This window comes from Enterovibrio nigricans DSM 22720, from assembly GCF_900167155.1.
Taxonomy (GTDB): Bacteria; Pseudomonadota; Gammaproteobacteria; order Enterobacterales; family Vibrionaceae; genus Enterovibrio; species Enterovibrio nigricans.
Genome location: NZ_FUXU01000031.1, coordinates 1 through 48,471 on the forward strand (window position 1 = coordinate 1; position 48,471 = coordinate 48,471).

Annotated in this window: 38 protein-coding genes and 1 tRNA gene; 13 read left to right on the forward strand and 26 right to left on the reverse strand. The window is 46.9% G+C overall.

The genetic code is table 11. The features are described 5' to 3' along the window. The first annotated feature begins 470 nt into the window (after nucleotides 1-470). Complete coding sequence (locus B5D35_RS12255) at nucleotides 471-1,415, forward strand: NAD-dependent epimerase/dehydratase family protein (RefSeq protein WP_078752863.1); 945 nt, start codon at nucleotides 471-473, stop codon at nucleotides 1,413-1,415. Nucleotides 1,416-1,458: 43 nt separating this feature from the next. Here B5D35_RS12255 and B5D35_RS12260 read toward each other — a convergent pair whose 3' ends face one another. The 10 genes from B5D35_RS12260 to B5D35_RS12300 all read right to left on the reverse strand — a co-directional run bounded on the left by B5D35_RS12260 (nucleotide 1,459) and on the right by B5D35_RS12300 (nucleotide 14,867). After that, nucleotides 1,459-2,892: a sigma-54-dependent transcriptional regulator gene (locus B5D35_RS12260; RefSeq protein ID WP_078752864.1), complete on the reverse strand. Its 1,434-nt coding sequence runs from the start codon at nucleotides 2,890-2,892 to the stop codon at nucleotides 1,459-1,461. Between the two features lie 134 nt (nucleotides 2,893-3,026). Further along, nucleotides 3,027-3,656 (reverse strand): response regulator, encoded by a 630-nt coding sequence (locus tag B5D35_RS24885; RefSeq protein WP_244556579.1) that lies wholly within the window; start codon nucleotides 3,654-3,656, stop codon nucleotides 3,027-3,029. Between the two features lie 17 nt (nucleotides 3,657-3,673). Further along, nucleotides 3,674-5,962 carry a PAS domain-containing hybrid sensor histidine kinase/response regulator gene (locus B5D35_RS12265; RefSeq protein WP_244556580.1) on the reverse strand — a complete coding sequence of 763 codons (2,289 nt, stop codon included), beginning with the start codon at nucleotides 5,960-5,962 and terminating at the stop codon, nucleotides 3,674-3,676. 157 nt (nucleotides 5,963-6,119) lie between these two features. Further along, nucleotides 6,120-7,658 (reverse strand): response regulator, encoded by a 1,539-nt coding sequence (locus B5D35_RS12270; RefSeq protein WP_078752865.1) that lies wholly within the window; start codon nucleotides 7,656-7,658, stop codon nucleotides 6,120-6,122. Between the two features lie 2 nt (nucleotides 7,659-7,660). After that, on the reverse strand, nucleotides 7,661-8,368 hold the full coding sequence (locus tag B5D35_RS12275) for a P-loop NTPase family protein (protein WP_078752866.1): 708 nt from the start codon (nucleotides 8,366-8,368) through the stop codon (nucleotides 7,661-7,663). Next, nucleotides 8,368-10,458, reverse strand: coding sequence for an SLBB domain-containing protein (locus B5D35_RS12280; RefSeq protein WP_078752867.1), 2,091 nt, complete (start codon nucleotides 10,456-10,458; stop codon nucleotides 8,368-8,370). Before B5D35_RS12280 ends, B5D35_RS12275 begins: the two co-directional genes overlap by 1 nt. After that, the gene (locus B5D35_RS12285) at nucleotides 10,458-11,270 is read right to left on the reverse strand and encodes an OmpA family protein (RefSeq protein WP_078752868.1); all 813 of its coding nucleotides are present in this window, start codon (nucleotides 11,268-11,270) and stop codon (nucleotides 10,458-10,460) included. The genes B5D35_RS12280 and B5D35_RS12285 overlap by 1 nt, the downstream gene beginning before the upstream one ends. A gap of 27 nt (nucleotides 11,271-11,297) precedes the next feature. Further along, complete coding sequence (locus tag B5D35_RS12290; RefSeq protein ID WP_078752869.1) at nucleotides 11,298-11,624, reverse strand: STAS domain-containing protein; 327 nt, start codon at nucleotides 11,622-11,624, stop codon at nucleotides 11,298-11,300. 206 nt (nucleotides 11,625-11,830) lie between these two features. After that, nucleotides 11,831-13,222, reverse strand: a complete 1,392-nt coding sequence (locus B5D35_RS12295) for an aldehyde dehydrogenase family protein (protein WP_078752896.1) — start codon at nucleotides 13,220-13,222, stop codon at nucleotides 11,831-11,833. A gap of 7 nt (nucleotides 13,223-13,229) precedes the next feature. Next, a complete protein-coding gene (locus B5D35_RS12300) occupies nucleotides 13,230-14,867 on the reverse strand; it encodes an acetolactate synthase large subunit (RefSeq protein ID WP_078752870.1) in 1,638 nt (545 codons plus the stop codon). 441 nt (nucleotides 14,868-15,308) lie between these two features. Between B5D35_RS12300 and B5D35_RS12305 the strand changes: the two genes are divergently transcribed. Then, nucleotides 15,309-15,399: transfer RNA gene (locus tag B5D35_RS12305), tRNA-Ser, on the forward strand. Between the two features lie 750 nt (nucleotides 15,400-16,149). Here B5D35_RS12305 and B5D35_RS12310 read toward each other — a convergent pair. From B5D35_RS12310 to iolD, 7 genes are all read right to left on the reverse strand, one after another. After that, nucleotides 16,150-16,671, reverse strand: coding sequence for a hypothetical protein (locus B5D35_RS12310; RefSeq protein ID WP_078752871.1), 522 nt, complete (start codon nucleotides 16,669-16,671; stop codon nucleotides 16,150-16,152). A gap of 1,426 nt (nucleotides 16,672-18,097) precedes the next feature. Continuing rightward, nucleotides 18,098-19,267 (reverse strand): Gfo/Idh/MocA family protein, encoded by a 1,170-nt coding sequence (locus tag B5D35_RS12320; RefSeq protein ID WP_078752873.1) that lies wholly within the window; start codon nucleotides 19,265-19,267, stop codon nucleotides 18,098-18,100. Further along, nucleotides 19,264-20,118 (reverse strand): class II fructose-bisphosphate aldolase, encoded by an 855-nt coding sequence (locus B5D35_RS12325; RefSeq protein WP_078752874.1) that lies wholly within the window; start codon nucleotides 20,116-20,118, stop codon nucleotides 19,264-19,266. The genes B5D35_RS12320 and B5D35_RS12325 overlap by 4 nt, the downstream gene beginning before the upstream one ends. Before the next feature lie 10 nt (nucleotides 20,119-20,128). After that, nucleotides 20,129-20,989, reverse strand: coding sequence for a 5-deoxy-glucuronate isomerase (locus B5D35_RS12330; RefSeq protein WP_078752875.1), 861 nt, complete (start codon nucleotides 20,987-20,989; stop codon nucleotides 20,129-20,131). 10 nt (nucleotides 20,990-20,999) lie between these two features. Continuing rightward, the gene (gene iolC / locus B5D35_RS12335) at nucleotides 21,000-22,052 is read right to left on the reverse strand and encodes a 5-dehydro-2-deoxygluconokinase (protein WP_078752876.1); all 1,053 of its coding nucleotides are present in this window, start codon (nucleotides 22,050-22,052) and stop codon (nucleotides 21,000-21,002) included. After that, nucleotides 22,045-23,220, reverse strand: coding sequence for a Gfo/Idh/MocA family protein (locus B5D35_RS12340; RefSeq protein ID WP_078752877.1), 1,176 nt, complete (start codon nucleotides 23,218-23,220; stop codon nucleotides 22,045-22,047). Before B5D35_RS12340 ends, iolC begins: the two co-directional genes overlap by 8 nt. Before the next feature lie 24 nt (nucleotides 23,221-23,244). Beyond that, entirely contained in the window at nucleotides 23,245-25,098 is a 1,854-nt protein-coding gene (gene iolD, locus B5D35_RS12345; protein ID WP_078752878.1) for a 3D-(3,5/4)-trihydroxycyclohexane-1,2-dione acylhydrolase (decyclizing), read from the reverse strand. Nucleotides 25,099-25,401: 303 nt separating this feature from the next. Here iolD and B5D35_RS12350 point away from each other — a divergent pair, with 303 nt between their 5' ends. The 6 genes from B5D35_RS12350 to B5D35_RS12375 all read left to right on the forward strand — a co-directional run bounded on the left by B5D35_RS12350 (nucleotide 25,402) and on the right by B5D35_RS12375 (nucleotide 31,647). Next, nucleotides 25,402-26,292 carry a TIM barrel protein gene (locus tag B5D35_RS12350; RefSeq protein ID WP_078752879.1) on the forward strand — a complete coding sequence of 297 codons (891 nt, stop codon included), beginning with the start codon at nucleotides 25,402-25,404 and terminating at the stop codon, nucleotides 26,290-26,292. A 72-nt stretch (nucleotides 26,293-26,364) separates the two neighbouring features. Further along, complete coding sequence (locus tag B5D35_RS12355; RefSeq protein WP_078752880.1) at nucleotides 26,365-27,510, forward strand: ABC transporter permease; 1,146 nt, start codon at nucleotides 26,365-26,367, stop codon at nucleotides 27,508-27,510. Between the two features lie 39 nt (nucleotides 27,511-27,549). Next, complete coding sequence (locus tag B5D35_RS12360) at nucleotides 27,550-28,353, forward strand: ATP-binding cassette domain-containing protein (RefSeq protein ID WP_078752881.1); 804 nt, start codon at nucleotides 27,550-27,552, stop codon at nucleotides 28,351-28,353. Between the two features lie 139 nt (nucleotides 28,354-28,492). Further along, nucleotides 28,493-29,461: a sugar ABC transporter substrate-binding protein gene (locus B5D35_RS12365; RefSeq protein ID WP_170915174.1), complete on the forward strand. Its 969-nt coding sequence runs from the start codon at nucleotides 28,493-28,495 to the stop codon at nucleotides 29,459-29,461. Nucleotides 29,462-29,640: 179 nt separating this feature from the next. After that, on the forward strand, nucleotides 29,641-30,678 hold the full coding sequence (locus B5D35_RS12370; RefSeq protein ID WP_244556581.1) for a LacI family DNA-binding transcriptional regulator: 1,038 nt from the start codon (nucleotides 29,641-29,643) through the stop codon (nucleotides 30,676-30,678). A gap of 129 nt (nucleotides 30,679-30,807) precedes the next feature. Continuing rightward, nucleotides 30,808-31,647, forward strand: coding sequence for a MurR/RpiR family transcriptional regulator (locus tag B5D35_RS12375; protein ID WP_078752883.1), 840 nt, complete (start codon nucleotides 30,808-30,810; stop codon nucleotides 31,645-31,647). 25 nt (nucleotides 31,648-31,672) lie between these two features. Here B5D35_RS12375 and B5D35_RS12380 read toward each other — a convergent pair whose 3' ends face one another. Beyond that, nucleotides 31,673-32,860, reverse strand: a complete 1,188-nt coding sequence (locus tag B5D35_RS12380) for a phytanoyl-CoA dioxygenase family protein (protein WP_078752884.1) — start codon at nucleotides 32,858-32,860, stop codon at nucleotides 31,673-31,675. A gap of 157 nt (nucleotides 32,861-33,017) precedes the next feature. Between B5D35_RS12380 and iolB the strand changes: the two genes are divergently transcribed. From iolB to B5D35_RS12400, 4 genes are all read left to right on the forward strand, one after another. Beyond that, nucleotides 33,018-33,848: a 5-deoxy-glucuronate isomerase gene (iolB, locus tag B5D35_RS12385; RefSeq protein WP_078752885.1), complete on the forward strand. Its 831-nt coding sequence runs from the start codon at nucleotides 33,018-33,020 to the stop codon at nucleotides 33,846-33,848. Nucleotides 33,849-33,897: 49 nt separating this feature from the next. Next, entirely contained in the window at nucleotides 33,898-34,887 is a 990-nt protein-coding gene (gene iolG, locus B5D35_RS12390) for an inositol 2-dehydrogenase (protein WP_078752886.1), read from the forward strand. A 280-nt stretch (nucleotides 34,888-35,167) separates the two neighbouring features. After that, on the forward strand, nucleotides 35,168-37,096 hold the full coding sequence (locus tag B5D35_RS12395; RefSeq protein WP_078752887.1) for a bifunctional 5-dehydro-2-deoxygluconokinase/5-dehydro-2-deoxyphosphogluconate aldolase: 1,929 nt from the start codon (nucleotides 35,168-35,170) through the stop codon (nucleotides 37,094-37,096). 25 nt (nucleotides 37,097-37,121) lie between these two features. Then, nucleotides 37,122-38,633, forward strand: a complete 1,512-nt coding sequence (locus B5D35_RS12400; protein ID WP_078752888.1) for a CoA-acylating methylmalonate-semialdehyde dehydrogenase — start codon at nucleotides 37,122-37,124, stop codon at nucleotides 38,631-38,633. 49 nt (nucleotides 38,634-38,682) lie between these two features. Here the strand turns inward: B5D35_RS12400 and B5D35_RS12405 are convergent, their stop codons facing one another. The 4 genes from B5D35_RS12405 to B5D35_RS12420 form a co-directional block, all read right to left on the reverse strand. Continuing rightward, the gene (locus tag B5D35_RS12405) at nucleotides 38,683-41,601 is read right to left on the reverse strand and encodes a serine/threonine protein kinase (protein ID WP_078752889.1); all 2,919 of its coding nucleotides are present in this window, start codon (nucleotides 41,599-41,601) and stop codon (nucleotides 38,683-38,685) included. Then, nucleotides 41,601-42,194, reverse strand: coding sequence for an ECF-type sigma factor (locus B5D35_RS12410; protein ID WP_078752890.1), 594 nt, complete (start codon nucleotides 42,192-42,194; stop codon nucleotides 41,601-41,603). Before B5D35_RS12410 ends, B5D35_RS12405 begins: the two co-directional genes overlap by 1 nt. A 167-nt stretch (nucleotides 42,195-42,361) precedes the next feature. Beyond that, nucleotides 42,362-42,709 carry a hypothetical protein gene (locus B5D35_RS12415; protein ID WP_078752891.1) on the reverse strand — a complete coding sequence of 116 codons (348 nt, stop codon included), beginning with the start codon at nucleotides 42,707-42,709 and terminating at the stop codon, nucleotides 42,362-42,364. Between the two features lie 47 nt (nucleotides 42,710-42,756). Next, on the reverse strand, nucleotides 42,757-43,044 hold the full coding sequence (locus tag B5D35_RS12420; protein ID WP_078752892.1) for a TM2 domain-containing protein: 288 nt from the start codon (nucleotides 43,042-43,044) through the stop codon (nucleotides 42,757-42,759). A gap of 45 nt (nucleotides 43,045-43,089) precedes the next feature. Here B5D35_RS12420 and B5D35_RS25215 point away from each other — a divergent pair, with 45 nt between their 5' ends. After that, nucleotides 43,090-43,215: a hypothetical protein gene (locus B5D35_RS25215; protein ID WP_269808917.1), complete on the forward strand. Its 126-nt coding sequence runs from the start codon at nucleotides 43,090-43,092 to the stop codon at nucleotides 43,213-43,215. Nucleotides 43,216-43,257: 42 nt separating this feature from the next. Here the strand turns inward: B5D35_RS25215 and B5D35_RS12425 are convergent, their stop codons facing one another. From B5D35_RS12425 to B5D35_RS25220, 4 genes are all read right to left on the reverse strand, one after another. Then, nucleotides 43,258-45,549 (reverse strand): hypothetical protein, encoded by a 2,292-nt coding sequence (locus B5D35_RS12425; RefSeq protein WP_078752893.1) that lies wholly within the window; start codon nucleotides 45,547-45,549, stop codon nucleotides 43,258-43,260. A 73-nt stretch (nucleotides 45,550-45,622) separates the two neighbouring features. After that, nucleotides 45,623-46,654 carry an FUSC family protein gene (locus B5D35_RS12430; RefSeq protein WP_078752894.1) on the reverse strand — a complete coding sequence of 344 codons (1,032 nt, stop codon included), beginning with the start codon at nucleotides 46,652-46,654 and terminating at the stop codon, nucleotides 45,623-45,625. A gap of 134 nt (nucleotides 46,655-46,788) precedes the next feature. Beyond that, nucleotides 46,789-48,015 carry a sodium/glutamate symporter gene (gene gltS / locus B5D35_RS12435; RefSeq protein WP_078752895.1) on the reverse strand — a complete coding sequence of 409 codons (1,227 nt, stop codon included), beginning with the start codon at nucleotides 48,013-48,015 and terminating at the stop codon, nucleotides 46,789-46,791. A gap of 278 nt (nucleotides 48,016-48,293) precedes the next feature. Further along, nucleotides 48,294-48,428: a hypothetical protein gene (locus B5D35_RS25220; protein WP_280174682.1), complete on the reverse strand. Its 135-nt coding sequence runs from the start codon at nucleotides 48,426-48,428 to the stop codon at nucleotides 48,294-48,296. Nucleotides 48,429-48,471 lie beyond the last annotated feature (43 nt).

A 48,471-nucleotide genomic window follows, 5' to 3' on the forward strand; every position in this document is an offset into this window, starting at 1 on the left:
CTTACAGGACTGGGTATGCCTGAAACTCAGTATATTGCTTAAGAACCGAACAACTTTAGGCTGCCATGTCTTCCAACCGAATTAAGCAACAAAGCCCCTGTTTAGCCATAGTGCCTCCCAACATAAGTTCAATATACAGAAAGAGAATTTGCAAAGATGATGCCAACAGTAAATATGTATAAGTATGGTGCTAAAACGCTGAAAAAATAAAAGTCTTCGTCAAATTGAGAAAAAAACGAATATCCTCAATCAAACCGCGAATCAGAATGACGAAGATAAAGTGTGAGAAAAAGAGGAGGAATGCTCAATGCCATTGATAGTGGCCGTGATGTTTTAGTGAAATAAGCGGGGTGTTAATTATAACTGTCTGATTCATAACCATATACAAATGAATTCAAACGAGCAGAGTCAAGGCTGGCAGAATATTTGCAACGGAAGGGAAAATATTCCTATAAATAGTTGAGGCGACGATGGCAAGTTATTTGGTCACGGGTGGTTGCGGTTTTATTGGTTCACATCTCGTCGAGTCTTTGCTCGCTGACGGGCACCACGTGAGAGTCGTAGATAATCTCTCAACAGGTTCACGTTCAAATGTGCCGCGCCATTGTGAAGTGAGAGTTGCTGACATTTGTGTTCCGGGCGTGGTTGATGACGCAATGGAAGGGATCGATGGGTGTTTTCACTTAGCCGCCGTGTCTTCAGTAGAGCGCTCTAACGAGAGTCTGCTGGAAACCCATGATGTGAATCAAACGGCGAGCATTCGAATTTTCGAAGCGGCGAGACGTAATAAAACGCCTGTCGTTTATGCCTCTTCTGCAGCAGTATATGGAGACAATGCCGATACACCGCTTTCTGAACGCTCTACTGTCATACCATTAACTGCTTATGGCGCGGATAAGCTCGGATCTGAATTACACGGTCGTGTTGCTAGCATTGTGCATGGCGTGCCCACCACAGGACTGCGTTTTTTCAACGTATTCGGCCCAAGACAAGATCCAAAATCACCTTACTCGGGTGTGATTTCAATTTTTGCCAACAAGGTGATGCGCAACCAAACGTTGACCATATATGGCGATGGAGAGCAGATCCGAGACTTTGTGTATGTGGCGGATGTGGTTCAGTTCCTGCGCGTTTCTATGCAGAAAGTGTCCTTGTCGCCAGAAGTGTTTAATGTTTGCCGTGGGGAAGCCATGTCAGTGAATCAATTGGCAAGTATTCTCGCCACGATTGCTGGATCCAGTTTGAATGTTGAACATATGCCTGCGAGAAGGGGGGATGTGCGTATGTCGATAGGTAGCCCCGCGAGAGCATCGAAAGAACTTGGGCTGGTAGCGGAAACAATAGTGACACAGGGATTACGCGAGCTCATGGAATATATATCAACCGGTGGCCATCCTGGGCGCAATGTTGGATAAAAAAACATCCCTCTTCGGAGGGATGTTTCATTGCATTTTATTGTTAAACCTCGTCAGTTTCCCAAGCTTGTTTCTTGCGATATAACGTGGATGGGCTGACCTGTAGTAACACGGCCGCTTTTAGTACGTTTCCGTCACAATGTTCGATAGCCCTTTGAATCGCTTCTCTTTCTACATCGCATAACGGACGGATATCAGAAGGCACATCGCTTGTCGGCATCTCTTCATCGCTGCTTGTGTATTGTTCGATAGGTGGTGCGCTGACGACGTAGGAAAGAGAACGGATTTCTTGTTCGCTTAGCGTTTCATTCAGTGGTGGTGGCAGCTGTTTGATACTGACAGTGTCACCATCATGAAGTACGACTATATTTCGAATGACATTTTGCAATTGCCTGACATTGCCCGGCCAAGGGTAGTGGCGCAAAACCACTTCTGCTTCAGGCGAGAACTTGATAAATCGTTTCCCTTCTTCCTGAGCGTAAGTGATCAAGAAATTGGTCGCAATGGATAAAATATCATCGCCGCGTTCTCTGAGCGGCGGCAATGTAACGGGTACAACATGAAGGCGATAGTATAGGTCTTCTCTAAAGCGCCCGGCCGAGACTTCCTGCAACGGGTCTTTATTGGTGGCACACAAAAAACGAATGTCGACACTTTCTTCTTTGCTGCCACCCACTTTTTGATAACGGCCTGTTTGGATAAATCGCAATAGTTTTTTTTGTAGCTCCAAGTCCATTTCGCAGATTTCATCAAGAAACAGTGTGCCGCCATCAGCTTGTGCCGCTGCGCCTTTGCGATCGGTACTTGCACCTGTGAATGCACCTTTCACATGTCCAAATATCTCGCTTTCCATCAAATCGTGCGGAATGGCCCCGCAATTAATCGCAATAAAGGGCTCTTTGGCGCGTGGGCTTTGTCGGTGAATGGCTTCAGCGCAAACCTCTTTGCCCGTGCCGCTTTCTCCTGAAATGAAGACAGTGGCTTTACTCGGGGCTGCTGCATCGATGATGCGATAGACGTTTTGCATAGGCAAACTGGAGCCAATGAAGCCTTGGTAAGTATTTCGTTCAAAGCTGCTCTTCATGTCTTCAACCAAGTTCAGGAGACGCGCATGCTCTAAGTGATTTTTGACGGTGGCTTTTAAGCGCTCTGCACTGACGGGCTTTTCCAAAAAATCGTCCGCTCCTTGGTGAATAAGCTCGACGGCTGTGTTCACTGAGCCGTGGCTGGTCACGATAATAATGGAACACGGGAGGCCGTTTTTCTTAATCCACAGAAGAATGTCCTGGCCTAACATGTCAGGCAGCTTTAAATCGAGAATAACAATGTGTGGTGTGGTTCTTTGCAGATAGTTAAGTGCTGCTTGGCCTGTTTCCATGCAAACAAGCTCGACAGGTTCTTGTGACAAATACTGTTTATACAGATTTGTCAGAGGCTGCGAATCTTCGATGAGTAAGATGCGGTACTTTGATTTCATAAGGTTGCCTTTCCCTACTAATAACGTGCTCCGCGTTACGGCTTATCGCAGCATTGATGCTCAAAAATGGGACGTAATAATTCTAAGTATATGTTCTATTTCGCTATATGTGCTCGTATTTCACGTTACTTTGATCATGCTGTGAATCCTCGCTGCACCCTTGCTTCGAGAGCAAGAAAAGAGGCATCGGCAAGATTTTTTAGCAGTTCAGCACTTTTCAGCGCAGCGTCAAATTGTTGTTCTATACATTGTTGCTCAATCTTCCTGCATAAATCACATAGGCCGCTGTTGCCATGGGCCGCAGCACTGCTTCCAAGTGTGTGAGCTTCGAATTCTAAGGCGTAGTAGTCTTTTTCATTGGCTGCATGGGTGATTTTGTTTGAACGTGTACGTGCATCGCTGATGTAAAACTCGACAAGCTCCGACACTATGTCACTGGATGTGTCTTTAACCAGTTGCGCTAATGTCCCTTCATTGACAAGGCTATAATCACCCGTGAGTGTGCTTGCCGTGTCAGATGGCTGAGTAGACACTGAGTTGTTATTTTTGGGTGAATTTAGATTGGTTTGCCATTTACCGAGGCAATCCATAATGGTGGCTCGGGTGAAGGGTTTAGAGACGAAATCGTTCATTCCTGAGTTTAAAAAGTGTTCTTTGTCACCACGAATGGCATGGGCTGTTAAAGCGACAATAACGACATCCTTAGCAGGGGAATCCAATTGTCGTATCGCTTTAGTCGCAGCAATGCCATCCATCTCAGGCATTGAAATATCCATTAATATTATGTCGTAGGCGATTTTTTGACGGCTTCAACCGCTTCCTTTCCGTTACTGGCAATATCAACAGAAAGCCCAGACATTTCCAGCATGGTTCTCAGCACAATTTGGTTTGCTGGGTTGTCTTCGGCCATAAGGATACGGAGATTTGTAGAAATCGTTTCATGATTGTATTGGGGTAGAGCATTCGTTGAATGGACGATATCTTCCTCTTCGGCGAATTTTAACGTGAATGTGAAGCTAAATATAGAACCACTATTTACATCGCTTTTAACGGATATTTCACCGTCCATTAAATTGACTAGTTGTTTACAAATTGCGAGGCCAAGTCCGCTGCCTTCATGATTTCGGTCGTAGGAACTTTCCACCATCGTGAATTCATCAAAAAGGGTTTTTAAATGCGCTTGATCAATGCCGATGCCCGTGTCGATAACCTCCAAAACGAGAGTGGTATGTGTTGGTGTAAGTGTATGACAACGTAAACCGACAGATACTTCACCTTTGACGGTGTATTTAATGGCATTGGACAATAAGTTCAGAATGATTTGGCGTATACGATCGCCATCCCCTATAACATATTGTGGTGTTTCATCTTCAATGATTGTTGTGAGGGAAAGGTCTTTATTTTCTGCTTGTGGACGAAGAATCTCAGTGGTTTGATTAATCACGTCATAAATATTGAAGGGATTTTTTTCTAACGTGAGCTTGCCGGCTTCCATTTTTGAAAAGTCCAACACATCGTTAATAATTGCCAGCAGCAATTCGCCAGAATCTCTGGCTGTTTGAACCAAATTGATTTGTTCTTGAGTGAGAGGGGTTTCTTTTAACAGCCCTAAAACACCCAATACACTGTTCATGGGGGTGCGAATCTCGTGACTCATTGCAGCCAAAAAACGGCCTTTGGATTCACTGGCTTGTTCTGCTTCGTTGTGAGCTTGACGAAGAATTGCTTCATAGTTTTTCTGTTCGGTGAGGTCAAAAAAGTGTGCCACGTAATGGCTCAGAGCACCGCTTTCGTCGGTCACGGCCGTCATGCTCATTCTTACCGTGAGTTCGCGCCCATCTTTATGGCGAAATGGAAGCTCACCATTCCATACGTCTTTGTCGAGAAGATCTTGCCATATTCGTTTGTGAAACGCGGAATCTTCGGGATTTGCGGAAAGCGTTCTTGGCTTGGCCCCTTCGACTTCTTCGCGCTTATAGCCCGTTACATAGGTGAATGCGGGGTTAGTACGGATAATGTGACCTTTGCTGTCTGAAATAAACATGGCATCGGAAACATTAAACGCATGCGCTGCCAGTTTGAGTTCAGTCTGATCTTTTAATCGCTGTGTAATATCGCGAATGTACGAGACAAAGATATACCCCTGCGTGGTTTTAGCCGCTGAAATGGAGATTTCGATCGAAAATTCGCGCCCGCTTTTTCTAACAGCCGTTAATTCAATGCGCTGATTCAGAACTGGCCCTTGTCCCGTTTTTAGAAAATGCTGCATCCCCTTTATATGCGCTTCTCTAAGAGACTTCGGAACAAGCGTGTCCGCCATGGCTCGCCCTATGATTTCATGCCTTTCCCAGCCAAAGAGTTGTTCTGCGACAGGGCTAAATTCAACGATGATATCTTGGTCGTTGGCGACAATGATGGCGTCATGAGAGGCGTTATAGATGGCAAGATTTTTTTCTTCGATTTGTCGGGCTTCAGCAAATGAGAACTTCTGGTCTTTGAGTGACTCTTGTAATTTCAAATTGCTGGAATCCAGTTTGGCTTGCATTTGCTCGATAAGCATGACGGTCGCGGTGATCTCATCCTTATCAGATAGCAACATTTCACTCCCGAACTGGCGGGCGTTACTTTCGTACAATTTCTTCAAAGGTCGAGTGACGGCAAGCGTGACAATGTACATCATGACAATCGCGAGAAAGCCTATGGCAGCGGCACCATACATGAGCAAGCGGCCGAAAGGCGAGGAAATAGCATCTGAAAGGTGGTTTCTATACCCGACGGAAATTTCAGCCGCGGGACGTTCGTTTACGAAAACCTCTTTTTTAGCCACTGTCACACCATCTGCCAGATCATGATTCTGGCTATGGGCGATGACTTGGTTATCGGCCGAGATAGTGACAAAAGCGACATCGTGATGTTCTGTGAACCCGTCCGCTAAGGCACGTAACCCCGTAAAATCTTTGCTTATGAGGTATTGCTCCGAAGCAATAGAAACCAATTGGGCAAGTTCCTCGGAGCGATAACGTAACTCTTCTGTTTTTGCGATTTGCAGGAACTGAAAGGCGTAGGTCATAAAAAGTACCAGTACGACAGCAAAAATGATCATTGTGCCGAAGACGGCTTTCAGCCTTATGTTCAAATATTACCCCCTGTCCCTTGTTTCGATACTGAAAATGGAATGCAAAATTGAAACATTCTTATGCATTGAGTTTAGTACAGTAAAGCGGATTCTATGGGTCGGTGTGTTTTCTTTGAATTAATATGATGGTGGCATCGTCTCTATAGCGATCGCCATGCAGGTCGAAGGTGTGCATGATATCTTCTGCTGCGGTTTGAAGCGGCAAATCCAATGTTTGTTCAAGTTTTTCAATTATCTTTGATTCGAGTGTCTTACGGCTTTGATCATCGACCGCTGCTTCAAAAATGCCATCTGTATAGAAAACCATGCGTTCGCCAAACGCCAAGTTAAAAGACAAGGTTTCGTACTCAGCGCCATAAACCACGCCAGGTAATATGCCGCCAAGATCCAACAATTCAGCACCGTCTTGAGTGACTTTGAAAGGGGCGGGGTGCCCTGCTGATGCGATGTCAATTGTGCCGTTTTTCCGCAGAACAGTGGAGCAACATGTCAGTATGACCTGCGAGAGAAGTCCGTCCTCTAAAGCACTGTCAGACAGCCGACTCAGTAAAGTTGAACAGGGATCTGGCGTGTCATCTACGTGATACATGAGTCCACGTAAATACCCTCCAAAGGCATAAGAGAAGAACTTGGCTGCGACATCGTGGCCCATAATATCGACAAGATTAACCATCATTCGATCGTTGTTGTCTCTGAACAGAACAACATCGCCGCCGCCAATCCCAGTATTTCTGTTTGCGACCGCCAATTCCCAACCGTGCGCAGAATGAGGTAATGAAGGTGACAACGCGTTGGTAATACGTTTATTCACTTTGTCGGTCAGTTGTTGATAGATCTGATTTGACCGTTTCAGCACGCGATTTGCACTGTTCAGTAAATCGGCCTTGCAAATCGGCTTAATCAAATAGTCATCAATACCCAGCCCTGCGGCGCTACTGCGTATTTCTGCATTGTCTGCAAACGTTAAGAAGATGAAAGGCGTAATGAGTGTATTGGTTTGTTTGTGGAGCGCTTTTTTCAATGTTAAACCGTCCATACCTGGCATGCGGATATCAGAGATAACAAGATCGATATCGTGGTTCGACAATTGCTCAAGGGCTTGCTCGCCACTGTCGGCCTCTACAATATTGAACTGCTCTCGCAAATAAGCGCTGTATAGTCTGCGTTGGCACTCATCATCATCGACGATGAGGATGCGTGGTTTTTCTTTGGTCTTCTGAATGTGCCATTTCAGTGTTAAGCGATTGGCACCAAAGGTAGGTCGAATCGAATAGGCCATTTCATCGGTTAAGCTGTGCATCAGTGCCAACCCGCGACCGCCTTCCTTTTCTTCAAACGTATCAAGTGACTGAACGCGATCAGGCAGTGTGGGGTTCCAACTTTGCCCATCATCTTCAAGATGAAGTTGCCAACTACTGTCGACGCATTCAATATTCACGGAGATGAACGTTGGTTGAGGTGTGGAGTGCTCCACAAGATTGGCTGCAGCTTCAGAAAAACATAATTGAATTTTATTCATCAGACTGTCAGGAACATTCTTCTTCTCAAGTGTTGATTTAATGGCATTTCTTGCAATGCTAATGTTTTTAAGCGTGGCTGGTCGGCATTCGTGTTTCACAATACTCACCATAACTAAATCTCCAGCGATAGCAGGTGGCTTTTCAAAATCATGGTTCTCAGTTTCTTGGACAGACGCGGTAGGAATCGATTGAGCCTTCCTACTTCACGTAAAATTTCGTTTTTTAGTGAAGGGTTCTCTTTGTCATTGAGTACACAGCCCAACACATGAGCGCCTGCATCATTGAGCTTTTTAACTGACTCTGAGGCTTGTGCCTCCGTCGTTTGGCCTGCCATCACAACAAGAATAGTGCCATCAGAAGAGGCGGCAATTCGCTCTGGCGGGATATTGTTAGCATTCATACGGGCGATGGGAGAGGTATCAAAAATAATCAGGTCATAGTCTTGATGCCACTGATTGATATACCGTTCAAGTGAGCCGGGTCTTCGCAGTTCCATAATGGTTTCGCGTTTAGAGGGTGCAATAATACCCGTAAAATACGCCTGCTCTCCGGACACACCCACCAACTCTGGACTTGGTAAATAGTGATTGTCGTATGAGCTAATTGTCATCCCTTGGCTTTCTAAGCTTGGGTGATAGAGGTTTAAATCGACCACTAAGGTTGATTGTCCACCCAACAATGATCGTTGCGCGATGGCCGTCGCCAGAGAGGTGACACCTTCGCCAGATTCTGTTGCAGCAATCGTGAGGGTTTTATAGTCGTTTCGAACGATCTGATAGTAAATGCGTTCAACTTCTAGATTCGACGGAGGAATATTCATCACAATACCCCTATCAATGCGGCAATTCCCGCGAGTTGGAATAAGTCTGTGATCCCTTGTCGTATCTTCTCTGCCGTACTTTCTTCTTTGGTCGGAATGTAAATGGTGTCTCCTGCTCGAAGAACGGGTAAATCTTGGAAGCGGGCGGTACGACTAAACTCGGAGAGGTTGAAAGTTTGTGCCTGATCCCTGCAACAAGACAGGTTGACCACGGTGATTTTCTCTACGTATGCATTGGCACTGGGCCCGCCGGCTTCAGCGAGCAAATCCAAAATGGTCATGTGGTCATCAAAGGTGTATCTACCGGGTTTATTGATCGCACCCAGCATACGCACAGTGACTTCTTTGGGGCGGTCTAACCAATTGGGGTTTTTCTCTGGAATATAGATAGTGTCCCCTGTTTTAACGTTTGGCAGTATGCTGGCGTCGCCCGTTTCGAAAAACAGTGCAAGATTTAGCTTAGAGACGCGTGCATGTTTTCCGTCTAAGTGTGTGACACGAATATTGTGAAGATCGGCGTTGGCGGTAGGGCCATCGGCTGCCGACAGGATATCCAAAAAGTGCATTTCATCGGTGAACTTGTAACGACCGGGAGCACCTACTTGACCGAAGACATAAATGGAGGAATCTGAGCTCTGTCGAATCCATTTTGCTTTGTTGTCGACAGGGTCGTCAGGCAGATCATGAACACGGATGGTTGTGCCTGCCAAAACTGGCGGTAATTCCGCGTCTGTTCGGGCTTCCCGAATGTGATTGTCTAAATTGAATAAATGCGTTTTGCTTTTAGTTGGACTGATTGGCGTGACCACTTCAATTTTGCTGGTGTCGGCACGAGAGGTTGGGCCACCAACATGCGCAAGCAAGTCCAGCAATGACATTTCGTCAGACCACTCGACGCGACTGGGGCGGACAACTTCACCCAATACACGCACGGCACGGTCGGGTGTGACCTTCAACCAAGACTTCTCATTTAGGTCGAGCTTTTCAGGGACGAAAATTGCGTCACCGGCTTCAACGGCCGGCATTGGGCTGTCCATCTTGCCTTCAGTGAAGAGCGTTAAGTCAAAAGGCAGCGTCGTGCCGTCTGCTTTAATAACCCGAATTTGTCGGCTTTCCGCAAATCGAGTTGGGCCTCCTGCGTTAGCGAGAGTCGCGTTGTCTTTACCTTCATATGCCCCGGGCTTGGCAACCTCACCCATGACATACACGGTGTTTGCGCCGGTTTTAATCTCTTCTTCTTGCTTGGGCACGAAAATGGTTGAGCCTTCAACGATGTTTGGCAGTAAACCTTCGTCTCCACTGTCGAGATAACGTTTAAGGTTGAACAGTTTTGGCTCGTTGCCTGAAATGACGCGAATTTGTTCCACGGCAGCATAGCGTGTCACGCCGCCTACGCGCATCAACAAATCGACGAGGTTGTTCTCTTCTTTCGCGGAAAAACTGCCGGGCCGAATAACTTCGCCAAACACTTTTATGGCTTTGCGATCTTCTGCTGCGTCACCGGAATCAGCCAGTTTTGACGGGTCGAAATTCTGCTCCACGTTACCAATCATCGGGGAGGCTGGTACAAACAGCGTGTCCAAAGACTGTAATGTGGGCAACAAGCTGTCATCGCCAGTGTCCAGAAATTTCTTGTAGTCAAAGGTAAGTACGTCGCCATCGCGTCGAAGCTGCATTTTGTCGAGTTGCGCACCTGAACGCAGCCCACCTGCTGCGTACAGTGCCATTTGAATAGATGCATTGCGCTGCAAGGTAAATTCACCCGGTTCGGCGACATAGCCCTGAATCAACACTAATAGCTGTCGTTTACTGACGAACACTTGTAAGGCAGAAAGGTCGCGGATCACGGATCCCAGTGTTTCTCTGACCGCCACTGCCAACTGTTCTTCTGTCATGCCTTTCGCTTGAATCATGCCAACTTCTGGCAAGGTTAATCGCCCTTGTCGATCAATCTGAAACTCTTTGTTCAAGGAGACTTCGCCAGGGAGCATGATGGCGATTTGGTCGCCGACCTGAGCGCGGTACTCTTCTGCTTGGCTAAAAGCTGAAACAAATAAAAGGAGTAAGATAGCAATAAGCAATTTCTGCATTATCGACCTCCTAATAACATCTCAGTTTGTTTCGAGCCGGCGACTTCGACCAGTTCAACCGACACTCTTCGATTGACCAATCGAACTTCTGGCGCATTTCCTTCAAACAGCGGATCACTGGAGCCTACAGCCGCAACGCTGATCCGTGCGGGTACAATGCCGAATATCTGTAAATAGCGTTTAACTTGATTTGCGCGCGCTAATGACAGTGTTTTATTCGCCGCCGAATTACCGATGGAATCGGCGTGTCCGGTGATTTTTAGATGGTATTCGGGAAGATCTCGCAGTAGGTGAGATGCCTCAGCAAGGTGTCCCATGTACTTTGGGTTGACTTCAGGCGAGTTGAAGGCGAATTGGTTGTCTGCGTTTAGCAACCCATAGATCTTTGCTATGAGCTCGCGGGTCGCATTTTCATTTTGCCCCGGAATAACACAAGCACGGCTGTCTATCACAGCATCAAGCTGTTTTTCGAGCCTTTCAAGCGCTTCTCGTTGAATGATGATGTCGTTAGCAGCATCAAACTCTAGGCCACCAATGAACTCACGAACGATGCGATCTTGCATTTTCCTCGCTTGAACAACCGAGGCAGGGAAGCAAAGTTCGGCGCCTTCAAGTACAAGGATATCCAAGTGGCGTGCTGCGAGTTCCCATTCGAACCGTAAGCCATGTTCTGGCCCTAAGGGCTGGTCGGGCAATACGGGAGGTAAAGAAGCGTAGTGGTGTTCCGCCATGCCACCTTGGCCATGGTCTGGAAACATTGAGCATCCCGATAAAACTACAATCGGAAGAATAAGCGTGAGCAATTGTTTCATGCCTTCCCCCTTTGATTGGATCCGTGTTTAACCGGTAGATTGGGCGGAATCTACGGGAATTGCGCTGTCGATGCGAAGCAACCGTATGATTTCCATGGGTTGTCCGTGAACCTCTATCAAAGAAAGCGATTTACCTTTAGCTTTAAGGCGTTTGAAGAGAAAAACGATTGCACCAATCCCCGAACTATCGAGGAAATCGACGCCTGCCAGGCTTATCGTGGTGTCTTGTAATGTTTCATTGTTGACGAGGTGGTCAAACTCGGGCTGCAGTTCTGTACAACCCTGAGAATCCATATCCCCATTGATGCGAATGAGCTGGGAACCATCTTCTTGTTTGATCGTTTCTATTTGCATGGTTTTTGCCTCCCCTGTATGGATACACGACATAAAGCTAAAAGCGTGCCATTTAGTTAAAAGTTAACGATAACAACTACTTATTGTTTGCCGTGACAGAGTTATAGGCGGTTTTCTCAATTTGACTATGATTTTGAGAAAATAAACCGTACTGCTGAACGCTATCATGTGAGCAGCTAACACATTGAATGTTAGCTGCTTATTGCTTAAAGGCTCGGACTTTTAAAAACGAGCATTTTGTCTCTGGTCATTTCGTGCATGGAATACTGAATTCCCCCTAAGCCAATGCCCGATGCATCTCTGCCACCAAATGGCATCCAATCGACACGAAACGCGGTATGGTCGTTGACCATCACTGCCGTGGCATTCAATTGTTGCGTCACGTTCAGGGCATCTTCGAGATCATTCGTAAACACCGATGCTTGGAAGGCGAATGGCAGTCCGTTTGCGCGGTCAATGGCATCTTGTTTGTCGGCGTATGAATAGACGCAAATCACAGGGCCAAAGATTTCACGCTGAGAAACGAGTGCATCTTCGGGGGGATTGAGAAGAACGGTCGGGGCAAAACAGGTTTCAGACAGTCGTTTGCCTCCACACAGGACTTCAGCGCCGGCATCAACGGCTTGTTTTACCCATTCTTCTACACGGTCCACTTCCCGAGGCAAAATCAACGGGCCAACCTCTGTGTTTGGATCGAGCGGATCGCCTACGGTCATTTTCTCGCCTTCGGCAGCGAGTTTAACCGCCAGTTCTCGACAGAAGCCTTGTTGTGCATAAATGCGTTGAACGGAAACACACACCTGACCTGCATGGTAGAAACCGCCTTTTGCTAATACGGGAGCAATTTCATCGATATGCGCGCTGCTGTCTACGATGACAGGGGCTGCGCCGCCATGCTCTAGTGCGCAACGTGTACCGGGTGCGAGTTGGGAGCGGAGCATCCAACCGACGTTGGCAGAACCAATGAACGACAGAAAATTCACTCTGGCGTCAGAGACCAGTTTGCTGGCCGCGTCATTTTCACAGACAACAGCCTGACACCAGCCTTTCGGAAGGCCTGCTTCGTGCAGTATTTCGACTAGACGAAGACAAGAAAGTGGAGTGGTGAGTGCAGGTTTAATAATCACAGGACAACCAACGGCAATCGCAGGGATAACCTGATGCACAATAAGATTTAACGGGTGATTAAACGCACTGATGGAAGAGACAACCCCAATGGGTTCGCGAATTGTAAACGCGAGTCGATTAACCGACGCGGCGGTTTGTCCCATTGGGATCTGTTCGCCTTTTATCTGAGGAATGTGCACAATCGCAAGCTTAACGCCATTTATTGCGCGTAAAACTTCAACTTTTGAATCAATATACGGTTTGCCACCTTCTTCCGCAGCCAGCTGGGTCAGAGCCTCTACCTGAGAAGACATGATCTCAATAGTGCGTTCGAGAATCTCTATTCGCCGATGGGGCGGCATCCATGCACTGCGGTCGAGAAACAGTGAGTGTGCAGTAGCAAGCGCCGATTCAACATCGGCCTCACTTTGCATCAACACACTGCGGATCAGCCCACCGTCATACGGACGATATACATTTAGTTCAGACATGTTCGCTTCATCCAATAGAACGACTTTCTTTAATCAACACATTCAAAATGGAATGGTTAAGTGAATAGTCAACAGGAAGGTCAATGAGATGCACGCCTTTGGTGTTCAGCGCGTGCTTCAAAATAGATTGAAACTCGTCATGACTATCTGGACGATGACCAATAGCACCGAAACTGTTGGCGTACTTCACAAAGTCTGGGTTATTGAAATCGAGGCCAAAATTGTCAAAGCCCATGCCTTCCTGTTTCCACTTGATCATGCCGTACGCGCTGTCGTTAAGAATAATGACAACCATGTCCAGTCCCATGCGGACGGCAAGTTCCAACTCCTGAGAGTTCATAAGGAAGCCGCCATCGCCATTGACAGATACGACCTTCTTGTCAGGATTTAGCTGTTTGGCGGCCATGGCTGACGGTAAGCCCGCCCCCATTGTGGCAAGTGCGTTATCGAGCAACAGGGTGTTATTGGAATGGCACTGATAGTTACGAGCAAACCAAATTTTGTACACGCCGTTATCCAGAGTGACAATATCTTCATCATCGAGCTCGTCGCGAAGGATTTTAACAAGACGCTGAGGAAGAATAGGGAAGCGGCGATCTTCAAAATATTTGGTTGTACGTTCGTCAACATTGGCTTTGACTTTGCCAAAGAAGGTCATGTCTTGTTCAAGTTTGCCGACCTTATCAGTCAGGCGGCTTACCGAAGAACAAATATCACCAACGACATTGATTTGGGGGAAGTAAACTTCATCGGTGCGGGCAGCGAAGAAGTTAACATGAATCACTTTGGTGCCATCCTTTTCCATAAAGAATGGCGGCTTCTCGATCACATCATGCCCCACATTGATGATCACATCCGCACGCTCGATGGCGCAGTGGAGAAAGTCATGGCTTGAAAGGGCTGCGGTACCGATAAAACGCTCATGTCGTTCATCGATGACGCCTTTCCCCATTTGAGTATTAAAGAAATAGATACCCGTTTTATCAACAAAATCGCGCAGTGCTTTGCTCGAACGCTTACGGTTTGCCCCAGCACCGATTAATAGCAACGGCATTTTAGCGTTTTTGATCATTTCCGCGGCTTGCTCTAAGCAGAGATCGTTAGCATCTGGGCGGCGATGGGAGACAACATCAAAAATGGATGCGCCAGAATCTTCTTCCGCGATGTCTTCGGGTAGTTCTAAATACCCCGCACCGGGCCGCTCTTCAGAACAGACGCGAAATGCCTCTCTCACCATTGCTGGAACGTTGTTGCCATCAACGACCTGTTCAGAATACTTAGTGATGGGCTTCATTAGGTTGACGACATCGACAATCTGGAATCGGCCTTGCTTGCTTTTACGAATAGGCTTTTGACCGCCGAGCATCACCATGGGCATGGCACCTAATTGTGCATAGGCTGCTGCAGTAACAAAGTTAGTTGCGCCAGGCCCCAAGGTGGAGAGACAGACACCGGGTTTACCCGTGAGTCGGCCGTAGGTTGCAGCCATAAAGCCCGCGGCTTGCTCATGGCGCGTTAATATGAGCTCAATGGGGGAGTCTTTGAGTGAATTGAGGAAATCCAGATTTTCTTCACCTGGAATGCCGTAAATGTATTCGACACCTTCATTTTCGAGTGCTTTGACAAATAAATCTGATGTTTTCATCGCTATCTCTCATGTCTCGTAACCGTTTCACATTCCTGTACGTAATGAGAGAGAGATAAAACCCTTAACCGCACTCTAAAGAGTGGGGATAAGCGTGTTGACTCTTAGATAAGACAACTGCTTATTTCTCAATAACGCAAGGCATCACGTTCAGTGTAGTCACAGACAGAGAAAACTGACTAAAAAGCGGGTGCTTATGGTTCGATTTGTGCGGGAAATGAGCCTTATGCAGTCTTTCGTCTAAAGGGTGTTGCGGTTGTTGAAATTTATAATCTGGGTGTTGAGTTGCTTATTAGCGAGATTTCATGCGAAATTTTTGTTGGATTTAACATCACATAGGATGAATTTAAATCGTTCAAACAGAGGGTTGAACAATGATTGCGCAGTTGAACGATTTTGGCTTTACAGCAAGTTCGTACATCACTATTATGGCGGCCGTACGGAGGGATGGCTGAGTGGTTGAAAGCACCGGTCTTGAAAACCGGCGTGCGTTTATAGCGCACCTAGGGTTCAAATCCCTATCCCTCCGCCAAATTAGATTAAGCCCGCTCACTGAGCGGGCTTTTTCGTATCTGGAATATGCCATAAAAGGATAGGGTGAAGAACCCTAGACAGGGTTCAGCCGAGCGTAGCTTCTTTTATAGCTGCGCTGAATCCGGCACTGTTCTCTAAGCCTTGTTCAAACGACGGTTAAACCGTTAATGCTTCGAAGTGAGTTAGCGTTTTCAACATTTGAGTATTTGAGTCGTCCCCCCTTTGGCTAAATTTAAGCTTTGTTGCAAAGTTACAGCTAAACACAATATGTTGTAGCCGTACGGTTTTGATAATCTACTATAATTGTGGTAAAAGTTTTTTTCAACGGAGCCCGAGTGAAGTATTTAAATGGCCGGATAGATTTATAGCACGATAAACTCAAGCGGTTATCAATATGGCTAGGGGATTTCAATCAAAACACACGGCTTACGCCACCTTAAAAGGATTTGAAATCATGCGAATGTTTAGAAAGAGACAATTGGATTTGTGACTCTGGGGAAGAATCATTACAGGGGACGTACGTTTTATTGAAAGCCGTTTTACTCTGAAATTCAAGAAATGGCAGTATTTCTATACCTCTCGGAAAATTTCGTAATGAAGCCCAAATGACCACCAGCCAACTTTATATCCTTTACAAAAACATTAACAATAAAGCAAGGTGGTTTTATTCGCGCTCAAAGGCTGACTTCCCTTGAAGGTAAGGATTGAATTTTCATGCCTTCAAGGGTAGTTGTAGAAGGTTAATTGTTTAAATACTGTTATATGTAATATCTTCAGGACCTAAATTGTTAAGTGCATTCCATCGAATTTCACTAAAGCAAAATGCAGCTATAATCACATCAAAATCTCTAAAGTCCTGACTAATCTTTCCTTTTAGCATAGCATCATCAACTTCAGCGGTACTATAACTATCAATATCTAATGCATTAACAGCACTGACTTTAAGCTTTGGAGCTTCTTTTGCAATTGAAGCTGCATCCTCCATTAAAAAGGCCTTCTCCTTAAGTTTACTAATTTCACTAGCTGTTCTTCCCCAACAATCGCCATGAGAACCAGTTAGGATTAAAACCTTGTCATTTTTTTTGATTAGAGGGAAAATTTTGTTAACTACTGCTTTACCAGAAACAGGACCAGAACCTGTATAAATAGTTACTTTACGACCATTTTGAGTGATTTTATGATATCCCCACTGATTTGTCTTTCTCGCCATTAATCTTAGATAAACTGTGGTTCGATCAGTAAAATCTTTTTCTGTGAAAAAAGACTTCATACTTTGCACTCCTTACTCATATATTGGAATAATTAATTTGAAATAATATAAATTGAAAATGACATTAATTTGCAATCAAAGATAAGATTTACTTTTGCAAACAGAAAATATGGTAGGAGTCAAGTAAGGAGATAATGAATTCTCTAAATGCAAACAAAGTATCTTCTCATTGATGAGATTGTGATTCTAATATATCTGTTCTCTCATCAAACAGTTTTGTCACAAAGTGGTATTGTTGCCTAAATCAGATTGAATCATCCAAGCTCTCTGTGGCCTGATCATTGAATCAACTTCATCAGGTCGCATCATGGGTAAAGCGAAGGTGAGAATCACCAACTGGCAATTGTCAATCGCCCCGAAACTCAATGTGGTTCACTGGCATTTTGTATAGACTCAAGCGCTGCTACAACAAAACACCCACAGGCCGCCGCAGTAATATAAAATAACACTTTAAGACCTTGGTTCTGATGGTGAGTCATCCCTATGCGAATATGCAGCGGCTTCAATTTTGGGCCACGTTCTGTCGGGCTTGAACTGAGAGCCAAAGATAGAAACGAGGTTTTTCTTTTTCTCCATTTCGTCTGAAATATCAATATTGCATACATGGGTGTCTGCAAGAGGGAAAAGATTGGCGTGGAGAGTTTTTACCCGTGTTAACCAGAACTCAGTTGGCTTTATTTTAGAGATGTTGGTCTCAATTTTTTCTTGGGGTAGTAATGACACACATTTATATTGTCTGAATTCCCCCGAAATAAGTTAACACTTTGGAGGCTTACTCATGGAATAGTTAAACTCAAGGCGTATTCATCGAGCTTTTTGCGATTATTTAATGAATAGGTGGTAGATGAGAGCTTTTTTGACGATTTTGTTGGTCATTTTGGTGGCTGGATGTGGCAGAGATAGTAGTAGATTGCTCTATATTGAGGCAGTAGAGCAGCTGAACAGTCACACTAAATACTCATTTTCATTGAGAAAAAACCGTGCGTTTGTGACGAAATATAGTGGATATATATCGGAGGAGACCCTTCAATGCATGCGGTCGGCAAAGGCATACTTTGGTAGGAGAACGAACTCGTCAGGTGGAACGTACTTCCTTTTTCCTAAATTCAAAATGGAAGGAAACACTTACAATATTGTGGTTGTCTTCAATGTTGATAAGGAAACGGGATATACCTATCTAACTAAAGATATTGATGATGGCCATATCCGATACGAAACGGAAACGTTATTTCTAAAGTGTAAGGTGAAAGTTGAAGACTTTTTTCTGATGAACTTTAGCTGGTATAGTGACTTGAGTTCACGTTGGGTGAAAAAGGAATACACAATATAAGAAAGTCTATACTCGCAAAAAATTGTGTACCCATCCTTCCGTTAAACAAAACATATGCTGAATTATCAGCGGTCTTTTCTTGTGAATAATAAGTTATCATCTCAAGTCTTTCACAGGCTCCCATTTGCCCTCATTATCTCTCGATCTCACTGCGGCAAAGACAAATGCCATACCTTGCGCTCCGTCTTCTACGGTTGGGTTCGACAACGTCAGTGGGTGAGGTGTGTGCCCAGCAATGTCATCGACAATGTTTGAAGCAAAATCGTAGTAAAGGTTGGCAAAGGCTTCGCGATAGCCTTCAGGGTGGCCAATGGCGATATGAGAAACGCGTTGCCCAGCTTTAGTCAACCCCATACCGCCTTTTGTTAGCATGTAAGCGGGTTTGTCGATTGGACGGACAATCAACTCATTCGGTTGCTCTTGGTGCCATTCCAGTCCGCCTTTCGTCCCATAAATGGTGAAACTTAGGCCATGAACAGCACCTGCCGCAGATTGTGTCACCCAAAACAGCCCGCGTGCATTGTTTGGGTAGCGGAGCAAAATGCCGCAATAGTCATCAGCGTGCCTTCCTTCCACCAACGCGGTGACATCAGCACTTAAACTGCTTGCTTCCATGCCCGTGACATAACTGACGAGGTGATAACTGTGTGTGGCGATATCGCCAAGAATCAAGGATGGGCCAGCCAATTCGGGTTGCATGTGCCAGTTGGAATTCGATTTCTCGGAGTCCGTTAATGCGGCGAGGTGGCCTTGAACATAATTACTCTGCACCATGGTGATATCACCAATCACACCAGACGCTATCAGTTCCCGAGCCTCTCTCACCATGGCATAGCCCGTGTAGCCATACGCCACGCAATACCGTTTACCTGACTGTTTAACGCGCAGAACCAGATCTGTGGCTTCTTCTTCCGTCATGGTCAATGGCTTTTCACAGAAGACATTAAGCCCTGCTTCCAGTGCGCGGCAAGATAAATCGTAGTGGCTGTTATTTGGAGTCATGATGGCCAATGCATCAATGGGCTCTGCGGCATTGGCTTCCCCCGAAAACAGGTCTTTTGGCGTAGCATAAGGTCTTGGGATGCCCATGGCGTGACCCGCGGCAATTGAACGCTCGGGGTTGGAGGAGAACACACCGGCGACAACATCAAACTCTTCATGCATGGTGGATGCCGAACGATGAATAGCGCCTATAAAAGAGTCTGGGCCACCACCAATAACACCTAATCTCAGCCTTCTTCCTAGCGTTTTGTAAGCCTTACTCATCTTCTCTCCCTAATAGGCCTTGGTGATGAAAGTAGTGACAACACTCGAATTGCTTCTTGCTGAAGAGCAGGAATGGCTTTGCCCGCAAAGTATTGCTTATCAAACTTATCCGGTTCGATTTCCATTGCTTCTCGTATAGCGTTACCAAAGGCCATGCGCAGTGTGGTCCCTACATTAAACTTAGCAATGCGCTGCGTTTTAAGCCGCAATAAATCAGCCTCAGTAATACCTGTTGTGCCATGAATGACCAACGGCAGGGTCGTCACTGCTTCTATCTCTTCAAGCAATGCAAAGTCGATGGGGCTGCCTGCTTCTGTCATCCGGTGCACATTACCAACGGATACTGCCAACGCGTCGATACCGGATTCATTGGCATAGATTGTTGCTTCCGCTGATGCAGTGAATTCAGACTTTATATGGTCGCGCCCCTCTTGATAGGGTACTGAACCCAGTTCGCCTTCAACACTGACACCAACAGCGTGCGCAACGTTGACGACTTGGCGTGTTCGGCGAATGTTTTCTTCTAGTGGCAACTGTGAGCCATCAAACATCACCGAAGTAAAGCCAGCATGGATAGCACGATAGACGATTGCCTCTTCATAGCAATGATCCAAGTGAACACAAACTTGCGTGTCACTGGATTCGGCTAACGGCAAAAGCAATCCGGCCATGGCTTCAACTCCAGCTAAGTCCACCATGTCTTTGTTAACGGCGAGTATCACTGGACGGTTTAAATGTTCAGCGGCGCTGATGATGGCCTTAGCTTCTTCGATGCCAAACACATTACAACAGGCCACAGCACTGGATGATTGTGCTTCAAGCGGGAGTATGTCATTGAGCGTTACCAGCAAAATTTCCTCCTCATTTAAACTTGGCGACCATGTCTTTGATGCCGGGAATGGTATTCACCTGATACTCGTGGTGAGGATCGAAGTACTGTACTAACGATTTACTTTTCTCGCCGACGATGATGGTGAAGTAGTACATCTCATAACCGGGCGCTGCCACGGACGGGTGATAGCCTTTATCGATGGCGATGACACTGCCAGTTCTCACATGGTAAACCGGACCAAAGTCATCTTCGTGCTCATAAAGGAACTGCGCGCCGAACCCAAAATCTGGATTGAATCTGAATTGGTAGACTTCTTCATAGCGGGTTTCATTCGGTGGCCGTTCTTCATCATGCTTGTGGGGCGGAAACCCAGACCAACCGCCAGCGCCGACGGTGAATAATTCACTGACAAGTAAACGCCCGCGTTTATCGGCGTTTTTCTGACCCAGTATGTGCTTAATCTTACGGTGGGTTTTTGTGTCATCACTGCCGTACTGGACTTTGTCGGTGTCTTCAGGACGAATAACATAAGATTCAAGCGCTGCATCGCCTGATTCAGGTTCGTATCGCCCACCTGCGATTAATACGTCTGCGTTTGCTGACACGCAAGTGATAGTGGCCGACGTGCCCACGGGGACATAAACGGCTGAGGGGTCGCCATCCCAAACACTGGCACGCTCACCAACATTTTTGAATGTTTCCCCATTGACCGAAATGTCACAGGTACCGCCCGCCAAAACAACCGCAGATTCATAGTCATCAAGCAGGTAGCTGTATTGCTCACCTTCGGTCAGTTTTACCGGGTTAAAATAACAAAGCGGCGTAGTGTCATCGTTGATGTCGATAACGGGCTCGTTTTTGTTATCGAATGAGGGAATGTGTTTACCCATTTTTCACTCCTTATTCATTCCTTGAAATAGGCGGGTTGCGTCCTGCAACTTGGTAGCCTCTTTGCTGCATAAATGTTTGTAGAGGCCCAAGTTCAGACATCGCATCTGAACATGTGTCGCCCATCACATTGATGGCGGCGTTTGCTGCCCCCATAGCAACAGCGTCTTCTAAACATTGATGGTTGAGAAGGCCGAATAACAGAGCGGCAGCAAAGGCATCTCCTGCGCCATACGGTTTACGTGCGTCGACCTTAAAGATCGCCTGAGAGAGGCTGACAAGGTTATTGTTCATATCCAAGCCAAAGACATCACAGCCTTCAGAGCCTGCTTTTACAACCACGAGTTCTGTGTTTCTGCTTAACAGTTCTGACGCTGCATTGATGTGGTTTTCTTTCACATCAAACGGCACGCCCATTACCTCAAACTCTTCTCGATTGCCGATGACGACATCACTAAAAGAGGCCGCGAGTTTATAGAAATGCGGCGGATCATCAGAAGATGCCCACGAGTATGGACGGTAGTCGAGATCAAGCACCACGAGCGTACCGGCGAGCTGCGCTGTTTGCATTGCATGCAAGGTGGCTTCTCGTGACGGGCTTTTTGACAATGCTGTTCCCGTGACAAAAAGACACCGTGCCGAAGCCAGATAGTCCCCGTTGATGTGGCCTGTATTTAGTGCCAGATCTGCAGCATTGTTTCGGTAAATCACGACATCAGGCTCGGGGCGTAGCTCAGCGATCGCCAAACTGGTCCGATACTCTCCACTTAGCGTGAACACACCATCGAGGTTGATGCCTTTGTCTGTCATGTAGTGCCGTACATAGTTGCCATGCGCATCGTCAGACAAACAAGAGATAAAGCCTACCCGAGCACCGAGTGTGGCAAGTCCAACAGCAACGTTGCCGGACGAACCTCCTACGCACTTTTTAAAGCCTGACTCGTGGATGAAATCAGCACCGCCAGTGTTGCCATAAAAGTCGACACCTGCGCGACCCAGACAAATTACATCGAGAGGTCGATTGGCATTGGAATGCCAATCTGACAGGTGAATGGAATCAGTCATAATCCACCCAAACCGCGCCGTTATCCGCGGATTTCACACAGGCGTTTACCAATTTCACACCTTCGATACCGCCATTGATGTCGGGGTACCAATGCGTTTCCAAAAAGTCGCTGTCGCCACGCTCGAAAGCGTCGATTGCCAGCGAGTAGCGGTGATAGATGTTCGCCCATGATTCGAAAAAGCCTTCGGCATGTCCGCCACCTTGGCGGTTTGCAGAGACACCCAGATCATCATTGTGCAGATAGCCCATGCCGCGTTCCAAAATACGGACAGGCTCCCCTTGAATTTCGTACCTGAGTTGATTCGGGTATTCATCCCACCACTCTAGGCTGGCTTTTTTGCCCACAATGCGAATTTTTTGTTGGTGCATCGAACCACAATTGACAGCACTGGCCCACAAGGTCCCGACGGCGCCACCTTCAAATTGAAAAACGATGTGTGCATTGTCTTCAAGGGGTGAGCGGGAGGCGATGAAGCTTTGTCGAGAACACATTAAGGATTTCACTTTTAACCCTGTGATCAACCCAGCCATATAGAAGGGATGTGTTCCGCAATCACCAATGATAAAACTAGGGCCCGAGACTTCAGGGTTCATTCGCCATTTCGCCCCCGGGCTGTCCTTCTCCACTTCGGTATTGTGAAATCCGTGGGCAAAGGACATTTGAACAACCCTGACTGCGCCGATGTCGCCACGTCTAACCATCTCTTTTGCCTGTTGCACCATCGGAAATCCGGTATAGCCGTACATGACCGCCAGCATTTTGTTTTGCTTTTCTGCCAGCGCCTTAAGCTTTAAAGCGTCTTCGACATGAATGGTAACGGGCTTCTCACATACCACGTGTAAGCCCGCTTCCAGCGCAGCTTTAGCGATTTCGTAGTGGGTGGCGTTTGGTGTCGCGATAGACACAGCCTGAATACCGTCTTCGCGCTTGGCCTCTTCTGCAAAAAGTGTCTTGTAGTCCGGATAACAGCGTTCAGCGTCTAGCCCCAACTTTGTCCCGAAATCACGTCCGCGCTCTGGATCAATATCCAGTGCACCGGCGACAAAGATAAAAAGGCGGTCACGCTGTGCTGCGGCACGGTGTGAGTAACCGATTTCACTGCCTCTTCCGCCGCCGACCATTCCCCAACGGATGGGGGCGTTCAGTTGCGTTTCTTCATTAAACATTTCACGCTCTCCTTTTCGCTAATGTTAAACGACACGACGTTGGTGTTGACGTCCCTGTTCCCACTTATCACGTGCCTCTATAATGTTTGGGTCATCGGTTTCTTGAGGAAGCCCGACTTCCCACCAGGCATCGCATGATGACCACACGGTGTCATCGATATCGACCACGAGTACGGCGGTACGATCTGCTGCTTTCGCGCGTGCAAATGCGGCTTCAAAATCTTGCAGTTGCGTGACTTTCTCCGCGTGTGCGCCAAGGCTTTTGGCATGGTTGACAAAATCAACCCTTGGTAACGCGTAATCTCGTACAGATGTGCAATCTTCGAGTTGATTGTTGAATGCGACGTTACCTGTGTTGGTTTGAAGTTTACGGATCACAGCGAACCCGCCGTTGTCACACACCACCACGATCATTTTGTGTCCGGTAAGGACTGAGCTGTAGATGTCGGAGTTCATCATCAGGTAGGAGCCGTCTCCGACCATGACGATCGACTCGTTATCAGGGCGTGCAATTTTATTACCCCAACCCGCGGCAACTTCATAACCCATACACGAGAACCCAAACTCTATGCCTAATGCATAGGGGTAGGTGGTTTGCCAATTCATGTTAAGTTCTGCCGGTAAACCGCCAGCAGCGGTGATCACGCGATCGCCCTCATTTACCAGTTGGCTAACTTTACCGATGACCTGCGCGTATGAGGGTAACGCTGTGTCTGTTGCCGTCATTCGGGTATTGACGATGTTTGTCCACGCCGCTTTCTCTTCCTGCCCTTTTCCGACCCAAGCGTGATCGACGCGATGGTCGTTGAGCTTTTCATCTAACTGCTCAATGGCCGCTTTCGCATCTGCAATGATGGATTGCGCTCTGTGCTTATTGGCGTCAAATCGGCCCGCATTAATGCTGATAAGTTTCATGTTTTCGTCTCGGAACACTGTCCAAGAACCTGTGGTGAAATCTTGTAAACGCGTCCCTATGGCCAACACCAAATCGGCGTCATGACACATATGATTTGCACTGTTTGAACCTGTTGCGCCAATAGGGCCGCAATTTAGTGGGTGCGCATCGGGCAGTAGAGTGCGCCCAGCTATGGTTTCAACAACGGGAATTTGGTGCTTTTCAACAAAGTTGACCAACGCGTCTCTTGCACCTGAATAAAATACGCCGCCGCCAGCAATGATAAGTGGGCGTTTCGCCGCTTTTATGGCTTTCGCTGCAAGTACCAGATCAATATCTTCGGGTTGAGGGCGACGAATACGATGCACGGTGGGGGTAAAGAAACTTTCAGGGAAGTCCCACGCTTCGCCTTGCACATCCTGTGGTAATGCGATGAGAGCTGGCCCACAGTCTGCGGGGTCAAGCATGGTCGCGATGGCTTGTGGCAGCGCCACGGTCAACTGCGAAGGTGCGTTGATGCGGTCCCAAAAACGTGTCACCGACTTAAACGCATCGTTTACTGTCAGTGATGGATCAGAAAAGTGCTCTGTTTGCTGAAGGACAGGATCCGGCAGTCGTGACTGAAAAGTGTCGCCACACAACAGCAACAGTGGGAGGCGGTTGGTGTGGGCAACACCCGCAGCGGTCACCATGTTCGTTGCGCCAGGGCCGACAGATGACGTTGCAATGCCAATTCGTCTGCGTTGATTTGCACGGGCGTAAGCAATGGCAGCGTGAGCCATCGATTGTTCATTTTGACCGCGCCATGTCGGAAACACTGATTGGTTCTCGTACAACTGTTGTCCCAGACACGTCACGTTCCCATGACCAAATATCGCAAATGCGCACCCAAACAGGGAAGTGACCTCTCCGTCTATTTCAATTTGTTGAGCGGCTAGGTATCGCACCAAAGCCTGTGCTGTTGTGAGTCTTACTGTTCCCATCCTGGAATCTCCCGCTAGTTTTCCTTATTTGCGTTAATAGTAGTCATGTAATGAAAATGTTTTCAAACTGTGAATATTGAAAAACCTGATTTGCACCTCATTTTTCATTTTACTTTGCTGTTCATCCACAAATTGCGCAGTTTTGAGACACTTGGTTGTTTGACAAAGTGAAATCATTACCATAATTGTTTATAGCGTGTTAACGAATATTTAAATTCCATGTTTTGTTGTGTGAATGAAGGTTTGTTCCATTCGCCGAAAGGGAACAGGCAATGAAGGATGAAAGGCAATTAGGAGGCCTCTTTGGAACTGAAAATAGCGAATGCGCCTTGCTCTTGGGGTATTGAATTTGCGGATAACCCGGCCAACCCTACTTGGCAAACCGTTTTAAACGAGATCTCAGGTGCGGGATACGGTGCAACGGAACTTGGCCCTTTAGGCTATCTGCCGACCGATAAAGATGTGCTTAATAACGCGCTGACATCGAGATCTTTGGGGCTTATTGCAGGAACACTTTTTGTTTACCTGCATCGCCCAGAAGAGCGTGAGGCTATTTTTGAAAAAACGCATGTCACGTGCCAAATCCTGAAAGGGCAGGGAGCAAAGTATTTGGTCGTTATCGACCACGTTTCTTCTCCCAGAACCGATCAGGCGGGCCAAGTTGAAACAGCCACAAGACTGACCGATGCGCAATGGGAAGAGATGATGCAAACCTTAAGGGGTGTCGGCGAGATCTGTGCGCAGTATGACGTGATCCCCACACTTCATGCGCATGCTGGCACCTTTATTGAGTATCGCGATGAACTTGATAAAGCCATGCGAGATTTGCCCCCTGAGCTGATGTCTCTCTGTGTTGATACCGGACATTGTGTGTATGCAGGTATGGACCCAAGTGAAGTACTCACAACCTATAAAGACAGAGTGAAGTACCTTCATTTTAAAGATATCAACGCAAACGTATTGGCAGACTCTGTCGCATCAGGGACGGATTTCTATACCGCGATTGGAAACAATATTTTTTGCCCGTTAGGACAGGGCTGTGTCGATTTTGAGGAGGTTAAACAAACTTTAATAGACATTGATTTCAAAGGTTGGGTCACCGTAGAGCAGGACACAGATCCTGCCGCGAAAAGTGATGCCAAAACAGACGCTGAAAAAAGCCGCATGTTTATTGAGAAAACAGTAATTGCTTAATGGAGCCGCTGCGTTGGAGCAGTGAAAAATTGGGTCGTTATGGCCCAATCACAAAAGGAAAGTGGAGGAAGTATGTCGGTAAAAGAAGCCGAATCAGGGACAGATTCAAAACAACTCGCGCCGGGTGATGAGCGCGTCAGACAGGTCTCAACGGTCAACAGATTGCTGTCACGGCCAGAATTAGGTTCAGTATCCGGGGCGATTCTCGTCTTTGCATTTTTCGCGTTAGTTGCCTGGGATTCAGGCATGTTCAATGCCGACGGCGTGGTCAACTGGACCGTGGTATCTGCTCAACTTGGCATCATTGCCGTGGGTGCCTGTTTATTGATGATTGCTGGAGAATTTGACCTTTCAATAGGCTCAATGATTGGTTTTGCCGGCATGATGATAGCGATACCCGCTGTGTACTGGGATTGGCCTGTCTGGGCTGCAATTATCTTTGCGTTTATTGGCGCAATGGCGGTGGGGTTCATTAACGGCTATATCGTCGTACGAACGGGCCTTCCTTCTTTTATTGTCTCTCTTATTGTCTCTCTCGCTTTTTTGTTCATTTTACGTGGTCTTACCATCGCTATGTCGATTGCGCTGACGAACAAAACCATTATATCCGGCGTTGGAAATCTCGCGGAAGGTGATTGGTTAGCTGCAATGTTCGGCGGAGAGATAGGGGTTGGATTCTTTAATTGGCTTGCCAGCGTTGGGTGGATTGAAACGTATTCTGATGGCTCCCCCATTGTCTCCGGTATTCCTATGGTCGTGGTTTGGTGGTTCTTGCTGACGGCTGTTTGTTCTTTTGTCCTATTACGAACGCGTTTTGGTAACTGGATTTTCGCCTCTGGCGGTGATGCCAATGCCGCCAAGAATGTCGGTGTACCGACAGGTCGAGTCAAAATCATGTTGTTTATGTTTACCGCTTTTTGCGCGACGGTGTTTGCTGCGTGTCAGGTATTGGAGTTTGGCTCTGCAGCCGCTGACCGTGGTTTGCTTAAAGAGTTTGAAGCGATTATTGCAGCAGTCATTGGTGGGGCGCTATTAACGGGCGGTTATGGCTCTGTTATTGGCGCCTTTTTTGGCGCACTGATTTTTGGTGTGGTTCAGATGGGCATCTTTTTCACAGGGGTGGACTCGGATTGGTTCCGCGTGTTCCTTGGCGTCATGCTCCTTATCGCAGTGTTGTTTAATAACTTTATCCGCAAGAAAGTAACCAGCGCGCGATAGGTAACGACAAACAAAGAAACGGATTTCAGGAGAGTGAACATGTCAGAGTACATCCTAGAACTAAAGAAAGTCAGCCGTTACTTCGGTTCAGTAATTGCACTACAAGATATCGATATGGAAGTGAAAATGGGTGAGGTCCACTGCCTGCTTGGTGATAACGGTGCAGGAAAGTCCACCCTGATCAAAACACTTGCTGGGGTTCATAAACCCTCTGAAGGTGAGTTTTTGATGAACGGGAAACCAACCACGTTTAACTCACCGCGTGATGAACTGGATGCGGGTATCGCGACAGTGTATCAGGACCTCGCGCTCGTCCCCTTAATGAGCGTGACAAGAAACTTTTTTATGGGGCGAGAGCTCACTAAAAAGATCGGACCGTTCGACGTCTTTGATACTAAGCGAGCCAATGAAATAGCGACTGCTGGTATGGCAGAAATGGGTATCGATGTTCGCGACCCAGAGCATCCTATTGGCACCATGTCAGGCGGGGAGCGTCAATGCCTTGCTATCGCTCGTGCGATACATTTCGGCGCAAAGGTTCTCATCCTGGATGAGCCGACAGCGGCACTGGGTGTGAAGCAGTCGGCCAACGTATTGAAAGTGGTTGCACGCGCCAGAGGCAAAGGGCTTGCCGTCATTCTCATTACCCACAATGTTCACCATGCTTACCCGATAGCCGACCGATTTACGCTGTTAAACCGAGGGAAAAGTATGGGCTCATGGTTGAAGAAAGACGTCACCCGAGAAGAGATTCTGGAAATGATGGCTGGTGGACAAGAGCTGGCATCTCTGGAAGCAGAATTAGCTGAGTTCCAACGCGCAGATACTGCGACAGCGAATTAAGCTTTTATTGCAAGAAAAGAAAATATTGGAAGAAGAGCAAATGGGCAAAGGCATCCCCAAAAAGTATTGCCTTAACAGAGCAGGTAGCAGGAATGCACCTGCCATGGAATAAATAATAAAGTAACTTGGAGAACACCGGATGAATACCCTACTTAAATCTGTAGCAAAGAGAGCGTCCGTCCTTGTGTTAGCAATAGCAGCCAGTGCGGCTGTTATGCTCCCCAGTACTGCACTTGCTGATGGCGAGCGCATTGTATTAGTGAGCCACGCACCGGATTCAGACTCTTGGTGGAACACGATCAAAAACGCCATTCACACGGCGGGTGATCAACTAGATGTCGAAGTGGAATACCGTAACCCTACAACGGGTGACTTGGCTGATATGGCACGTATTATCGAGCAAGCTGTTGCGTCAAACCCTGATGGTATCATCACGACGATTGCTGACTATGAAGTATTGAAAGGGCCACTTGAAAAAGCAAAGAAAAAAGGCATTCCAGTTGTCACCATTAACTCAGGCACACACCAGCAAAGTGAAGACGTGGGTGCGATCCTCCACGTCGGTCAACCAGAATACGATGCAGGTTTTGGTGCGGGCAAGCGTGCTAAGCAAGACGGTGTTAAATCGTTTGTATGTGTAAACCACTACATCACGAATCCTGCGTCTGTTGAGCGTTGTCAAGGCTTCGCCGATGGCCTGGGTGTTGAACTTGGTAGCCAGATGATCGATTCAGCTCAAGATCCTACTGGTATCGAGAAAAAAGTCATGGCATACCTCCGTGCCAACCCAGATACTGATGCAGTGCTGACTCTGGGTCCAACGTCTGCACACCCTACTATTCGTGCACTTGAAAAAAATCGTCAACTTGGAAAAATTTACTTTGGTACGTTTGATTTGAGTGGCGAAATTGCACAAGGCATTAAAGATGGCAACATCCAGTGGGGCATTGACCAACAGCCATTTCTTCAAGGCTATATTCCTGTCATGGTACTGACGCTGTACAACCGTTATGGCATTACGCCATCGAACAACATCAACTCTGGTCCGGGCTTTGTTACCGCAGAAAATGTTGAATTGGTTGAGAAACTTGCAGGTGAATACCGTTAATCAATAGCACGGTCGCCGCAGTCATCTCCCCCTTTGATGGCTGCGGTGATCTTTTACAGTCTCGAAAGTTCAAAATGCCCCAAAACCAGCAGCTCTGGTGGTGTGCAATCACAAATAATTTCATTAAGATAAAGCCAGTGCCTTTAGGGCAAAGGATGATACTTTAAGCGGGAATGCGTATGTCCAAACAAATTCAGGATGAATCCACACAAATTCAAAAAAAACGAAAGGTCACGGTTGTGGAGGTCGCGGAAGCTGCGGGCGTTTCTGTCTCTGCGGTATCGCGTGCATTCAACCCTGAAGCGAGTATTTCTCTCCCTCTTCGGGAGAAAGTATTTAAAGCTGCGGCTTCCTTAAACTACAAACCAAACCGTCTCGCAAGAGGAATAAAGTCCCGTTCCAGTCTCGTGGGAATATTAATGACGGACTTTAATAACCCGTTTTATTTGCCGATTCTCTCGCGCTTCACGACGGAAATTCAAAGACGAAATTGTCACAGTTTACTGATCCACGTTGATGGTGACATGGATATTCAAGCGGCAGTAGAGCTTGTAATGGAGTACAACGTAGATGGGCTGATTATAACCTCAGCTACGCTGCCTCAACCTCTGGTAGACGCATGTCGCTCCCAAAATACCCCAGTGGTAATATTTGGCCGAGATTCGAGTGAAAACAGTGTGACCATCGTAAGCTGTGACAATGTACTGGCAGGCAATATGGCGGCTGACATGTTACTTGATGCGGGATATTTAAAGCCAGCATTCGTGGCTGGGCCGATTGGTACATCTGCAACGCTTGATCGTCAGCGTGGCTTCATCGCACGATTGATGGAGAGGGGCTGTCAGGAGTGGCAGGTTGTTGAAGGTGGAGAATTTAGCTACGACGCCGGATTCGATGCAACACTGCGCGTTTTTCAACACACAGAAAAACCGGACGCGTTATTTTTTGCTGATGACATCATGGCATGTGGCGGTATGGATGCACTGCGTTATGAGTTGGGCTTTCGTGTACCGGAAGACGTGGGTGTTGTGGGTGTGGATGACATTCGCTTGGCGAAGAGTCGTTCTTACAACCTGTCGACAATCAGGCAACCTAACGAGCAAATGATCCAAAGCTCGATTGATGCGTTATTTGAACATATTTCGGATTCTAATTTACCCCCGCGTTCTATTACGTTGCCGTGCGAGGCTGTGGTTCGTGGTTCAACGAAAAAGTAAGTCAAACGTCTTCGTGAATGCAGAGCCCTGAAACGTAACGTGGCGGGGTTGTTCTGAATGTAAAATGTTTATTTCAAAATTAGTGCGAAGGTATTACACTTCCTTGGTTCATTTTTGATAGGGAATCTCATGGCAACCGCAAATCATCTGGCCGAACTTCAGTTACAAATCCGTCAGCGTTATCCTAGGTTAAGTAAGCGATTACAACAGGTTGCCCAATATGTTTTGGACAACCCAAATAGCATTGCCTTTGATACCGTTGCCGTGATTGCCGCCCATGCCAATGTTCCACCTTCTACGTTGATTCGTTTTGCCAATGCGTTTGATTTCAGCGGCTTTAATGAAATGAAACAGCTGTTTCGTCGAAAGTTGGTAGAAGAAACCTCCAGTTATACCAAGCGCGCACAGCTCATTCAGCGCGAAGAACACAATACCGATTGGGGAGAAACACCTTCCGATGTGCTGAATCAATTTGTTCATGCTAATTCCCTGGCATTGCAAGAACTCACGACAACGATGTCAGACGAAGATCTGAACCATGCCGTCGACCTCTTAGAAAACGCAGAGACCATTTATGTTGTGGCGATGAGAAGAGCATTCAGCATCGCATCTTACCTCGCCTATGGGCTGTGTCATCTCGAACGAAAGGTCATTCTCGTTGATAGCATTGGTGGGATGGGGGCTGAGCAGTTAAGCCGTATCAATGAAAACGATGTGCTCATTGCGGCGAGTTTTTCACCGTACTCTCCCGAAACGGTTACCTTGTGCCAAAACGCCAATAAATCTAAGGCAAAGCAAATCGTGATCACCGACAGTCAATTAAGCCCTTTGGCATTAACCAGCGATGTTTGTTTTTTGGTCAACGAAGCCGAGGTGGAATCATTTCGTTCTCAAACAGCGAGCCTTTGTCTTTCGCAAAGTCTTGTTGTTTCACTCGCGTTTCGTTTAAGTCGAAAGGAAACTGTGTAAGCATTCCTTTCGACTTCCCTTCAAATTAAGCGCGCTGCTTTTCAAGCAGCTTCGCTAAAGCACGCTCAAAGCTCGCCGGTTCAAGCCTTTCATCGAGAGCACGAACGAGCAATGCCTCCATGGTTTCTGGTGCAAGCCCGCCAATTGGAGGATCGATATCCAGATTGGTTGGGAAAGAATACCCGTCAGCGGCGATTGTGGTTATTGTTCGTTTTTCTTCTCTACTCAAGTGTTCTGAATCCCAAAGTGCCGAGAGTGAAGGATAAATCGTGCGGGAAATGTGTGCGAGGTCAACCGTTTCCATCGGCTTTGCGAATACGGAAGATATCTGCAATAAATTGGCGCAGCGATGTAAGTTTGACGTGAGATTGGCACCTGCTGCATGGAACAAAGCGGGGTTGAAAAAGACCGCATCTCCTTTTTCCAAAGGCACCTGCACACAATGTGCTTCGAAGTAATCTTGAAAGTCCTTTTGATGGTAAGCGACATATCCAAGTGGGTAGAGTTGAGAATAAGGCAATAGCTTTGTTGGGCCACTTTCCAAAGGCATATCGCTATGCGCTACAGCACCCTGAAGCGTTAGCATGGCGGACATCTGCTGGCTATGCAGTGGATACCGTAACGTTTCTTCCGGTTGCTGGAAGCCTAAATGGTAATCGCGGTGTGATATCTGTGCCTTCCCGCCGGGTCTGACGATGTTCACTTGCGCAGTAACTTGAAAATGTGGGCCAAGCCACGCTTCGCTTACACAAGATAAAAGCGGGTTTTTGTAGTAGTCAATAAAGGTTTCAGGGTCAGAATCGGCACTTTTTTGAAACACATTCCAGATACGTCCGTTAGCTTGGGCGTTTTTGCTAAACCGTGAACTGACTGCCCCAAAATGGTCACCGGCCCCAAACCCACTTTCTACCTCCAATATCTGTTCAAACACGGCACTCATACGGTCAATCGCGTTTGCATCTTGAAAGAAGTTTTTAATGGCAATGACGCCGGGACCATTGAGCAATGCTCGCGCAAATTCTTCTTGATAGGCTCGCGTGTCTGAAAGGTCGTTGATGATGTCAGAGCCATTATAAATCAAGATGTTATTTGTTATGTCTGTCGCCAGAGGGTAGTGTTTTTTTTGTGTTGTGCGTGCGCAAAACAGGCTGAACTCATCAAGGTTACATGCCTGTTCGGTGTGGTACGCATTAGGCTCTGAATGATTTTGCATTTCCCATCTCCTGCTTGTTTTTTCGTTCCAATCCTTTATTTCACTTTAACATTAAAATGAAATGTTAGTTTCAAAATAGTGAGAACTGAAAAAAATGTTCTATTATTGGCTAATCGAGCTTGAACGATGTACCTGAAAGGACAGACAAGGAGGTTAAATGTCTGAATTACTGAATAAGCGAAAACCTTTGGATATTCATGGGCGATTTCAACATATTACGCCGGAGTTTGCGGGCTGGAAGCACGTTGGCTTTGAGGTATATACACTTGAAGCCGCGCAATCACTTTCATTTTCTGCTGCGCCAGATGAAGAAATATGTCTCGTGCTTGTTGGTGGACGTGCGAATTTTACGCTGAACGGAAATGCACTCGGTGAGCTGGGGGACAGAGATGGCCCCTTTGATAGAAAGAAACCGTACTCGGTGTATGTCACTGCGGGTGACAGCGTTTCGTTAATAGCGACATCAATGCTGGAATTGGCCGTGTGTCGCGCACCAGGGAAAGGGACATATCCTTCACGTGTGATAGGGCCCGAAAGCGTTGGTGCTGAAGCCAGAGGGGCAGGGAACAACAAGCGTTATGTTCATAATATTTTGCCCGATACCGCAGAGGCTGACAGCTTACTCGTGGTAGAGGTGTACACAGACGAAGGATGTACCAGTTCTTATCCCAGTCATAAGCATGACAGAAATGCTCCGCCTCATGAAACTCAACTGGAAGAGACCTATTACCACCGTCTGAACCCTGCTCAAGGCTTTTGTATTCAACGGGTATATACCGATGATCGTGAATTAGATGAGTGTATGGCGGTGTATGACGGTGATGTGGTTATGGTGCCGAAAGGCTATCACCCTGTGGCGACGATAGCAGGGTACGACAGTTACTACCTCAATGTGATGGCGGGCCCTGTTCGCCAATGGCTATTTACATGGGAAAGCGATCATGAATGGGTCAATAGCCCTGTCTATGCGCAGAAACACCCCGTGTAACCTCTGTCATGTCGTAAATTTGCTCTAAGTATCAGCAAAAGGAGAAGCTATGTTTAATATCGCGTTGTTCGGCTGTGGACGAATAGGGAAAGTCCATGCTGTGAATATTGCTGCACATCCAAGCACCCAAATCAAAGCTGTTATCGACCCTTATCATGAAGGGGCGGTACAACTGGCCAACCAATATGGCGCGCAGGTCATGAGTGTTGACGAAGCGTTGTCAGATAAAAGCATCGATGCTGTGTGTATTTGCTCGGCGACGGATACGCATGCCGATCTTATCGAGCGTGCAGCACAAGCCGGAAAGGCCATTTTTTGCGAGAAGCCCATCGATCTCAGTTTATCCCGGGTTCAGTCCTGCCTTGAGGTCGTGGAGAAAGCGGGGGTAAAACTGCTGGTCGGCTTTAATCGTCGTTATGATCCGCAATTCAGAACGCTGAGAGAACTGTTCGATAGCGGCGCGGTGGGCAGAGCGGAAACGCTGGTGATCACCTCCCGTGATCCTTCTCCCCCGCCTCCGGACTATGTGCGTGTGTCGGGCGGTATTTTCCGCGACATGTCGATTCACGATTTAGACATGGCACGTTACATCCTAGGCGAAGATCCGATATCGGTATCTGCGCATGGTGCTTGTATGGTTGATCCTGCCATTGGTGAAGCCGGTGACATTGATAGTGCGGTGATTGTATTGCACTTCCCATCAGGTGTGATGGCCAACATTATTAACAGCCGTCGTTCTGGTTATGGTTATGACCAGCGGGTAGAGCTGCACGGCAGTAAAGGCATGCTGAAGGCGGGGAATGTCCGTGAGCACTTGGTTGAGCATTGGAGTGATGAACATTGTGCTGCGGCCAAGCCTCAGAATTTCTTTTTAGAGCGTTATCGGGAAGCCTACATTGATGAATGGCATCACTTTGTTGACGTATTAGAAGGGAAAGTTGAACCGCAATGTACGGGCGTTGATGGAGAACTCGCACTGGTACTCGCAGATGCTTGCGTGGAATCACTCAAATCACATCAAACCGTTTTATTGAAATAAAAATTCCATGGCTGAACGAAAAAAGAATGCAGTGAACACGCTGCATTCTTTTTTTTGTTAAATATCGCCCACCGGATTCAATAATAAGAAATCACGAATAAACAATGTATTAAGCGTCATTTTTCGGTGTTGTATGTTGGCGAACAAGCGATACATTGTGAAGTGTATGTTTCGATATTTGCGATATTTGCGATATTTGCGATATTTGCGATTTTTATGGGTTTTTAGTAATCTTAATGAAACGTACATTTCATTTAATGGATAAAGCAGGGAGCGAAAGGTGAGTAAGACGCTGGATGTGATATGTCTTGGACGCGTTGCCGTCGATTTATATGGTGAGCAGGTAGGCGCAAGACTTGAGGACATGAGAACGTTTGCGAAGTATCTCGGTGGGTCGTCTGGCAATGTCGCCCACGGAACGGCAAGGCAAGGATTAAAATCAGGCATGCTTGCTCGTGTCGGGGACGAGCATATGGGGCGATTTGTTCGTGAAGAATTAGAACGTGAGGGTGTGGATACCAGCCATATCATTACCGACAAAGAACGTCTTACGGCACTCGTCGTGCTGGGGATTAAAGACTCAGAAACCTTTCCACTTATCTTCTATCGAGATAACTGTGCTGATCAGGCTATCGTGCCTGAAGACATCAGTGAAGACTATATTGCTTCTGCGAAGTGTCTAGCTATTACAGGTACTCATCTTTCCAACCCAAGCTCAAGAGAAGCCGTACTGACTGCATTGCGTTACGCCCGTAAACACGGTGTTAAAACGGCATTAGACGTGGATTATCGGCCTGTCTTGTGGGGGTTGACATCGTTAGGAGATGGCGAGACGCGTTACATTGAGTCTTCTTCGGTAACGGACAGCCTGCAAGAAGTCCTCAGCCTGTTTGACCTCATAGTAGGCACTGAAGAGGAGTTCCACATTGCGGGTGGCTCCGATGATTCTGTGACGGCACTGAAAAACGTGCGTGAACTGACAGAGGCCGAGCTGGTCTGTAAGCGTGGCCCTCTTGGATGCAGTGTATTTACCGACGACATTGGCGAGTCGCTTGACGATGGTATAACCATCCGCGGTGTTCGGGTAGATGTCCTCAATGTGCTTGGTGCAGGCGATGCGTTCATGTCGGGACTGTTAAGGGGTTACATCAATGGTGAGTCGTGGGAGCAAAGCTGTCGCTACGCCAATGCATGTGGTGCGCTGGTGGTTTCACGTCATGGCTGCTCTCCCGCAATGCCTACTAAGGAGGAGTTAGATTATTACCTCGAAAACGAAAGCGACATTCCGAGACCGGATCAAGATGCTGCATTAAATCACTTGCACCGTGTGACCACACGTGAAAAAGAATGGCCGGAGTTGTGCGTGCTTGCTTTTGACCATCGCGCACAGTTTGTGGAAATGGCGAGACAAGCAGACATTGATGTTTCACACATTCCATACTTGAAAAAACTGATCTGGCAGGCCGCCCAAGAAACAGCACAAGAATATGGCCTTGAAGGAAAAGCCGGGATCCTCTGTGACTCAACGTTCGGTATGGATGTGCTGAATGATGCTACTGGATTTGGTGACAACGTAACTAAGCGTTGGTGGGTGGGAAGACCTATCGAACTTCCAGGGTCGCGTCCTCTTCAACTTGAGCATGGCAATATCGGAACTCAACTTGCAAGCTGGCCGAAAGAACAGGTCGTTAAATGTTTGGTGTTCTACCACCCTAACGATGACGCCGAGTTGAAAGTGCAACAGGAGAGCTTATTAAAAGAAGTTTATGACGCCTGTTGTGCGACAGGTAACGACCTGCTTGTTGAGGTGATTTTACCGAAATCTATGCCGCAGTCAGATGTCGTCAATGGAAAGCACTACTACCACCAGACCATGAGTCGCTTATATGACATTGGTATTAAACCCGATTGGTGGAAACTTCCGCCATTAACGCTTCCAGAGTGGGAGTCGGTGGATGCATTAATTGATGAGAACGATGCACACTGCCGCGGCGTTTTGCTGCTTGGCTTAGATGCCCCGATAAATCAATTGAAAGCGGGTTTCGAGGTGTCTTTAAAATCTAAATATGTCAAAGGTTTTGCTGTGGGACGAACCCTATTTGGTGAACCCAGTAAGCAGTGGATGCACGGCGTGTTGGATGACGAGGCGTTTGTTCAACGGGTGAAAGCGAACTTCTTAGCGTTAATTTATTTTTGGCGTTCAAACTGATTGTGGCGAATAGGGAAATTAAACAATGGAAACTATCCAAAACTTTATTAATGGACAGGTAATTGAAAGCAACACTGACCGATTTTCACCTGTCTATAATCCAGCGACAGGTGAACAAACACGTCAGGTTGTTTTAAGCACGCGGTCGGATGTGAAAAGCGCAATTGAAATGGCGCAGGCGGCATTCCCTCGCTGGGCTAAAACGCCGCCGTTGAGACGCGCTCGCGTGATGTTTAAATTCAAGTCATTACTGGAAGCAAACCAAGATACGCTGGCGAGAATGATCAGTAACGAACACGGGAAAGTGTATTCCGATGCCGTGGGCGAATTGACCCGCGGATTGGAAGTGGTTGAGTTTGCCTGCGGGATCCCGCACCTTCAAAAAGGTGAGAGTTCAGCGAATGTTGGCTCAGGCGTTGATAGTCACTCTATCATGCAACCGTTAGGCGTATGTGCAGGTATCACACCATTTAATTTTCCAGCAATGGTACCTATGTGGATGTTTCCAATCGCGATTGCAACAGGAAACACTTTTGTATTAAAGCCATCAAAAAAAAATCCATCTCTGTCCCTGATGTTGGCAGAATTGCTGAAAGAGGCGGGGTTACCTGATGGTGTGTTCAATGTGGTCAATGGCGACAAAGAAGCGGTGGATGTATTGCTGACAGACCCGCGAGTTCAAGCCGTGAGCTTTGTCGGTTCAACGCCAATTGCTGAATACATTTATACAACAGCATCGGCAAATGGAAAGCGCTGTCAGGCGTTGGGTGGGGCGAAAAACCACTGTATTTTAATGCCAGATGCTGATTTGGAAATGGCGAACAATGCCATCGTCGGGGCGGGATTTGGTGCAGCGGGTGAACGCTGTATGGCTCTCTCTGTTGTCGTCGCAGTGGGAGATGAGATTGCAGACAAGCTTGTCTCGTCGCTAACGAAAAGTATCGACACAATGACAGTGGGACCGGGTATCACTGAAGGAAAAGAAAATGACATGGGGCCCGTTATTTCGGCCGTACACAGGGATAAAATACTGGGCTACATCAATTCGGGTGTAGATCAGGGCGCCAAATTGGTTGTGGACGGCAGAGACTGTCAGGTAAGTGGCCATGAGAATGGCTATTTTGTCGGGCCAACACTCTTTGATGATGTAAGCCCGGACATGACCATTTACCAAGAAGAGATCTTTGGCCCTGTATTATCAATCGTTCGTGCGCCAGACTACCAAACGGCGTTGAATTTGATAAACCAACATCAGTACGGAAATGGCTCCGCAATTTTCACTCGTGATGGTGAAACTGCCCGTCAATTCAGCGAAGATGTGTTGGCCGGTATGGTTGGGGTAAATGTGCCTATTCCAGTGCCGATGGCTTTCCATAGCTTTGGTGGCTGGAAGCGCTCTATCTTTGGCCCATTGAACGTGCACGGGAATGACGGAGTCCGTTTTTATACCCGCATGAAGACGGTGACAACCCGTTGGCCTGCAAGTGTGCGACTGGAAACCCACAGTAGCCATTTCACCATGCCAACCATGGAATAATTCCACAGATTAAAAAGCCCGCAGAACGTAGTTTTGCGGGCTTTTTCTTTTATCTGAGCGAAGAAATGCTGTCTGAAACCTTTTTTGCCAACGCAAACAAATCCGGTCTATAAGCAAAGCCTTCCGTTGTCAGTGCGTAGTCTTTCCACAGATTTGTCGCCTCAGCATTTTTGCCATTATCGAGATATCCTTCAGCGAAATACAGCACCTGCATCTGAAGAAAATCTGACCCATGCCATTGCTTGTTATACCGTTTAAGAACATTTTCAACGATGTTTTCTGCCCGCGTAAATTGGCCTTGTTTCATGAGCCCTTTTGTATAATACGCCACAGCTTCTTCCATCAAGGGGACTCCATTTGAGAGGTACATGATGGTAAAGTCAGACAGATCATTCTGTGATATTTCATGAAAAAATGCGCTACTTAACCCTCCATGCCCAGTAATGCTGGTTGCGAAATACAGATAGACCAGTTTGCTGATCCCCCCGATATGTACTGGGAAATGTCTCTTTACTTCCTCTACAGTGAGTGAGCCAGAGGGGGAGCGTAATAGTGTGTTAAATAACTGATAAAAATCATCATGGGTGGGTGTTTTTTGGTTGTTCTGTAACGCAGAAAGAGTCATATATTGCGAATAGGCTTGATGAAATCCATCCCAGTCTCGGTGAAATATCGCCAATGTCATTTGAGAGGGTGTTGTGCCAAAAAGCGGTTGTAAACTGGCGTTAATTTGAAATTGTGGTGTTTGACCTAAACCAAGAACTGTTTTCGCTTTTTCGGTTTGTCCCAGCAAGAAGTAAGCACTCGACAATGCATCGACGGCGTTTTGTGCTAACGCATTCTGCTTGCCAAATTTTTCCGTGATGAGTACTTCCGTTTCTTTCAGTGCCATTATCGATTCTTCTGGCTTATGAAGCCGAGTTTGAACCCATGGTTCATAGGACAGCATGGTCGTATTCAGCGACAGTGTTTTCGCTTTTAGTGTGTCTTTTGTCTCTGAATACTGGGCGATTCTAGATTTGTCGTTAAACACATACGCGAGATTAAGTGCTGAGTCGACGGCGAGATAGGTTTCACTGGCAAAGGATGTTTGGGCAATCCATTCATCTACAAGCACAAACAACCTATGAATGTCGTCTTTGGATACCGGATCATCCACATTCATCATGCGTTGTTTATAGGTACTCAATAGGTCGTGTTTTTCATTGAACGACAGAGCCAGCCATTGGGGTGTGTCGTTCAAAATGAAAGTCAAAATTTCATTGGTTACCGGGCCAACCAATTGCTTGAAAGGCGCTGATTGAAACCCTGGCATGTCGACCAGCTCTCCAAAGATTAACCAATCATGGAACGATAGCTGACGTTTAGTTGATAGGTTGCCCCAAGCCATTGCTGAGAATTCATGTGCCCAACAACCAGTTTGATCCCCCCACGTAGCGATACAGCCTTCGTCAAAGGATGCTTTAAGCCTTAGGTTTCTGACCCGGTATAGGCGCAAGGTAGCCTGTTGTTTTTCGTCGAAGACAGCATCGTTTTCGTTCAAGGCTTTAAGAATGGCATGGGTATCATCATGAATGTAGAGTGATTGCAGCCCTTTGATCAGCAGCGATCCGGTTTGGTACCTTGCGCCATCCGTCATCACCGAATGTGATGCTAACCATTCTTTTGCAGCGTAGCGATAGAGGCTTTCAATGCTTGGTGTTTCAAACGTATGGGCCAACTCTGGCTGGGAGTAGAGCAGGATATTAGAGAGTTGCTCAACCACCTCGTCACTGGTTTGTTTTTCAAGCACCAAAGCAACGTGTTGACGAACAAGAGAGAGCGATGCAGCGACCAGCAATGCAGAACTTAAAAAGACAATGCCGGATGTGATAGGCCATCGGGTGATGCCTTTACAAACGCGATAAAACACACTTTGCGAGTAGGCGTCGACAGGAAACTGATTGCGCCAGCGTGATATATCTTGCTGCATTTCGTCGGCATCGCGATAACGCAAAGACGCATCACGACTCACCGCTTTGGCGATAATGGCGGCACTTTCTTTGTCGAACCCTTTCTCGATAAAGTAGGCAGCACTGACACTCGGTTGAAATTCTTCGATTTCAAATGGATCATTACGCTCGAATAGCAGGTAGAAAAACAGCATACCCAGCGAGTAAATGTCAGAGCGTGAACGGTACCAAACCCCTTCTTTTTGCTCTGGTGCGCTCCAATGGCGTGAGAACGCAGTGATGTAGTCTTTAGCGATTCCATCCTCGTTGCTTGCTTGGTCATCAATCCGCTTGGAGAAGCCCAAGTCAATAATTTTCAGGTTGCCCTGATCATCAACAAGTAGGTTCTGCGGTTTTAAATCGCCATGGTATAGCCCACGGCTATGTGCATAAGCCATGCCTTCCATCAACTGCTTGAGCAAATGGAGGCGAATCGCTTTCGAAGGACGATGGATATCGAGGTAAACGTCGAGTTGACTACCATTGACATACTCAGTGACTATGCACGGCGTGCCATCTAAATCACCAGTACCAAAAAATTGGCAGATATAGGGGTGGTTCAACGCAATCAGGTTGCTGGCTTCGCGATAAAAGAGCGTTTGCCGTGCGCGCAGGTTCAGCACGCTGCCTCTAAGAATTTTAACGGCAGCGAAGTGCTGGCATTGCTCGGGTTTATCCGGAGATGTCAGGCTTTGTGAGGCGAGAAATACCTGTCCCGTAGCACCGCCTTCAGATAAGACTCTCTCAATGCGAAAGCCCATGACCTCTTTTCCGATAACATCTGGCGACGCTTGAGATTGCGCCTGTGAGGAGAAAAGCGCATTGCTAGCAAGCGTGAGGTCATCGCAGGATAAATCCAGCATCGAAGCCAAATCCTCGGCAACGTCAGCATTTTCCACTCGAATTTCATTCAGCCTGATGCGCTGGGCGTCAGGGGACAATTCCAGCAACGCTACATAGAGATCGGAAACTTCCATTAAGAGAGGGCTTTTCGAAGGTAGTTCGTCGCGAAAAGCAATCGGTTATTGACGGTGCGTTCGCTGACGTTTTGCATCAACGCGATATCTTTATTGGACGCTGCTGCAAAGTGTTTATATTCGAACGCATCTGCTTGTTCAGGGTAGCGGCTACGTAGGGTAGTCAGCACCACGTACAAATCACGACTGAGTGAATAATCGGGAAGGTGAGTGACTGCTTTCAGTTGTTCGACGTCGGCGTAGTCTTTCTTTTTGTGTTCTTTTTGCTGACTACTTTCGTGGTCGGCAAAAAGAAGGTGCCAGACAGAACATCTTACATAGTCGACGAATTCTTTGCGGTGCGTGAAGGGGGTTTCATCGTTTCGCCATTTATTCAGCTTCAAAATTGCTTCATGTGTCAGTTCGGTTGCAGTGGACTGACTGAAAAGGGTGCCGTGCGGTTGCTTTTTCTCTAGCATGGCCTGAACGATGGAATAAATATCCTGATAAGCGGCGACGAAAAAATCATTGGATTTTGATTTGTCGCGTGATTGCCAACCGTTAAGAATTTCGGTGGCGTCAATGCATTCTAATAGAGACTGCTTCTGATACATTTAGGGGGTATCTACTCTTGCAATCACATAACAAGCTGGATGTGATTGTTACTACTCAAGTGTTTGATTTTGCCTTGAGTTCGAGCGACAAGCAAGATGAAGAAACAGGGCTATTCAGCCCTGTTGAGTAAAAACCATGTAAATGTTCTGACAGTGTTTATTGTCGATTAAATAGCGACCCAGTTACCATCGACTTTTTGAAACTCGACTTGCTCATTGAAGTCATTGGTTTCAGTGGCTGATTCACCGAATAATTTCATGGTTGTGGTGGCTTTGGCTGTTACGTTACATGAAACAATGCCGTCTTCTTCGTTACCCACAATGTTGCAATCGTTCAAGTCAAAGTCGTTCAATTCAATTTCAATGAATCCACCCATAGCCTGACCTGCTTGAACGGTCGCTGTTTCAACCGCAGATCTCGCTTCGCTTTTAGACGGATAATCTGAACCGCAACCGACAAGAACCAGTGCCAGCGGAAGGGCCAAGTATTTTGATGTTTTCAGCGTATTTTTCATAAGTTACCACTTGATTACTTATTGATTTTAAAGGGCTACTTTAGCTTTTACTTGTCGAGTTCTGACGCGAAAAGTGCATCGTTGTAAGCAATGATGTCTTTGTTGACGGAGAACATACCCCATAGCCACAAAATGAAACCGATAATGCCGGGCACAATCAAGAATGCAGTGAACATACAAACGATAAACACGACTAAGGTAATGATACCTTTCATTACGTGGCCAGCGTACATGTGACCAACACCCGGAAGGACAAAGTTTAAGAAAATCCCCAGTACTTTGTTCTTCATTTGGTTTTTCAACCGTTCTGCTGTGATTGTGTCGCCGTAACTCATGTTCAATTCCTGTCCGTTGTCGAGATGTGGTGATAGTAGCCAGCAATGGAAAAATCGAACAGTGACAAAGTCGTGGCGGATTTACGCAAAATCTTTTGCGATAAATTGATATTTCAAGGACGTGGTGACGTGGAAGCGCTGTTTGACAGAAATGGCATTGAAAGCGGGTAGAGATGAGCAGTGGGTCTGCTCATCTCTGTTTAAGATTTCTACTCAAGCGGGGGTGATGTCATGGACTGACACTGTTGATTTATCACGCTTTCCGTGGAAATCCAACATGCGTTTTGCCATGTCGGGGTCATCAAACCAAGCGTGTGTGCGTGATCTCTTAAGTTGAAAGCAGTGCCTGTCTGTTGCAGTGTTGATGGCTGCAAGTGCATCGTCGAGTGACAATTTCAGTGCTGAATCGTAGCTCACGCCAAATCGCTGAGAGATTTTTCCGATAAGGTTAGCGCTCATCGGTGAGTTTGCGACGTGTTCAAACTGATCAATGTTATTTATCCACTCACGAATGCGGGTATTGAGTGTGGTTGATTTCGTTTCCCATGCAGAGAGACTGCCCGCGACGGCTTTGCTTTGGTTATCAACAAAATCATTCAGTGCGGATTTTGTCGCCGAAAGGTCTTCATGGTTGAGATAATTGGGTGCCGATTTCAGACGTTCAACAATGGAACGCATATGGGGGAGCGCCATATTCTCCATTGCTTGCTCAACCAAATCAGTGACCGATTCGTGAATGTATCGTCTTCGTGTCTTGCTGTTTTTAAGTCGAACTGTCGCCACGGATCGGCGGGAGTCGAAATAAACACGAAGTAGCAAGAAAAGAAAAGATAATGCGGCAGCGGCCCAGATAAACGTAGGCTGCATGTAGAAGCACCATGCGATGGCGGCCAAGGAAGTGGCGAGGCAGATATCCCAACAGATGACGGTGCGTTTTTCTTTATTCACGCGAGTTTGCAACTCACTTTCTTTCACATTGGTATTTTTTCGCTCATCAATCGTCGACGACAGAGCGTCGACTAAATCCATGGCTATCTGATGGTCACTCTTCAGATTGATGTGGTGCTTTTCTAGATCATCGTTGTGTTTCGCATGGCTTTCGTAGAATTGGGCGAGCGTTGTGCCACAGGTGCGAAGGGCGGAATAGTTTTTCCACATGTGCTGACTTGCGACGTCGACAGCAGGCAAAATATCCTTTTGGGCTTGCGACAAAGGCAAGTCATTGAGTGTGAGGTTAAGTGCGCTTTCTGCCCACAACTGGAGTGTTGTGTAGTTATCGACCAGTCCTATTCTCACTGTGTTTAGGTCTTGCAGAATGACGCTTTCTGCTTCTTCAAACGACGTAGGGTTTTTCTTAGAAAGAGGAACAGACAACGCGACATAATGCTTGAGATTGGTGGCAAGCAGTGTGGCGAGAGCATCTACAGCATGCTGTTTGCACAGTTGATTATTGTTGAGCGCAAATTGGTTTAACACCATGTCGGTTTTATATTCCAATGTCTCGAACATTTCGTACTGTGACAATGCCAGATCATAGTGGTGCGTCGCTCTCTCAAAATCACCGATGTGGGAGTACGCAATAGCAATATGCGTGTTACACACGGAACGCAATAAGGTCTCCTCTTCTCGAAGAGAGGAGATGGCCCGCTCTGCCAAAGGAATAGCGGATTTCCATAGTGAAGACGTATCGGATTGCAACGCATAAATTCGGCTGAGCCAAAAACAGCTGAAAAAGTCAGAACCAAACTCTTCTGTCGCTTTCAGCAGATTTTGTGTTGCTTCGCTTAAATGATTCAATTCAAGGCTTTGGAAAGCCCACAACTTCCGCTGCTCAAACGACGAGGCGATTGGACTGGGTGCCAATGAAGGGGTGGGTTTATCAAAGATACGAAGACATTGGTCGTGGTGCGGGTGTTCTGTGTGATCACTGGAAGGAGACTGCCCATCGATGACTAATAGAGAGCCTTCAGGGATGCGCAGGTTGTCATCACAACCCAACGAAGCCCATAGTGAGGTTTCTAGCTTCCTAATGATAGAATCAACAATGGCGGTAGGATCATTCGTCAGGATGCTGTGAAGCGTTACATGATTTGGTAACGCATTCAGGAACTCGCTGACACTTTCTCGTTGTGTGTTTTTATCAGCATGATGATCACCGACAAGGAACGTCAGCACGTCTATCTCGTGTTCAAGCGCAGCGTCTATTTCATGTTCAATGTGGGATTTTCCTTCGAGAACGGTTTCACCCAGATCTTTCCCGACAAGACTTATCAAATACCGAGAGCGAGAAACACAGTGCACGCTGTTTTCAATCGGCGCCTTTCGAAATGCCTCAAACTCAGCAATATGAAAGGGACGTATTTCGCACCGTTGAAGTAACAATGATTGGTGCAACGCTGAAATGAGTTTCTCAACGACGGGCCTGAACTCAGAGTGAGAATACGAGATAAAGATGGTGTCCACGATACGTTCCTTTGCTGGCAGAGCGAATACTTGCCACGTCATCTTACGTATCGTGAACAGCGCTGGGTAATATTAAAATACTGAAATTAGACCCAGGGCAAGAGATTAGCGTCGGTTAAGGGGCACGAAACAAGGCGGCACTCACGTTACTGAGCTGGATAAATTGCCGAGCCATCTCTCGATTTAACCACAGGTAGCCGTAGTAACTGATGTCACTAATGTCGTTGGTTGATTGGCAAAGTTGCTCTTTGGTCAGATTGAGAAGTTTAATGTCGATAGGATCGACATCGGTCACGCGTTTATCTGAAACTTGCTGAGCTAAAACCTGAAAGTTATCGGCCAACTGACTTTGTGCCGTGGTCAGCCCTTCCATACTCATAATTTCATCCTGCCCTTGTTGGCTTTCCCACTGTGTACTGAGCAAAGCTTCTAGTTCCGCAAACAGGCGTTTTTCAATAAGCAGGACATCACCTAACACTGATTTATTCACGCCGGACTCGACCAACATATGAGGAAGCAACGATTGCTGCGTCTCAATGATGGTGTTCAGTCTTTCTGCGTGAGAAGGCGGGAATTTTCCCTGCTGCGCGTGTTTGATGTGTTTGGCGTAATAATGGCTGCATTCAACCAAATACTGTTCAAGAAGATAGATAAAACGCTCGGTCGCTTTAGCGGGAAAGATAAAGAGACTCGCAAAGATGGTCAGGATTGCCGCCCACAGAACGTTGAAAATACGCCAGCCAGCCGCTGCAACATCCGCGGGGCCACCCCCAGCAACGATAACGATGGTAATGGCCGCCATGAGTGAGGCATACGCGTATTTCTCTTGCGTGTAATACATTGCCGCAATGAGTACGCCAAAAAAGGCGAAGTGATGCGTCCAGTGGTATTGAGGCGGAATGAGAAACAACAAAAGGCCCAAGACAGCCCCGACAATGGTGCCGGTGACGCGTTGTTTCGCTTTCGACAAAACGCCACCCACAAAAGGAATGGCTCCGAGGATGGTGACGGCTGTTATGAGTGCCCAATATCCATAAGGGATAGTAAACATACGAGTGATCAGAAGGATCACCCCGAGAACGAATGAAACCCGCAGCATGTAAAGCAGGCGGGTGTGTTTTAAAGCAAAATTAGCGTAAGCGTGCATGTTAATTCACAGTCGAGATTTGCGTTCTGCCTTAAGCATATTCTTAACCTTAGTAAAAATACGCTAAAGATTGCGACAGGAACAACCAAAGGGAAGCACGAGCAGACATGAATATGCCTGCCCGTTTGGAATTGTTAGCCGATGATGCTCAATGTGGTCTGAAGAATAATCAGGTTCACAATATCAATAAAGAATGCGCCAACGATGGGCACCACCATGAACGCCTGAGGCGAAGGACCAAATCGATTGACCACAGAACCCATGTTCATCACCGCTGTTGGCGTAGCGCCGAGGCCGAAGCCACAATGTCCGCTAGAAGTGACCGCAGCATCATAGTTTTTGCCCATGACCCTAAACGTGACGAAGTAGGTGAATAGCGCCAGCATGACCGATTGGACCATCAAAATGATCAGGAAAGGCACCGCCAAATCCAAGATATTCCAGAGTTTCAGGCTCATCAGGGCCATCGCCAAGAACAACGCCAATGAAACCGTACCCAGAATATCGACCGTTTCAACGTCCATCCGCTTCACTTTAGACACTTCCAGTGCGTTGGTAATTACAACACCGATGAAGAGCGCATAAACGAAGTCTGGAATCATCAGCCACTTAACGTCAAAGCTGCTAACCCAAATCTCAAGATACTTGGCGCCAGTTACACAGATCAGTAAAACAAACAGCGTTTCAATCACCTTTTTCGGGGTGACTTTGTCTTGTTCGTTCTCGTTGTAAGTAACCAGTTCAGGAAACTGCTCGTGGGTATTGTTGGTATTGCCGTACTGAGACTTGAGGTTGAACCGCTGAACCAGACGTTGGGCAACAGGACTGCCGATGATACCGCCCATGATGAGGCCAAAGGTGGCAGATGCCATCGCAATTTCCAGTACGTTGTGCATGCCGTAAACATCTTGGAACGTTTGTGCCCAAGCTGCCCCAGTGCCGTGTCCGCCAGACAGTGTGATTGAACCGGCGATAAGTCCCATTAAAGGATCCAGCCCTAACACAGTTGCCAGCGTGATACCTACACCGTTTTGCAGCACGATATAAAGTGATGCTACAGCCAAAAAGACGAACACTTTTGCGCCGCCTTTGATCAATTGGGTGTAATTTGCGGCGAGACCAACGGTTGCAAAAAACATCAACATAAAGGTGTGTTGCAACGGTAAGTGGAAATCAAGCTCGATGCCGTTCAAATGCAAAATGGTAATGGCAGTAGCAACAACCAAACCACCGACGATGGGTTCGGGGATGTTAAATTTCTTTAAAATTGAGATTCTGGCGTTAATAAAATGGCCGAGAAAAAGTACAAAAATGGCGATGAGGAAGGATTCTAGTGCGCCGACAGAAATTAGTTGATTCATAAACCCTCTTCTATCTCCACATCCTCCTTAATGTGCGAGATCCTTATTATTAATATGCTTCCAAGAGCGAAATTCAGCGCTTTTGCAGACACTCTTTGCCGTACAAAATTCCCTTAGCGCGAAAAAATGAGGCGCCGTTATCTCATAATGTTGACCTAGAGCACAAGTCTAAGTGAAAAAATATTCACTTTACATTGTAGTGTTACGCGCTTTTTAAGTGCTTAAGCGCGTGTGAAATGCATACGGAAATATTAGATGAAGCCGCATGAGATAAGGTGTTAAATGTGCGAAATCCACCGACTGAAAAATTGGCCAATAAAACGGCTGTCGGTGGCTTTGTTGCTTAAATCGATGGAACTAAATCTAGAAGCTACGATCTGATCGGCTACACCCATCAATCGTCGTAGTCTCATGTCTAAACCTCGTTACAAAACAACTAACTGGAAGCAGTACAAC

Bases quoted from the DNA above. Each gene is read 5' to 3' on its own strand.
- B5D35_RS12255 (WP_078752863.1), top strand. From the start codon at position 471: ATGGCAAGTTATTTGGTCACGGGTGGTTGCGGTTTTATTGGTTCACAT.
- B5D35_RS12260 (WP_078752864.1), bottom strand. From the start codon at position 2,892: ATGAAATCAAAGTACCGCATCTTACTCATCGAAGATTCGCAGCCTCTG.
- B5D35_RS24885 (WP_244556579.1), bottom strand. From the start codon at position 3,656: ATGCCTGAGATGGATGGCATTGCTGCGACTAAAGCGATACGACAATTG.
- B5D35_RS12265 (WP_244556580.1), bottom strand. From the start codon at position 5,962: ATGACCTACGCCTTTCAGTTCCTGCAAATCGCAAAAACAGAAGAGTTA.
- B5D35_RS12270 (WP_078752865.1), bottom strand. From the start codon at position 7,658: ATGGTGAGTATTGTGAAACACGAATGCCGACCAGCCACGCTTAAAAAC.
- B5D35_RS12275 (WP_078752866.1), bottom strand. From the start codon at position 8,368: ATGAATATTCCTCCGTCGAATCTAGAAGTTGAACGCATTTACTATCAG.
- B5D35_RS12280 (WP_078752867.1), bottom strand. From the start codon at position 10,458: ATGCAGAAATTGCTTATTGCTATCTTACTCCTTTTATTTGTTTCAGCT.
- B5D35_RS12285 (WP_078752868.1), bottom strand. From the start codon at position 11,270: ATGAAACAATTGCTCACGCTTATTCTTCCGATTGTAGTTTTATCGGGA.
- B5D35_RS12290 (WP_078752869.1), bottom strand. From the start codon at position 11,624: ATGCAAATAGAAACGATCAAACAAGAAGATGGTTCCCAGCTCATTCGC.
- B5D35_RS12295 (WP_078752896.1), bottom strand. From the start codon at position 13,222: ATGTCTGAACTAAATGTATATCGTCCGTATGACGGTGGGCTGATCCGC.
- B5D35_RS12300 (WP_078752870.1), bottom strand. From the start codon at position 14,867: ATGAAAACATCAGATTTATTTGTCAAAGCACTCGAAAATGAAGGTGTC.
- B5D35_RS12310 (WP_078752871.1), bottom strand. From the start codon at position 16,671: ATGAAGTCTTTTTTCACAGAAAAAGATTTTACTGATCGAACCACAGTT.
- B5D35_RS12320 (WP_078752873.1), bottom strand. From the start codon at position 19,267: ATGAGTAAGGCTTACAAAACGCTAGGAAGAAGGCTGAGATTAGGTGTT.
- B5D35_RS12330 (WP_078752875.1), bottom strand. From the start codon at position 20,989: ATGGGTAAACACATTCCCTCATTCGATAACAAAAACGAGCCCGTTATC.
- iolC (WP_078752876.1), bottom strand. From the start codon at position 22,052: ATGACTGATTCCATTCACCTGTCAGATTGGCATTCCAATGCCAATCGA.
- B5D35_RS12340 (WP_078752877.1), bottom strand. From the start codon at position 23,220: ATGTTTAATGAAGAAACGCAACTGAACGCCCCCATCCGTTGGGGAATG.
- iolD (WP_078752878.1), bottom strand. From the start codon at position 25,098: ATGGGAACAGTAAGACTCACAACAGCACAGGCTTTGGTGCGATACCTA.
- B5D35_RS12355 (WP_078752880.1), top strand. From the start codon at position 26,365: ATGTCGGTAAAAGAAGCCGAATCAGGGACAGATTCAAAACAACTCGCG.
- B5D35_RS12360 (WP_078752881.1), top strand. From the start codon at position 27,550: ATGTCAGAGTACATCCTAGAACTAAAGAAAGTCAGCCGTTACTTCGGT.
- B5D35_RS12365 (WP_170915174.1), top strand. From the start codon at position 28,493: ATGAATACCCTACTTAAATCTGTAGCAAAGAGAGCGTCCGTCCTTGTG.
- B5D35_RS12370 (WP_244556581.1), top strand. From the start codon at position 29,641: ATGTCCAAACAAATTCAGGATGAATCCACACAAATTCAAAAAAAACGA.
- B5D35_RS12375 (WP_078752883.1), top strand. From the start codon at position 30,808: ATGGCAACCGCAAATCATCTGGCCGAACTTCAGTTACAAATCCGTCAG.
- B5D35_RS12380 (WP_078752884.1), bottom strand. From the start codon at position 32,860: ATGCAAAATCATTCAGAGCCTAATGCGTACCACACCGAACAGGCATGT.
- iolB (WP_078752885.1), top strand. From the start codon at position 33,018: ATGTCTGAATTACTGAATAAGCGAAAACCTTTGGATATTCATGGGCGA.
- iolG (WP_078752886.1), top strand. From the start codon at position 33,898: ATGTTTAATATCGCGTTGTTCGGCTGTGGACGAATAGGGAAAGTCCAT.
- B5D35_RS12400 (WP_078752888.1), top strand. From the start codon at position 37,122: ATGGAAACTATCCAAAACTTTATTAATGGACAGGTAATTGAAAGCAAC.
- B5D35_RS12405 (WP_078752889.1), bottom strand. From the start codon at position 41,601: ATGGAAGTTTCCGATCTCTATGTAGCGTTGCTGGAATTGTCCCCTGAC.
- B5D35_RS12410 (WP_078752890.1), bottom strand. From the start codon at position 42,194: ATGTATCAGAAGCAGTCTCTATTAGAATGCATTGACGCCACCGAAATT.
- B5D35_RS12415 (WP_078752891.1), bottom strand. From the start codon at position 42,709: ATGAAAAATACGCTGAAAACATCAAAATACTTGGCCCTTCCGCTGGCA.
- B5D35_RS12420 (WP_078752892.1), bottom strand. From the start codon at position 43,044: ATGAGTTACGGCGACACAATCACAGCAGAACGGTTGAAAAACCAAATG.
- B5D35_RS25215 (WP_269808917.1), top strand. From the start codon at position 43,090: ATGGAAAAATCGAACAGTGACAAAGTCGTGGCGGATTTACGCAAAATC.
- B5D35_RS12425 (WP_078752893.1), bottom strand. From the start codon at position 45,549: ATGACGTGGCAAGTATTCGCTCTGCCAGCAAAGGAACGTATCGTGGAC.
- B5D35_RS12430 (WP_078752894.1), bottom strand. From the start codon at position 46,654: ATGCACGCTTACGCTAATTTTGCTTTAAAACACACCCGCCTGCTTTAC.
- gltS (WP_078752895.1), bottom strand. From the start codon at position 48,015: ATGAATCAACTAATTTCTGTCGGCGCACTAGAATCCTTCCTCATCGCC.
- B5D35_RS25220 (WP_280174682.1), bottom strand. From the start codon at position 48,428: ATGAGACTACGACGATTGATGGGTGTAGCCGATCAGATCGTAGCTTCT.